General features: G+C 69.4%; 48 protein-coding genes (2 of these 48 running past the window's edge). 25 read left to right on the top strand and 23 right to left on the bottom strand.

From position 1 onward, the window contains the following. The 4 genes in view from GPZ80_RS12000 to GPZ80_RS11985 are tightly spaced (at most 41 nt apart) and all read left to right on the top strand, a layout consistent with a single transcriptional unit that may run on beyond the window. A protein-coding gene (locus GPZ80_RS12000; protein ID WP_187220378.1) for a beta-ketoacyl-ACP synthase III crosses the window boundary here: on the top strand, positions 1-494 show its 3' portion. It extends 508 nt beyond the left edge of the window; 494 of the gene's 1,002 nt are visible here — the last part of the coding sequence; its start codon lies off the left edge, out of view; it ends in the stop codon at positions 492-494. A 41-nt stretch (positions 495-535) separates the two neighbouring features. Further along, on the top strand, positions 536-793 hold the full coding sequence (locus GPZ80_RS11995; RefSeq protein WP_187220377.1) for a phosphopantetheine-binding protein: 258 nt from the start codon (positions 536-538) through the stop codon (positions 791-793). After that, the gene (locus GPZ80_RS11990) at positions 793-2,007 is read left to right on the top strand and encodes a beta-ketoacyl-[acyl-carrier-protein] synthase family protein (protein WP_187220376.1); all 1,215 of its coding nucleotides are present in this window, start codon (positions 793-795) and stop codon (positions 2,005-2,007) included. The genes GPZ80_RS11995 and GPZ80_RS11990 overlap by 1 nt, the downstream gene beginning before the upstream one ends. Positions 2,008-2,020: 13 nt before the next feature. Continuing rightward, complete coding sequence (locus tag GPZ80_RS11985; RefSeq protein ID WP_187220375.1) at positions 2,021-3,523, top strand: GMC family oxidoreductase; 1,503 nt, start codon at positions 2,021-2,023, stop codon at positions 3,521-3,523. Positions 3,524-3,596: 73 nt separating this feature from the next. On the opposite strand, the gene GPZ80_RS11980 is transcribed toward GPZ80_RS11985, so the two are convergent. Both GPZ80_RS11980 and GPZ80_RS11975 read right to left on the bottom strand, forming a co-directional pair. Then, positions 3,597-4,448, bottom strand: coding sequence for a TIGR03619 family F420-dependent LLM class oxidoreductase (locus tag GPZ80_RS11980; RefSeq protein WP_222719157.1), 852 nt, complete (start codon positions 4,446-4,448; stop codon positions 3,597-3,599). Positions 4,449-4,458: 10 nt separating this feature from the next. After that, positions 4,459-5,361: a proline iminopeptidase-family hydrolase gene (locus GPZ80_RS11975; protein WP_187220374.1), complete on the bottom strand. Its 903-nt coding sequence runs from the start codon at positions 5,359-5,361 to the stop codon at positions 4,459-4,461. A 194-nt stretch (positions 5,362-5,555) separates the two neighbouring features. On the opposite strand from GPZ80_RS11975, the gene GPZ80_RS11970 reads away from it, so the two are divergent. The 4 genes from GPZ80_RS11970 to GPZ80_RS11955 are packed head-to-tail and all read left to right on the top strand — an operon-like array spanning position 5,556 to position 9,349. After that, positions 5,556-6,575 carry a methyltransferase gene (locus GPZ80_RS11970; protein ID WP_222719156.1) on the top strand — a complete coding sequence of 340 codons (1,020 nt, stop codon included), beginning with the start codon at positions 5,556-5,558 and terminating at the stop codon, positions 6,573-6,575. A gap of 15 nt (positions 6,576-6,590) precedes the next feature. Beyond that, positions 6,591-7,814, top strand: a complete 1,224-nt coding sequence (locus GPZ80_RS11965) for a cytochrome P450 (RefSeq protein WP_187220373.1) — start codon at positions 6,591-6,593, stop codon at positions 7,812-7,814. A gap of 25 nt (positions 7,815-7,839) precedes the next feature. After that, positions 7,840-8,859 (top strand): methyltransferase, encoded by a 1,020-nt coding sequence (locus tag GPZ80_RS11960; protein WP_222719155.1) that lies wholly within the window; start codon positions 7,840-7,842, stop codon positions 8,857-8,859. Between the two features lie 46 nt (positions 8,860-8,905). After that, complete coding sequence (locus GPZ80_RS11955) at positions 8,906-9,349, top strand: acyl-CoA thioesterase (RefSeq protein WP_222719154.1); 444 nt, start codon at positions 8,906-8,908, stop codon at positions 9,347-9,349. A gap of 254 nt (positions 9,350-9,603) precedes the next feature. Here the strand turns inward: GPZ80_RS11955 and GPZ80_RS11950 are convergent, their stop codons facing one another. The 3 genes from GPZ80_RS11950 to GPZ80_RS11940 form a co-directional block, all read right to left on the bottom strand. Continuing rightward, the gene (locus GPZ80_RS11950; protein WP_187220372.1) at positions 9,604-10,026 is read right to left on the bottom strand and encodes a hypothetical protein; all 423 of its coding nucleotides are present in this window, start codon (positions 10,024-10,026) and stop codon (positions 9,604-9,606) included. A gap of 29 nt (positions 10,027-10,055) precedes the next feature. Then, entirely contained in the window at positions 10,056-10,601 is a 546-nt protein-coding gene (locus GPZ80_RS11945; protein WP_187220371.1) for a superoxide dismutase family protein, read from the bottom strand. Between the two features lie 71 nt (positions 10,602-10,672). After that, positions 10,673-11,158: an FxsA family protein gene (locus tag GPZ80_RS11940; RefSeq protein ID WP_222719153.1), complete on the bottom strand. Its 486-nt coding sequence runs from the start codon at positions 11,156-11,158 to the stop codon at positions 10,673-10,675. A gap of 462 nt (positions 11,159-11,620) precedes the next feature. On the opposite strand from GPZ80_RS11940, the gene gltB reads away from it, so the two are divergent. Next, on the top strand, positions 11,621-16,156 hold the full coding sequence (gltB, locus tag GPZ80_RS11935) for a glutamate synthase large subunit (protein WP_187220370.1): 4,536 nt from the start codon (positions 11,621-11,623) through the stop codon (positions 16,154-16,156). Further along, positions 16,149-17,600: a glutamate synthase subunit beta gene (locus GPZ80_RS11930; RefSeq protein ID WP_187220369.1), complete on the top strand. Its 1,452-nt coding sequence runs from the start codon at positions 16,149-16,151 to the stop codon at positions 17,598-17,600. Before gltB ends, GPZ80_RS11930 begins: the two co-directional genes overlap by 8 nt. Before the next feature lie 79 nt (positions 17,601-17,679). Here GPZ80_RS11930 and GPZ80_RS11925 read toward each other — a convergent pair whose 3' ends face one another. Both GPZ80_RS11925 and GPZ80_RS11920 read right to left on the bottom strand, forming a co-directional pair. Further along, positions 17,680-19,620, bottom strand: a complete 1,941-nt coding sequence (locus GPZ80_RS11925; protein WP_187220368.1) for a YncE family protein — start codon at positions 19,618-19,620, stop codon at positions 17,680-17,682. A 49-nt stretch (positions 19,621-19,669) separates the two neighbouring features. Beyond that, complete coding sequence (locus GPZ80_RS11920; RefSeq protein ID WP_187220367.1) at positions 19,670-20,347, bottom strand: hypothetical protein; 678 nt, start codon at positions 20,345-20,347, stop codon at positions 19,670-19,672. Between the two features lie 134 nt (positions 20,348-20,481). On the opposite strand from GPZ80_RS11920, the gene GPZ80_RS11915 reads away from it, so the two are divergent. After that, on the top strand, positions 20,482-21,741 hold the full coding sequence (locus GPZ80_RS11915; RefSeq protein ID WP_222719152.1) for a hypothetical protein: 1,260 nt from the start codon (positions 20,482-20,484) through the stop codon (positions 21,739-21,741). A gap of 199 nt (positions 21,742-21,940) precedes the next feature. Here GPZ80_RS11915 and GPZ80_RS11910 read toward each other — a convergent pair whose 3' ends face one another. The 4 genes from GPZ80_RS11910 to GPZ80_RS11895 form a co-directional block, all read right to left on the bottom strand. Further along, positions 21,941-23,158: a lipase family protein gene (locus GPZ80_RS11910; RefSeq protein WP_312880268.1), complete on the bottom strand. Its 1,218-nt coding sequence runs from the start codon at positions 23,156-23,158 to the stop codon at positions 21,941-21,943. Positions 23,159-23,320: 162 nt separating this feature from the next. Then, positions 23,321-24,088 carry a VOC family protein gene (locus GPZ80_RS11905; protein WP_187220365.1) on the bottom strand — a complete coding sequence of 256 codons (768 nt, stop codon included), beginning with the start codon at positions 24,086-24,088 and terminating at the stop codon, positions 23,321-23,323. 66 nt (positions 24,089-24,154) lie between these two features. Next, complete coding sequence (locus GPZ80_RS11900; RefSeq protein WP_187220364.1) at positions 24,155-26,620, bottom strand: CapA family protein; 2,466 nt, start codon at positions 26,618-26,620, stop codon at positions 24,155-24,157. A gap of 52 nt (positions 26,621-26,672) precedes the next feature. Further along, complete coding sequence (locus tag GPZ80_RS11895) at positions 26,673-27,620, bottom strand: hypothetical protein (RefSeq protein WP_312880267.1); 948 nt, start codon at positions 27,618-27,620, stop codon at positions 26,673-26,675. Positions 27,621-27,809: 189 nt separating this feature from the next. Between GPZ80_RS11895 and GPZ80_RS11890 the strand changes: the two genes are divergently transcribed. The 6 genes from GPZ80_RS11890 to GPZ80_RS11865 all read left to right on the top strand — a co-directional run bounded on the left by GPZ80_RS11890 (position 27,810) and on the right by GPZ80_RS11865 (position 34,063). After that, complete coding sequence (locus tag GPZ80_RS11890; RefSeq protein ID WP_187220363.1) at positions 27,810-30,017, top strand: HAMP domain-containing protein; 2,208 nt, start codon at positions 27,810-27,812, stop codon at positions 30,015-30,017. Then, on the top strand, positions 30,014-31,435 hold the full coding sequence (gene pgsB, locus GPZ80_RS11885; RefSeq protein ID WP_187220362.1) for a poly-gamma-glutamate synthase PgsB: 1,422 nt from the start codon (positions 30,014-30,016) through the stop codon (positions 31,433-31,435). The genes GPZ80_RS11890 and pgsB overlap by 4 nt, the downstream gene beginning before the upstream one ends. Continuing rightward, positions 31,435-31,917, top strand: a complete 483-nt coding sequence (locus GPZ80_RS11880; protein ID WP_187220361.1) for a poly-gamma-glutamate biosynthesis protein PgsC/CapC — start codon at positions 31,435-31,437, stop codon at positions 31,915-31,917. Before pgsB ends, GPZ80_RS11880 begins: the two co-directional genes overlap by 1 nt. Before the next feature lie 10 nt (positions 31,918-31,927). Beyond that, positions 31,928-32,962, top strand: a complete 1,035-nt coding sequence (locus GPZ80_RS11875) for an NlpC/P60 family protein (protein WP_187220360.1) — start codon at positions 31,928-31,930, stop codon at positions 32,960-32,962. A gap of 478 nt (positions 32,963-33,440) precedes the next feature. Then, on the top strand, positions 33,441-33,608 hold the full coding sequence (locus GPZ80_RS11870) for a hypothetical protein (protein ID WP_187220359.1): 168 nt from the start codon (positions 33,441-33,443) through the stop codon (positions 33,606-33,608). 266 nt (positions 33,609-33,874) lie between these two features. Beyond that, positions 33,875-34,063, top strand: a complete 189-nt coding sequence (locus GPZ80_RS11865) for a hypothetical protein (protein ID WP_187220358.1) — start codon at positions 33,875-33,877, stop codon at positions 34,061-34,063. 39 nt (positions 34,064-34,102) lie between these two features. On the opposite strand, the gene GPZ80_RS11860 is transcribed toward GPZ80_RS11865, so the two are convergent. Together GPZ80_RS11860 and GPZ80_RS11855 are read right to left on the bottom strand one after the other, a co-directional pair. Then, positions 34,103-34,534: a MarR family winged helix-turn-helix transcriptional regulator gene (locus GPZ80_RS11860; protein ID WP_187220357.1), complete on the bottom strand. Its 432-nt coding sequence runs from the start codon at positions 34,532-34,534 to the stop codon at positions 34,103-34,105. An 8-nt stretch (positions 34,535-34,542) separates the two neighbouring features. Continuing rightward, on the bottom strand, positions 34,543-34,956 hold the full coding sequence (locus tag GPZ80_RS11855; protein WP_187220356.1) for an organic hydroperoxide resistance protein: 414 nt from the start codon (positions 34,954-34,956) through the stop codon (positions 34,543-34,545). Between the two features lie 157 nt (positions 34,957-35,113). Here GPZ80_RS11855 and GPZ80_RS11850 point away from each other — a divergent pair, with 157 nt between their 5' ends. The 4 genes from GPZ80_RS11850 to GPZ80_RS11835 are packed head-to-tail and all read left to right on the top strand — an operon-like array spanning position 35,114 to position 39,305. Then, on the top strand, positions 35,114-36,142 hold the full coding sequence (locus tag GPZ80_RS11850) for an extracellular solute-binding protein (RefSeq protein ID WP_187220355.1): 1,029 nt from the start codon (positions 35,114-35,116) through the stop codon (positions 36,140-36,142). Continuing rightward, the gene (locus tag GPZ80_RS11845) at positions 36,143-37,711 is read left to right on the top strand and encodes an ABC transporter permease (protein WP_312880266.1); all 1,569 of its coding nucleotides are present in this window, start codon (positions 36,143-36,145) and stop codon (positions 37,709-37,711) included. It abuts the gene before it with no gap. Then, positions 37,708-38,742, top strand: coding sequence for an ABC transporter ATP-binding protein (locus GPZ80_RS11840; RefSeq protein WP_187220354.1), 1,035 nt, complete (start codon positions 37,708-37,710; stop codon positions 38,740-38,742). The genes GPZ80_RS11845 and GPZ80_RS11840 overlap by 4 nt, the downstream gene beginning before the upstream one ends. 32 nt (positions 38,743-38,774) lie before the next feature. Beyond that, positions 38,775-39,305, top strand: coding sequence for an SRPBCC family protein (locus tag GPZ80_RS11835; protein WP_187220353.1), 531 nt, complete (start codon positions 38,775-38,777; stop codon positions 39,303-39,305). Between the two features lie 6 nt (positions 39,306-39,311). On the opposite strand, the gene GPZ80_RS11830 is transcribed toward GPZ80_RS11835, so the two are convergent. From GPZ80_RS11830 to lpdA, 5 genes are all read right to left on the bottom strand, one after another. Beyond that, on the bottom strand, positions 39,312-39,521 hold the full coding sequence (locus tag GPZ80_RS11830) for a hypothetical protein (protein WP_187220352.1): 210 nt from the start codon (positions 39,519-39,521) through the stop codon (positions 39,312-39,314). Positions 39,522-39,545: 24 nt separating this feature from the next. Further along, a complete protein-coding gene (locus GPZ80_RS11825; RefSeq protein WP_312880265.1) occupies positions 39,546-40,058 on the bottom strand; it encodes a cupin domain-containing protein in 513 nt (170 codons plus the stop codon). A 44-nt stretch (positions 40,059-40,102) separates the two neighbouring features. Beyond that, complete coding sequence (locus tag GPZ80_RS11820; protein ID WP_187220350.1) at positions 40,103-40,540, bottom strand: DUF2750 domain-containing protein; 438 nt, start codon at positions 40,538-40,540, stop codon at positions 40,103-40,105. Next, the gene (locus GPZ80_RS11815; protein ID WP_187220349.1) at positions 40,540-48,381 is read right to left on the bottom strand and encodes an RICIN domain-containing protein; all 7,842 of its coding nucleotides are present in this window, start codon (positions 48,379-48,381) and stop codon (positions 40,540-40,542) included. Before GPZ80_RS11815 ends, GPZ80_RS11820 begins: the two co-directional genes overlap by 1 nt. A 348-nt stretch (positions 48,382-48,729) precedes the next feature. Further along, positions 48,730-50,130 (bottom strand): dihydrolipoyl dehydrogenase, encoded by a 1,401-nt coding sequence (lpdA, locus tag GPZ80_RS11810; protein WP_187220348.1) that lies wholly within the window; start codon positions 50,128-50,130, stop codon positions 48,730-48,732. 37 nt (positions 50,131-50,167) lie between these two features. On the opposite strand from lpdA, the gene GPZ80_RS11805 reads away from it, so the two are divergent. Both GPZ80_RS11805 and GPZ80_RS11800 read left to right on the top strand, forming a co-directional pair. Next, positions 50,168-50,956 carry an alpha/beta hydrolase gene (locus GPZ80_RS11805; protein WP_312880264.1) on the top strand — a complete coding sequence of 263 codons (789 nt, stop codon included), beginning with the start codon at positions 50,168-50,170 and terminating at the stop codon, positions 50,954-50,956. Between the two features lie 91 nt (positions 50,957-51,047). Beyond that, positions 51,048-51,827, top strand: a complete 780-nt coding sequence (locus GPZ80_RS11800; RefSeq protein WP_187220346.1) for a SigB/SigF/SigG family RNA polymerase sigma factor — start codon at positions 51,048-51,050, stop codon at positions 51,825-51,827. On the opposite strand, the gene GPZ80_RS11795 is transcribed toward GPZ80_RS11800, so the two are convergent. Next, on the bottom strand, positions 51,824-52,132 hold the full coding sequence (locus tag GPZ80_RS11795; protein ID WP_091374847.1) for a WhiB family transcriptional regulator: 309 nt from the start codon (positions 52,130-52,132) through the stop codon (positions 51,824-51,826). The genes GPZ80_RS11800 and GPZ80_RS11795 overlap by 4 nt on opposite strands. Positions 52,133-52,290: 158 nt before the next feature. On the opposite strand from GPZ80_RS11795, the gene ku reads away from it, so the two are divergent. Then, on the top strand, positions 52,291-53,247 hold the full coding sequence (gene ku / locus GPZ80_RS11790; RefSeq protein ID WP_187220345.1) for a non-homologous end joining protein Ku: 957 nt from the start codon (positions 52,291-52,293) through the stop codon (positions 53,245-53,247). Beyond that, positions 53,244-53,408 (top strand): hypothetical protein, encoded by a 165-nt coding sequence (locus GPZ80_RS11785; RefSeq protein ID WP_187220433.1) that lies wholly within the window; start codon positions 53,244-53,246, stop codon positions 53,406-53,408. The genes ku and GPZ80_RS11785 overlap by 4 nt, the downstream gene beginning before the upstream one ends. A 91-nt stretch (positions 53,409-53,499) precedes the next feature. Here the strand turns inward: GPZ80_RS11785 and GPZ80_RS11780 are convergent, their stop codons facing one another. The 4 genes from GPZ80_RS11780 to gcvT form a co-directional block, all read right to left on the bottom strand. Next, positions 53,500-54,873 carry an L-serine ammonia-lyase gene (locus tag GPZ80_RS11780; RefSeq protein WP_187220344.1) on the bottom strand — a complete coding sequence of 458 codons (1,374 nt, stop codon included), beginning with the start codon at positions 54,871-54,873 and terminating at the stop codon, positions 53,500-53,502. Between the two features lie 75 nt (positions 54,874-54,948). Beyond that, positions 54,949-56,220, bottom strand: coding sequence for a serine hydroxymethyltransferase (gene glyA / locus GPZ80_RS11775; RefSeq protein ID WP_187220343.1), 1,272 nt, complete (start codon positions 56,218-56,220; stop codon positions 54,949-54,951). A 3-nt stretch (positions 56,221-56,223) separates the two neighbouring features. Continuing rightward, complete coding sequence (gene gcvH, locus GPZ80_RS11770) at positions 56,224-56,601, bottom strand: glycine cleavage system protein GcvH (RefSeq protein WP_187220342.1); 378 nt, start codon at positions 56,599-56,601, stop codon at positions 56,224-56,226. Between the two features lie 19 nt (positions 56,602-56,620). After that, positions 56,621-57,671, bottom strand: the 3' portion of a protein-coding gene (gene gcvT / locus GPZ80_RS11765) for a glycine cleavage system aminomethyltransferase GcvT (protein WP_187220341.1). The gene runs 71 nt beyond the window's last position; only the last 1,051 of its 1,122 coding nucleotides appear in the window; its start codon lies off the right edge, out of view — the gene reads right to left on this strand; it ends in the stop codon at positions 56,621-56,623.

The following is a 57,671-nucleotide window of genomic DNA, read 5'->3' as shown; positions in this document are numbered from 1 at the left end:
AGGCCTCCGAGGACGGCGCGATCGGCCACTGCGACCTCGGCAGCGACGGCGCGGGCCAAGACCTCATCACTGTGCGCGCGGGCGGATCGGCGCAGCGGCTGTCCGGCGTGGCGCCCGAGCCCGGTGACGCCTACTTCGCCATGGCGGGCAAGGAAGTGTTCTGGCGCGCGGTCCAGCGGATGGCCGAGTCGTGCCGCGGCGTGCTCAACGTGACCGGCACCCGGATCGACGAGATCGACTGGCTGGTGGGCCACCAGGCCAACCAGCGCATCCTCGACCGCCTCGCTGATGACCTCGGCGTCCCGAGGGACCGCTGCGTCACCAATCTCGCCGAGGTCGGCAACACCGCCGCGGCCTCGATCCCGCTCGCCCTGGACCACGCGCACGTCGCCGGCACGCTGCGGGCGGGCGACCGGGTGCTGCTCACCGCGTTCGGCGGCGGCCTCACCTGGGGCTCGACCGTGCTGACCTGGCCGGCGCTCAAGCGCGGCTGAGCGCCCCCGACCGATTCCGTTACCCGACAAAGGAGCCCGTGATGAGCGACATGTACGACCGTCTGGTCGACCTGCTGGTGACCCGCTTCGAGGTCGACCGCGCCGAGATCAAACCCGGCATCACCTTCGAGGACCTGGAGATGGACTCGCTGTTCCTGGTCGAGTTGTTACTGGTCGTGCAGTCGGACCTCGGCGTGAAGCTCGACGAGGACTCCGCTTCGCCGCGCGACACCATCGAACGGGCCGCCGAACTCATCGCGGAACAGGTGAACGAGGCCGCCGCCGCGGGCGCGTCGTGATGGCGCGGGCCATCGCCGTGACCGGACTGGGTCTGGTGACCCCGGCCGGGATCGGCGTCGACGCGACCTATGAGCGGGTGTGGTCGGGCTCGCCGACCGCCACCCGCGACCCGGACCTGGCGGGGCTGCCGGTCGACATCTCGTGCAAGGTCCCCGAGTTCGACCCGGGCAAGCATGTCGGCAAGCGCAGCAATCTGACCATGGACCGATTCGTCCAGCTGGCGATCACCGCCGCCGTCGAGGCGGTGGCCGACGCGGGCCTGGACCCGGCGACATGGGACGGTGCCCGGGTCGGCGTCGTCGTCGGCTGCGGCCTCGGCGGTGTGTCCACGTGGGAGATGCAGCACCGGGCGATGCTCCAGGCTGGCCCGGACAAGGTCTCGGCGCTGCTGATCCCGATGCTGGTGCCCAACATGGTCGCGGGCCACCTGGCCATGCGGTTGGGGGCGACCGGGCCGAACTTCGTCACCGCGACCGCCTGCGCCTCGGGCGCGACGGCGATCGGCGCGGCGATGTCGCTGCTGCGGGAGGACCAGTGCGACATAGTCCTGGCGGGCGGCGCGGAGGCCGGGGTCAGTCCGCTGATCGTGACCGGGTTCGCCCAAATGGGAGCCCTTTCGCGGCGACTGGACGATCCGGCCGCCGCCTCACGTCCATTCGACGCGGGCCGCGACGGCTTCGTCATCGGCGAGGGCGCCTCGATCCTGGTGCTGGAGCGCGAGTCCGACGCCCACGCGCGTGGTGCGAGGGTCCGGGCCAAGGTCGCCGGATACGGCGCCTCCGCGGACGCGCACCACATGACCGCGCCCGACCCCCAAGGCCGCGGCGCCCGCAAGGCGCTGCTGGCCGCGCTCGCCGACGCCGGTGTCGGTCCCGACGACGTCGACCATGTCAACGCCCACGGCACGTCCACCCCGCTCAACGACGTCGCCGAGGCCTCGATGCTGCGCGAGGTCTGCGGCGGCGCCACGGTGACCTCCACCAAGGGTGTCGTCGGCCACGCGCTCGGCGCGGCCGGGGCCATCGAGGCCGGGCTGACCACGCTGACCGTGCAGCACGCGCTGGTGCCGCCGACGGCCAACCTGGACAGCCAGGACCCGGCCGTGGAGCTCGACGTGGTCGCCAAGGCGGCCAGGGCCCAGCGGGTCGGGGTCGCGGTCAGCAACTCCTTCGGCTTCGGCGGCCAGAACGCCGTACTCGTGTTCACCGCATGATTGGGGAACCACCATGACCGCCGACGGCGGAGTGTTCGACGTGATCGTCGTGGGGGCGGGCTCGGCTGGGTGTGTGATCACCCGACGCCTGGTCGACGGCGGTGCGAAGGTGTTGCTGCTGGAGGCGGGCGGCTCCGACAGCGACGACGCGATCCACGACCCACGCCGATTCGGCGAGCTGTGGTTCGGCGAACGCGACTGGGCGTATCTGACCACCCCGCAAGCCAACGCCGCAGGCCGCAGGCTGCACTGGCCACGCGGCCGGGTGCTCGGCGGCTCCAGCTCCCTCAACGCGATGATCTACGCCCGCGGCGCCGCCGCCGACTACGACACCTGGGCCTACCGAGGCAACGACGGCTGGTCGTGGGCCGACGTGCTTCCCGCATTCAAGCGGCTTGAGGATTTCGACACCGGCCCCGACGACCTGCACGGCGCGGGCGGCCCGCTCCCGATCACCACCCGCTACCGCGCCGACCCCATCCACGAGTCGCTGGTCAAGGCGGCCGAGGAGACGGGCATCGCGTTCAATCCGGACTACAACTCCGGGCGCCCGGACGGTGTGTCCCGAGTCCAGTTCACGGTCGCGAACGGACAGAGGGCCAGCGCCGCCCGGGCCTTCCTGGCCCCGGTGGCCGACCGCCTGTCGATCGTCACCGGCGCCCGCGCCCGCAAACTCCTCCTCCGCGACGGCCGCTGCGGCGGCGTGGAATGGCTCCGCGACGGCCGCGTCGAGACGGCCACAGCCGCCGAGGTAGTGCTGAGCGCGGGCGCGATCGAGTCCCCACGCGTGCTCATGCTCTCGGGCATCGGCGACCCCGTGCACCTTCGCGCCTTGGGCGTGCCGGTGGCATCCGGCCTGCGCGGGGTGGGCACGAACCTGCACGACCATGTGCTCGCCCCCGTGATCGTCGGTACCGAACGCGACCCGGGCCGTCCCGCCGAGGGCATCGGGCCCGCGCAGACGCACCTGTTCTGGCGAAGCAAGCCAGGGCTCGCGGTGCCTGACGTGCAGCCGTTGAACTTCCCGGTGCCGATGTATCAGCCCGGCATGTCCGGCCCCCCGACCGGCTTCACCATGCAGGCGGGCATCGTCCGCCCCACCAGCCGGGGCACGATCCGCCTGACCGGCACCGACCCGGACGACGAACTGGCGATCGACCCCGGGGTCCTCGCCACCCAGTCCGATGTGGACACCCTCGTCGCGGCCGTGGAGCTGTGCCAGGAGATCGCCCGATCGTCGGTCCTGCGCGAGGAATGGGGTGCCACCGAGCTTTACCCCGGCACGGAGGAGTCACTTCCGGACTATGTCCGCCGCACCGTGACGACCTACCACCACCAGGTCGGCACCTGCCGAATGGGCACGGACGCGGACGCGGTGGTCGACCCACGCCTGCGCGTCTACGGCATCGAAGGCCTGAGGGTGGCGGACGCCTCGGTATTCCCCAGTGTCACGACAGGAAACACGCATGCCCCGGCGATGATGGTGGCCGAACAACTGGCCACCTTCATGGCCTGATGCCAGGTCCCACCCGTGCAGGATCCACCCGCGAACGCAAGGGGCCTACCCCCTCAGCGGCACCACAATCCGACTACGAACAGGCAGCACCGATCCGCTCAGGAGCATTGGCTCGAACGAACTCTTCGATCTCCGCGACAGACCACCCCGGCATGGGCGCCACCACCAGCCGGTTCACTCCCATCCCCCCATACTCCCCGACAGAATCAGGGTCAAGCCGCCGCGAGGGTGTCACCGTGATCTCCAACGGCAGCGAACGACCGACCTCAGCGACCACAGAAGCCAACTCAGCCAAGTGCTCCCGAGCGGCCCGCAACCCCAACAAGTACCCGAACCATCCATCCCCAAACCGCGCCGCCCGCCGAAGGGCGAGCCGACTGTGTCCCCCGACGACCACCGGCACCGGATTCTGCACAGGCCGCGGAAACGCGTCCACCCCGGAGAACTGGACGAACTCGCCGGAGAACGTCGGTGAAGCGTCGTGCCACAGACTGCGCATCGCCGCCAGATGCTCGTCCGTCCGCGCGCCCCGACGTTCGAGCGGAACACCGACAGCGCGCAACTCGGGCTCCAGATAGCCCGCGGCCACCCCGGCGACCAGCCGCCCACCGCTGAGCACGTCGACGCTGGCCAGTTGCTTCGCCAGGATCAGCGGATTGCGCTGCGGCAGCACCAGGACACCGGTCGCGAGCTTGATCCGGGACGTGTGCGCGGCGAAGAACGTCAGCGACACCACCGGATCCAGCAACGCCTCGGTCGGCTCCATCGGCGATGGCGGCACCCGCGGGCTGGGCACCACGACATGGTCGGCGACCCAGAGCGAGTCGTACCCGAGGTCCTCGGCGAGCCGGGCGACCCGCGCCGCCTCGGTGGGCGAGGCCAGCGCTCGCATGTTCGCCGCGTACAGCCCGATGCTGGGAGTCATGGCCGCCACCCTAGGGGGTCACGCGCGACTCGACGTCGTCGAGGAACTTGTTCACCAGGTCGAGGAACCGCTCCGGCTCCTCGACGTGCGGCATGTGGCTGGCCTCCTCGAACAGCTCCCACCGCGACCTCGGTAGCCCCTCATGCAGTTCCCGCACCGCGGCCGGGGCGACTTCGTCGTGCCCGCCGGAGACCAGCAACACCTCGACCGCCACCTCGCCGAGCCGAGACACGATGTCCCAGTCCCGCAGCGTCCCGGTCAGTCGGAACTCGCTGGGACCTGCCATCGCGAGGTACACCGTGGGGTCCGCGCCGAGCGCGCCCAGAGTCCGCATGACCTCCTGCGGCACGGGCGAACGCCTGCACACATGGCGCCGGTAGAACGCCCGCACCGCGTCCTGATATTCGGCGGACTCTGTGGTGTCGGCGGCCTCGTGCCGCTCGATCGTCGTGCGGATGTCCTCGGGCAGCGCGGCGAGCAGCTTGGCGACCTCGGCTGTGTATGTTCGCGACGCGGCGAAGGCGTCGGCCACGATCAGTGAGCGCAGCCCCGCGGGCCGCCGCACCGCCCACTCCAAGCCGAGCATCCCGCCCCAGGAGTGGCCCAGCACGTGGTGGCCACCCGCGATTCCGAGGTGCTCGACGAGGTCCGCCAATTCCCTCAGGAACAAGGGAACAGTCCAGAACTCCGCCGGAGCGTCGGGAAGGTGCCCGGAGCGGCCGCTGCCGAACTGGTCGTAGAACACGACAGCCCGTCCGGTGGAGGCCAGCGACGACAGCGACGACAAGTAGTCGTGGGTGAGCCCTGGCCCGCCGTGGCAGACCACCACGGGGGCGCGATCGCCGCCGAGGTCGCCGACCACCTGGTACCACGTGTCCATGCCGTCCCGGCTGAGCACGCCTTCGACCGTCATCTCGCGTCCCTCCGCAGGTGTGCGCCCAGCGTCGGTGTGGCGGCTGACCGACCGCTGACCGAACCCTGACGGCGGCATCGGTCAGCGGCTCGTCAGCGCCCGGTCAGCGACGGCCAAGAGACTTTCGGCAACCGGACCCGCGTCCGGCCCCCACAGCCGAATTTCGCCGCGTACATGCCACTCGGAGGTATCCGTTGAGCCAGGAGCAGATCGACATCGGTGCGGCTGTGAGGCAGGTCCTCGGGGACTCCCTCGCCTACCTGTACCCCGCCGCGATGCGCACCGCGGTGAACCTCAGCATCGCCGACCACCTCGCCGAGGGCCCGAAGACCCCGCGGGAGATCGCCGAGCTGGTCAAAGCCGACGCGGGCCACCTGACCCGCGTGCTCCGCTTCCTAGCCACCCGTGAGGTCTTCCGCGAGGACGAGGACGGCAAGTTCCACCTCACCACCGCCGCGGGCCTGCTGCGCAAGGACTCCCCACTGCCGATGGCCTCCATCGTGGGCCTGCTGACCGACGAGATGTACTGGCTGCCCGCGGGCAAGTTGGAGGACACCGTCCGCAAAGGCACCACGGCCTTCCCGGACATCTTCGGCTCGCCGCTGTTCGACTACCTTGCCGAGCACGAAGAGCGTGGACGCGTCTTCCACACCGCGCTCGACGACCTGTCCGCCACCGAGAACGGCGGCGTCGTCGCGGCGTACGACTGGCCCGAGCAGGGTGTCGTCACCGACATCGGCGGTGGCCAAGGCGGCTTGCTGCGCGCGGTGCTGACCGCCAACAAGGGAATGGACGGCATCCTGTTCGATCACGAGTCGGTCGTCCGCGAGCACCGACTCGACCTGCCGGAACTGGCGGGCCGCTGGTCGACGCAGGCGGGCAGCTTCTTCGACACCGTCCCGCAGGGCGCCGATCTGTACCTGCTCAAGCGGATCATCCACGACTGGAACGACGCCGACGCCGTGCGGATCCTGCGCGCCTGCCGCAAGAGCATGGCCGAGGGCGGCCGCGTCCTGGTGATCGACACCGTCGTGCCGCTGGGCAACGACCCACACCCGAGCAAGCTCTCCGATATCGCCATGATGATCGTCTTCGACGGCAAGGAGCGCACCGAGGCCGAGCTGCGCGCACTGTTCGCCGAGGCCGACCTCAAGCTCAACCGGATCATCCCGACGACCGGGTCGGTGGCCATCGTCGAAGCCATCGCGGCCTGAGCGCAGGAGGCACCCGTGTCCAACGAGACATTTTCCGGCGCGACGGACTCCGCGTCGGCCGAGCGGCTGCAGATGCCGATCCCGCGCGTCGACCCGGTGCGCATCCCGGAGGTCTTCGCCGAGCTGCGCGAGGAACGTCCGGTGTGCCCGATCTCCCTGGTGACCGGCGATCCAGCGCTGCTGGTGACCCGGCACGAGGACCTCAAGCACGTCCTCACCGACCGCGAGTTCAGCCGCGCGGCGGTCTGCGGGGAGTACGCGCCGCGGTCGCAGGCGGTGCGGCCCAACCCTGACACGATCATGAACATGGACCCGCCCCGGCACACCCGGATTCGCAAGCTGGCCGCGCAGGCGTTCAGCGCGGAACGGCTCGACGCGCTGCTGCCGCGGATCCGCAGGATCGCCGACGACCTGATGGATGAGATGGCCGCGATGCCGCAGCCGGTCGACCTCAACGAGGCGTTCTCCCGGCCGCTGCCGCTGCGGATCATCTGCGACATGCTCGGCGTCCCGTTCGAGGACTGGACCCGGTTCACCGACTGGACCGAGACGATCATGACGATCAGCTCGACGGCCGAGCAGATCGGCGCCGCGTACGTCGCGCTGCGCACGTACTTCACCGACCTGGTGGCGAGCAAGCGGGCGAACCCCGGCGACGACTTCCTCAGCGCGCTGACCCGCCAGTCCGACGCCGAGGGTGCGCTGACCGAGTCCGAAGTCATCTCCCTGGGCACGTTCCTGCTGGTCGCCGGGCACGAGACGAGCGCGACAGTGCTGACCGACGGCGTGCTGAACCTGCTCACCCACCCCGATCAGCTCGCCGACCTGATGGCCGACCCGAGCCTGTGGCCGGGCGCGGTCGAGGAGATCTCCCGACACGGCATCCCCGGCGTGTCACCGTTCCCGCGCATCGCGATGGCCGACATGACGCTGCACGGGGTGGACATCCCCAAGGGCACGGCGATGGTGGTCAACTACGAGACCGCGCTGCGCGACCCCCGGGTCTACGACGACCCGGAGGCCTTCGACATCCGGCGCAAGCAGCCGTCGCAGGTCTGGTTCGGCCACGGCCCGCACTTCTGCCTGGGCGCCCCGGTGGCCAGGATGGAAGTGGAGATCGGCCTGCACGCGCTGTTCACCCGGTTCCCGAACCTGGCCATGGCGGGCACGACCGACGACCTGCGGTGGAAGAACAACGCCGCGCTCGGCGGGTTCGAACACTTCCTCGTGACCTGGTGATCACCTGATACGGAAGGCACTCGTTGTGAGCACGGACCCCAAGGAGATCGGCGCCGCCGTTCGGCAGTTGCTCGGCGACGCCTTGAGCTACCTCTATCCCGCGGCGCTGCGGGTCGCGGCGAACGCGGACATCGCCGAGCACCTCGCCGACGGCCCGCGCACCGCCGCGGACCTCGCCGAGCGCACCGGACTGCACGCCGACCACCTGCACCGCGTGCTGCGCTTCCTCGCCGGGCGCGGGGTGTTCCGCGAAGACGAGGACGGCAGGTTCCACACGACCGTCGCCGCCAGCCTGCTTCGCGGGGGCTCGCCGGTGACGCTGCGAAACCTGGTGCTGCTGTTCACCAGCGACATGTACTGGCTGCCCGCGGGCAGGCTGTCGGACACGGTCGGCAAGGGCAACACCGTGTTCGACGAACTGTTCGGCGGCCAGATCTTCGACCACCTCGCGAAGGACGCCGAGGCGGCCACGCTGTTCGCCGACGCCATGGCCGACCTGTCGGTCCTCGAGCACGGCGGCATGGCCGAGAGCTACGAGTTCCCTGAGAACGGCACCGTGATCGACATCGCGGGCGGTCTCGGCGGCATGCTGCACGCGGTGCTGACGCGCAATCCCAGCGTGCGTGGCGTGCTGGTCGACCGGCCGGAGATCCTGGCCCGGCACCGGGTGCGAGACCCGGCTGTGGCCGACCGGTTCGAGACCGCCGAGGGCGATTTCTTCTCCGCCGTGCCCTCGGGCGGCGACGTGTACCTGCTCAAGCGGATCATCCACGACAAGAGCGACGAGGACGCGATCCGCATCCTGCGCACGGTCCGCCAGGCGATGTCGGGCACGGCGCGCCTGCTGATCATCGACATCGTGGTCCCGCCGGGCGGCTTGCCGCACCCCAACCCGATGTCCGACCTGCTGATGATGACCGTCTTCGAGGGCCGGGAACGCACCGAGGAAGAGATCTCGGGTCTGCTGTCGGCCGCGGGCCTCAAGCTCAGCCGGGTGCTCACGACGCCGTCGGCGATGTCGATCACCGAGGCCATGGCGACCTGACGCTGAGTATGCTCGCCGTCACGCCACCAGTTCGGGAGGAACCACCGTGAGCGCTTTACCGCAACCCGTCACCACCGGCCACGTCGAACCCGTCTTCGTGCATTTCGAGGACCTGGACTCGATGGGATTGGTGCACAACACCCGCTACGGCTTGCTCGTGGAGCGCGCGCTCACCCTGTTCTGGGACCGACACGGGTACAGCTACCGCGACGGCAAGCTCGGCCACGTCGACGCCTCGGTCGGCGTCGTCGAGTTCTCCATCTCCTACAAGGCGCCGATCCGCGGCACCGGTGAGGTGGGAGTCCAGCTGATCGTCGACCACGTCGGCGACAGCAGCGTCGTCTACGCGTTCCGGGTGCTCAGTGCCGACTCGGCGACGGTGCACGCCGAAGGCAAGCGGGTTCATATCCGGCTCGATCCGCGCACCTTCCGGCCGACGTCCTGGCAGGAGGACACCCGCGCGATCTACAAGACGTTGCAGGCGCAGTAGCACCGAAGACCACGCCGCGGGGGTCGAGTTCGCTCGGCCCCCGCGGCGTTTGCACAGGTCATGGATGTTGCGGTGTCTCCAGCGAGATCGTCAGCGACGCCCGAGGTCGACGTGACCGTCACCTGCTAACCGTGAGTCTGAGTCCCCCGTTACTCGGCACGGCTGGGAGGTCCCCCGCTGAGTCTCGGGTTGGCAGGGAATCCCGAGAGTCTGGCCCAGGTCGGTCCACTCATGGGTTCCAGCGGCGTTGACGATCACCAACCGGTCCACGAGGATGGTCCTGTTGGGGCCGCCGCAGAGATTCTCTCGGGCCTCGGGTCGGCGGCGACTTCCATCCGAGTGCGGGCCTGACCAGCCCGTCGATGAATAGCGGCTGATGGTGCGCCTGGGCGAAGCACATGCGCAGCGGCACCTCCCCCAAGGGGCGGCGTTGGGCCTGAGCAGCTGACCAAAGCACGAAACCTGGTACAGAAGTCGAGCTTGATCTCCGAGAACGGGTTCGACTCCACCTCGCGGGCGATGTCGATCGACGTGACCCAGTCCGAGTCCTCCGCGAGGAGTTCGGCCAGCCCGAATTCCTTGATGTCGTCGACCACGAACGACTGGCCCTCGGCGAAGAACAGGCCGTCCTCGGCGGGCAATCTGCCGTCGCGCCACAGCGCCACGATCGCCGTCATCTGAGTTCCCCACCGTCGCCGAGCGTGGCTCAGTCGTCGAGGGTGATGCACGCCAGCCGCGGGCCCGCCGTGCCCGCCTCACCGGGGGCGGTTTGGGTGTGTTCGGCGTGGATCACGACGGAGTCGGCCTGGCGGTCGTCGAAGGTCCAGTCGACCTTCGCCATCGCGTGACCGTTGCCGCGGGCGTCGGTTTCGAAGTCGAGCCAGATCTCGTTGTCCGGGTTGGCGTAGGCCGGGTCGACCGACGGGACCACCGGGTCCTTCACGTTCTGGAAGTGCGGGCCCGCGTCGGTGGGCAGCGCGCCGCAGGGTTTGACGTGCACGTGGGCGCCGTAGTGCCGGTCCGGCAGCAGGCCGTTGACGAGCAGGATGACCACCGTCTTGTCGCCCTCGGAGATCGGGACGACCGCCGCACGGGAACCGACGGGGACCTTGTCGGGCGCGTACGTGATCGCCGTGGCACCCGGGCTGTAGGGCTGGAACGTGCCCTTGGTGGGGCCCGCGGCGGACGCGGGGACCGTCACGGCGAGCAGCAGTGCCGCCGCCGCGGGGATCGCGACAAGTGAACGAAGCATGCGGCCAATCCTTCCGAAACACGGCGACGGGCGCGCGGCACGACGGCCTGTTCACCTGATGGAGGAGGCGCTCAGTCGGTCCCGCGCCTGCTCTCCGGGAGGAAGATAGTGGGATTCGACCCAGAATCGGAAGAGCCGTGGTGATTCGCGTCCGGGTCGACCACCACCGAGTCCACGATGATCGTCCGGCGCTCCCGGTTGGCCACGGCGACCTCGGCCCGGCGGACGAGCCTGCGGCGCACGATCGCGCGGGTCGGCGGGAGCAACAGCAGGATCGCGAGGATGTCGCTGATGAAGCCGGGCAGAATCACCAGCACGCCCGCGGCCGCGACGAGCACACCGTCGAGGATCTCACGCTCCGGCGGACGGCGGGCCGTGATCGCCGCCTGCAGCGCGCCGATGGTTTTGACGCCCTCTCGGCGCAGCAGTGCAACGCCCAGGACGGTCGCGGCGATAAGCAGCAAGATGGTCGGCAGGATGCCGACAAGGTTGCCGACAGTGACCATCACGGTGATTTCCGCTACGACGGCGAGGAACAGCACCAACAGAATCGGCACCGCGAGTCCCTTCCCTGGAGAAATTCAGCCGGATATCTCGACAACGTCCGACGAGCTCGAAACGCTCCCGAAACGCCGAATCGCCTGGTCAGAGCTATCATGGCGACGAAGACCCGGCGTCAAGGGCACGTGGTGTTCGCCACGAGCTCCGTTCGGCGTATCCCGATAACGCCGAGTTCACACTATTGTCATGGAAAGTCCCAGACGATCCTGGGGCGATATCGCGTGACGACGGCGTCCACACCGGACCCGACCGCCGCACGCAGGCCGCACGACGAGGTGCGCTGCCACTCCGCACGATGAGGTGCGCTCAACCGCCCAAGCCCGGGCTATTTCCGCACGTCGCCGCACAGCACCGCGACGCACACCGGGCCGAGTCGACGGTGAAAGTGCCCATTGCGGCTTTCCCTGATTACTCGGCGCGCCCGTGTGCGCTTCAGAGCAGAGGGAGGGCCGCTTCACATGACGACCCGCCAGGACCCCCGGCACGGGGGCCTTTATGACGAGCAGTACGAACACGACAACTGTGGCGTCGCGTTCGTGGCCGACCTCGCCGGTCGCAGAGACCACGGCATCGTCGCCAAAGCTCTCGTCGCCCTGCGCAACCTGGAACACCGCGGCGCCCGCGGTGCCGAGCCGGACACCGGCGACGGCGCGGGCATCCTGATCCAGGTTCCGGACGGGTTCTACCGCGAGGTCGTCGATTTCCCCCTGCCTGACGCTTACGCCGTCGGCACCGCGTTCCTGCCGGTCGACGAGACCGAGCGCGCCGCCGCCGTTGCCGTCATCGAGCGCGTGGCCGCCGAAGAGGGCGCCGTGGTGCTCGGCTGGCGCGAGCTGCCGGTCAACCGTGAGCACGCGGGCGCAACCGCCGCGTCGGTCATGCCGTACTTCTCCCAGCTGTTCATCGCCGCCGCCGACGGCGTGTCCGGGCTTCCGCTGGAGCGCCTGGCCTTCTGCGTGCGCAAGCGCGCCGAGCACGACGCCGGCGACAACGGGGTCTACTTCGCCTCCCTCTCCTCGCGGACGATCGTCTACAAGGGAATGCTCACCGAGCCCCAGGTCGGCCTGTTCTTCCCCGACCTGAACGACGAGCGGGTCACCAGCTCGATCGGCCTGGTGCACTCCCGCTTCTCCACCAACACCTTCCCGTCGTGGCCGCTGGCGCACCCGTACCGGTACGTCGCCCACAACGGTGAGATCAACACGCTGCGCGGCAACCGCGCGTGGATGGACGCACGCGAGTCGATGCTCGCCAGCGACCTGATCCCGGGCGACCTCAAGCGGATCTTCCCGGTCATCACCCGCGGCGCGAGCGACTCGGCGTCCTTCGACGAGGTGCTGGAACTGCTGCACCTCGGCGGCCGTTCACTGCCCCACGCCGTGCTGATGATGATCCCCGAGGCGTGGGAGAACCACACCGAGATGGACCCGGCCCGCCGGGCGTTCTACGAGTTCCACTCGACGCTGATGGAACCGTGGGACGGCCCCGCGCTGGTCTCGTTCACCGACGGCACCCAGATCGGCGCCGTGCTCGACCGCAACGGCCTGCGCCCCGCCCGCTACTGGGTCACCGAGGACGGCCTGGTCGTGCTGGCCTCCGAGGTCGGCGTGCTCGACATCGACCCGACCACCATCGTCCGCAAGGGACGGTTGGAGCCGGGCAAGATGTTCCTGGTCGACACGGCCGCGGGCCGCATCGTCGACGACGAGGAGATCAAGGGCGCGCTGGCCGCCGAGCACCCGTACGGCGAGTGGGTCGCGAAGGGACTCACCACGCTGGAGTCGCTTCCCGAGCGTGAGCGCGAGGTGCCCACGCACGCGTCGCTGGTGCGCAGGCAGCAGGCGTTCGGCTACACCGAAGAAGAGCTCGCGATCCTGTTGCAGCCGATGGCCCGCACCGGCGCGGAGCCGATCGGCTCGATGGGCAACGACGCTCCCCTGGCGTCGCTGTCGACGAGCCAGCGGCCGCTGTTCGACTACTTCAGCCAGCTCTTCGCCCAGGTCACCAACCCGCCGCTGGACGCGATCCGCGAGGAGCTGGTGACCTCGCTGGGCGCCACGCTGGGCGCGGAGCCGAACCTGCTGGAGGTCGACGAGACCTCCTGCCGCCGGATCACGCTGCCGTTCCCGGTGCTGGACAACGACGAGCTCGCCAAGATCGTGCACGCCAACGACGACGGCGACCGCCCGGACTACCAGGCCGTCACCATCCACGGCCTCTACGACGTGCGCGGCGGCGGCGACGCCCTGCGCGAGCAGCTCGACGAGATCCGCGCCGAGGTGTCGTGGGCGATCAAGCACGGCGCCCGGGTGATCGTGCTGTCCGACCGCGGTGTCGACGAGAACCTGGCCCCGATCCCGTCGCTGCTGCTGGTCGGTGCTGTCCACCAGCATCTGGTGCGGGAGAAGACGCGCACCCAGGTCAGCCTGGTCGTGGAGTCCGGTGACGCCCGCGAGGTGCACCACATCGCGCTGCTGATCGGCTACGGCGCCGCGGCGGTCAACCCGTACCTGGCGATGGCGACGGTCGAGGAACTGGCCGAGCAGGGCCTGATCCAGGGCGTGGACGCCAAGAAGGCGACCCGCAACCTGATCAAGGCGCTGGGCAAGGGCGTCCGCAAGACCATGTCCAAGATGGGCGTGTCCACTGTGGCCTCCTACACCGGCGCGCAGATCTTCGAGGCGCTCGGCCTCGGCGCCGAGGTCATCGACTCCTGCTTCACCGGCACGACTTCGCGGCTGGGCGGCGTCGGCTTCGACGTGCTGGCCGAGGAAGTGGCGCAGCGGCACGCGCAGGCCTTCCCGCGTGACGGCGTTCGCGCCAGCCACCGCGACCTGATCACCGGCGGCGACTACCAGTGGCGCCGCGAGGGCGAGCCGCACCTGTTCAACCCGACCACGGTGTTCAAGCTGCAGCACTCCACCCGCTCGGGCAAGTACGAGATCTTCAAGGAGTACACCCGCGCGGTCGACGACCAGTCGGCGTCGCTGAAGACGCTGCGCGGCCTGTTCGCCTTCAAGGAGGGCGTGCGCCCGCCGGTGCCGATCGAGGAGGTCGAGCCGGTCTCGTCCATCGTCAAGCGGTTCGGCACGGGTGCGATCTCCTACGGCTCAATCTCGCAGGAGATGCACGAGACGCTGGCCATCGCGATGAACCAGTTGGGTGCGAAGTCCAACACCGGCGAGGGCGGCGAGGACTCCGACCGGCTCTACGACCCGAAGCGGCGCTCGGCGATCAAGCAGGTCGCCAGTGGTCGGTTCGGCGTCACCAGCGAGTACCTGGTCAACGCCGACGACATCCAGATCAAGATGGCGCAGGGCGCGAAGCCCGGCGAGGGCGGGCAGCTCCCCGGCACGAAGGTGTACCCGTGGATCGCCAAGACCCGGCACTCCACGCCGGGTGTGGGTCTGATTTCCCCGCCGCCGCACCACGACATCTACTCCATTGAGGACCTGGCGCAGCTCATCCACGACCTGAAGAACGCCAACCCGGCGGCCCGCATCCACGTGAAGCTGGTCTCCGAGGTCGGCGTCGGCACGGTCGCGGCGGGTGTGTCGAAGGCGCACGCCGACGTGGTGCTCATCTCGGGCCACGACGGCGGCACCGGCGCCTCTCCCCTGTCGTCGATCAAGCACGCGGGCGGTCCGTGGGAGCTGGGTCTGGCCGAGACGCAGCAGACGCTGCTGGCCAACCGGCTGCGCGACCGGATCGTCGTGCAGACCGACGGCCAGCTCAAGACCGGGCGCGACGTCATCATCGCGGCGCTGCTGGGCGCCGAGGAGTTCGGTTTCGCCACCGCTCCCCTGGTGGTCTCCGGCTGCGTCATGATGCGGGTGTGCCACCTCGACACCTGCCCGGTGGGTGTCGCGACCCAGAACCCGGTGCTGCGGGCCAAGTTCAGCGGCAAGGCCTCCTACGTCGTCAACTTCTTCGAGTTCATCGCCCAGGAGGTGCGTGAATACCTTGCCGCGCTGGGCTTCCGCTCGATCGAGGAAGCGGTCGGCCACGCCGAGCTGCTCGACATGCGTGACGCGGTCGACCACTGGAAGGCCTCGGGTCTGGACCTGTCGCCGATCTTCCACGTGCCCGAGCTGGAGCCGCGCGCGGCCCGGCACTGCGTCACCACTCAGGACCACGGCCTGGAGAAGGCGCTCGACAACACGCTGATCCAGCTCGCCGAGGGCGCGCTGAGCTCGGGCGACCACGTGCGGCTGGAACTGCCCGTGCGCAACGTCAACCGGACCGTGGGCACCATGCTCGGATCGGAGCTGACCAAGCGCTGGGGCGGCGAGGGCCTGCCCGACGACACGATCGACGTGACCTTCACCGGCACGGCGGGCCAGTCGTTCGGCGCGTTCATCCCGCGCGGGATCACGCTGCGACTCGTCGGCGACGGCAACGACTACGTCGGCAAGGGCCTGTCCGGCGGTCGCATCACCGTGCGTCCGCACCCGGGCTCGCAGTACACCGCCGAGCACCACGTCATCGCGGGCAACGTCATCGCCTACGGCGCCACCGGCGGCGAGATCTTCCTGCGCGGCAAGGTGGGCGAGCGGTTCTGCGTCCGCAACTCCGGCGCGCTGGCCGTCGTGGAGGGCGTGGGCGACCACGGCTGCGAGTACATGACGGGCGGCCGCGTGGTTGTGCTCGGGCCCACCGGGCGCAACTTCGCGGCGGGCATGTCCGGCGGCATCGCCTACGTGCTCGACCTCGCCGCGCAGCGGGTCAACCCGGAGATGGTCGACCTCGAGCCCGTTTATCTGGCGGAAGACAGCTGTGATGACACCGTGTTCCTGCGTGAGGTCGTCTCGAAGCACCTGGCGGAGACGGAATCCGCTGTCGCCCGGGCGCTGCTCGCCGACTGGGACAACGAGGTCCGGCGCTTCACCAAGGTGATGCCGAAGGACTACAAGCGCGTGCTGGCCGCGCGTGCCGCCGCCGAGCGCGACGGCCGCGACATCGACAAGGCGATCATGGAGGCCGCACATGGCTGACCCCAAGGGCTTTCTGACCACGCCGCGGGAGAACGCGTCCCACCGGCCGGTGTTCCTGCGCCTGAAGGACTGGCGCGAGGTCTACGACGAGTTCGGCAACGAGCGCGTGCAGAAGCAGGCCGGGCGCTGCATGGACTGCGGCATCCCGTTCTGCCACCAGGGCTGCCCGCTGGGCAACCTGGTGCCGGAGTGGAACACCCTGGTCTGGCGCGACGATTGGAAGACCGCGGCGGAGCGGCTGCACGCGACGAACAACTTCCCGGAGTTCACGGGAACGCTGTGCCCGGCCCCGTGTGAGTCCGCGTGCGTCCTCGGCATCAACGACGACGCGGTGTCCATCAAGCGGGTCGAGATCTCGATCGTCGACCGGGCGTGGGACGAGGGCTGGATCAAGCCCGAGGTCCCGACCGTGCGCACCGGCAAAAAGGTCGCCGTGGTCGGCTCCGGCCCCGCCGGCCTGGCCGCCGCCCAGCAGCTGACCCGCGCGGGCCACGACGTCGTGGTGCTGGAGCGGGCCGACGCGATCGGCGGTCTGCTTCGGTACGGGATTCCCGAGTTCAAGATGGAGAAGTCCCGGCTGGACAAGCGCCTTGAGCAGATGAAGGCCGAGGGCACCGAGTTCCGCACGAACGTCAACGTCGGCGTGGACGTCACCGTCTCGCAGCTGCGCGACGACTACGACGCTGTCGTGTTGGCGGGCGGCGCCACCGCGTGGCGCGACCTGCCCATCCCCGGCCGCTCGCTGACCGGCGTGTACCAGGCGATGGAGTACCTGCCCCCGGCGAACAAGGTCGCGGCCGGGACGCTGGACCGCTCCCCGATCCACGCCGAGGGCAAGCACGTCGTCGTCATCGGCGGCGGCGACACCGGCGCGGACTGCGTCGGCACGGCACACCGGCAGGGCGCGGCTTCAGTCACCCAGCTGGAGATCATGCCCAAGCCGCCGGAGTCGCGCGCGGACGTCAACCCGTGGCCGACGTACCCGATGCTCTACCGGGTCACCTCGGCCCACGAGGAGGGCGGCGAGCGCGTGTACTCGGTGTCCACCACGGAGTTCGTGGGTGACGCCGAGGGCAACGTGCGGGCGCTGCGCCTGACGGAGGTGGCCAACGAGGGCGGCAAATTCGTCCCCGTCCCCGGCTCGGAACGGGAGATCCCGGCCGACCTGGTCACCCTGGCGATGGGCTTCGTCGGCCCGGAGAAGGACGGCCTGCTCACCGACCTGGGCGTCGACCTCGACCCGCGCGGCAACGTGGCCCGGGGCACCGACTTCCAGACGTCCGTCGAGGGCGTCTTCACCGCGGGCGACATGGGCCGCGGCCAGTCCCTGATCGTGTGGGCGATCGCCGAGGGCCGCAGCGCCGCGGCAGGCGTCGACGCCTACCTGACCGGCCGGGCAGTGCTGCCGCGGCCGATCGAGCCCACGGACCGTCCGCTGGTCTGATGGGGTGCTGACGACGGCCCGCGAGCAATGGCGCTCGCGGGCCGTTTTCATTCCCGGTTCCGGGTGCCGAGCCGTCGGGCTAACACTTGTCCGTGGAGAACGCCTCGCCAACGCCTCGCCCGGGTGAGGGGCCGGATGGGCCTCGAAGATGCTTGGGTCCGCCCTCACCCCATGCTCCCGTGTAGCCCCACCAGGGCTGCTCGGTGACAGGTTCGAGCTTCGCCCAGGTGGTCCAGCGGTCGCCGGGGTTGGCGATGTCCTGCTTGTTTCGTCCCGGCCGCGGGTATGACGCATGTGAGAGGACAGCCGAGTAGGCGACGGGATGGCCGTCAGACTTTTCGGCGTCGTTCCACGGCAGGCCGCAGGCGTGCCCGTGCGCCCAGAAGGTCAGCTGGACAGGCGTTTTGTCGTCGAACACGACGGCTACTCGTTCCCAGTCGCCCTCGTGCGGGTTGGCGTTCGGGTTGGTGGGGTAGAACAGCCAGTAGATGACCGCGACCCTGCCGCCCGGCTTGCCGTCTTGATCGGCGTGCTGCCAGTAGACGGGGGCGGTGTTCACTCCGTCGGACCGGTGAGGATCGTCGATGCCGGCGATGGCGAGGTTGTCGGCATCGAGGAAGAAACCCTCGGGTCCAAGGAACTCTCCCGAGCCGACGTCCTCGGTGTGGTTCGACGGGAGCGGGTCGCCTTCGTGGGGACACTCGCGGTTCAACGGATAATGCGGCTTCCCTCCCGACTGGTGGTGGTAACCGCCCTGTCCGAGGACGCGTTCGTCGAGGTCGCGCGCGATGTGGTGGTCGTGGCAGTTGCTGTCGTGACTCCACCTCAGCGTGGAGCGGACGATGAAGTCGCTCGGGTCAGCCGGGCCCGCTAGATCGAACTGCGACAGGCGAACCAGAGGAGCCCACTGCTTGGCCAGCGCCGCCTGCGAGGAGTCGCCGGTCGGGCGACCGCGCTGCGGGGGAATCCACACCTGAAGGGCGTGGGTGCTGAGCGCGGTCCGGTTTTGGCCTTCCACCAAGGTGAGTGGCTTGTCTTCCTCTCCCCTGCCGAGTTCAAGACTGCTCCCCGCGCCGATGTCGAAGACGCTGTCTAGGTCACGTTCGTCGGTCCGCGCCCATTGTGCGCCGTCGTAACGCCATTGAGTGTGCGCGGACTTCTCACCGCACCGCGGTCCGTTCAGCCCGCCGTAGGTGCATGACCACGTCCACGCGGCTGTGCGCAGGGTGCCGTCCGCCGCCCACCAGAGGTGGTCGCGGCTGCTGTTCCAGTCGTCGGCGGCGATGTTCGGTGTCGTCTGCCGCAACTCCCGGTCGCTGGTCCGCGTCTGCTCGGCCGGGCTGGTGGGGTCGAGCCAGAACACCTCGGCCACCGCTGTCGCCGCGCCCGTGGATCCCGTGGTGGCGTAGGCGAACAGCGGCCCACCCGACCAGCCGCGCGGGGTGAACGCGGTGTCCGCCACCTGGCCGGCCTTGCCCGCGTTCGTCGTCTTGCCGGTGGCCGGGTCGACGATGATCAGTTCGCTCGCGTCGCGGGCACCGGTTTGCGAGATCTGGAACGTCACCAGCCGATCACCCGCGCCGGCGATCGACGAGGCGCCGTTGTCCAGTTTCAGCGGCCCCTGGGGCTTGAGGGTGGCGAGGTCGAACACTGTCAGCTCGGTCGCGCCGTATTGCGCCGAGACGTACACCTTCCCGGCCGCGATAGCGACGTCGTGGCAGGTGCAAGCGGCCTTCGCGATGGCGCCGGTCCGCGCGTCGATCGAGACCAGTTGCTCGCCCGCGATCGCCACGAACCGCGACCCGTCCGGTGCCCATTCCGCTTGTTCACCGGTGTCGGCGTCGAGTTCGGCGACCACGGCACCGGCCCGCATCAGCCGGAGCTTGCCCTCCTCGGCGTAGGCGAACAAGGGCGCGCCGGTCTCCGCGGGCTTCGTGTCCACGGAGTCCGGCGGAGGCGGTGGATCCGGCTCGCAGCCTGCCACCAGCACCAATGACAGCGTCAGGACAAGCAAACGCATGATCCACCCCATGACCTGGCAGCCTACGCAAACGTCCGAGCGGGGAACCTCAGCGTGAACCGTCCGGGGCCTTCACCGGAGTGCAGGGGAACTCCGACTTGTCGGACAGTGCTTCCACGGTCGGCACGCACAGCTCGAGTTCACCGAGCTCGACGGTGTCGGCGACCTCGAAGCCGACCTGCCCTATGACGGTCTCGCCGCGCTTGATGTCGGTGCGGACGTACTCACCCGATTGCCACCGGTGGTCACGCCATTTGTCATCTTCCAGGGCATCGAGTTCGCTGCCCGGCCATCCCCAGTAGTAGCAGTAGCCGGAGATGGCGGGCTCCGCGCCGCACGGGCCCGAGGTCGCCTTGTGGCGGACGTAGAACTCCCGGTTGACGCTCACCTTGTCGGCACCTCGGTCAGGCAAAGCCGGGGTGACCGCGACCCACACCACCAGGTAGTGGTGACCCGGCTTGGCCGGGGTGTCCAGCACCTCCGGCATCCAGGTGGCGTCGATCGCCTTGGTCTTCACGCCGACTTTCATACCCGCGTCGGTGAACACGACTCCTTCACCCGGGAAGTCCTCGAACGCGGGCGGCTTGGCCGACGGCGTGTCCACCGACGACGGAGCCGCATCCGTGGCCCCCGGTGCGTTGCCACCCTGGGAACCACCCCCGTCGCTGGAACACGCCGTGAGCAGCGCGGCTGACACCGCACCCACGACCAACTTCGCAGACCTCACCAATCTCCCCTTTCGTCCGAACCGAGGGGAACAGTAGAGCCTCACGAAGCCGCCGCGCCGGAACTTCGACCGACTCGACCGGCTGAACCGGGCTCGGTGGGTAACGTTGCGGAACTATGAGGAACCCGGTGGTCATGACCCTGATGGCCGTGACGCTGCTGTCCGCTCTGCTGTCCTGCGACGACAACGCCCGGCCCCAGCGCCCGGGAGAGGCCGAGCCCGGGACGGCCCTGCGGGTCCTGGCGGAGCGCTACGCCCCTGTCGTCTGGCTGGCCAAAGGTGACAAGAACGGCCCCGGAGACGCCTCCCGCGCCGCCGAGGGGGCCTCGCTGTGGTTGAACGACCTATGCGACGGGGTACCCAGCAACACCCAGATCGCCGACCGGGTCGAGCTGCCCAAGCTGGGTGGCCGCGAAGCGGCGTACTCCGCGGCCAGCTGCGCCGCCGTGGTGGGCGGGGTGCAGTCCGACAAGCACACAGCGGCAGGCGACGGGCGCGGGTTCTACCTCGACTTCGACGACTCCTCACGCGCCGGGGACCCGGGGACCGCCCCGCTGTACTGGCAGGCCGTCGTGGACGGGAACCGCACGGCGATCGTCTACTGGCTGTTCTACCCGTACAACGACTTCGTCAACGACCACGAAGGCGACTGGGAGCGGGTCGCCGTGCAGTTCCGCGACGGGCGGCCCGAGCCGGTCGGCGTGACGTTCTGGAAGCACAACGAACCCGAGTGCTTCGCGTGGTGGCGCGAGCTCGAGGTCGACGGCGACCGGCCGGTCGTCTACTCCGCGTCCGGCTCCCACGGGTCCTACCCCTGGATGGGGACCTACGACGCGTTTGTCGCGGACAAGATCAACGACGTCGCCACGAAGGGCACCCGCTGGGCCGGGCGGCCCCGCTCGGTCGTGGACGAACCCTGGTGGGGCTACCGCGGCCGCTGGGGGTACCAGGCAGGCGCCCCCGGCTCGGACGGCCCGCACGGCCCTTATCCCGGCCGCGACGCGTCAACGCTCGGTGGCGAGGGCTGCGCCCGGCCGGACAAGGCCGGACCTGAGGTGCCCGAGGTGTTCCGGGGCGGCTGGCGGTCGCCCGCCCCGGTCGTGCAGCCCACGTCCGACAAGACCTACCACGTCGAGATGACCATCACCGAGCCCGACGGCGACGTCGTCGGGGAGACCCGATACCCCGGCCTGGGCTGCCGGGGCGTGCTGCGGTTCTCCCGATCCGACCCGGCGACCTTGGTGGTCACCGAGCACATCGTGGAGCAGGGCACGACACGCTGCGTCGTCGACGGCTCGATCACGCTGCGGCCCGACGGCGACGGGCTGCGGTGGGAGTACACCGAGGGCGGGGCGTCCCGCGTCGCGGCCACGGCGGACGTCGTTCGCGCATAGGGATCCCCCGCGCGCGGGTGATCCGCGCAGCGGTCCGAGACGAGCACCCGATTTGCGGGTCCGGATCGTCCCCTGGTGGGCGGTGGCGCTGTCCAAGCAGCTGATCAACCGGGTCACCCGATCCGGCGAGGTGGAGGCGGCAGGAACGGCCCGCGAGCGTCGGGTCTCGCGGGCCGTTCCCCTATCCACCCGGTGGGAGCTAGAACTTCCCGCAGTTCGGCGTGGCGGCCTTGCCCGCGAACCGGTCACCGAGCCACACCGCCGAGTTGCCCGCCGCGGGCTGGGCCGCGAACACGTGGCCCATCAGGGGCAGGGCGAGGATGTCCCGGAACTGGACGTTCGCACCCAGCCCGCACCAGTCCTTGGCGAGTTGCTTGCCCTGGCCGTAAGGCACGATGTCGTCGGCCGGGGTGTGCTCGACCAGGGTCGGCGCGGTCGGCTTGCGGTTGCCGATCCGCAGGTCCTTGATGACCGTGGTGAACGGCTCCTGCGTCAGGTACGCCGAGACCGGTTTGCCGTCCTTGGTCAGGCTGCTCGACTGCTTGAACGCGAACTTGAAGATCGCGTCCATCGTGCACACCTGCGACGCCTGCACGAACAGCTCCGCGCCCGCCTCGTTGGCCAGGCTGACCAGCCGGGTCTCCGGGTAGGCCGTGTTGATGCCGACCAGGGAGAAACCGAGGAAACCGAACGCGTACGCGCCGTCGAGGCTCTTGGCGAGCACCGCCTTGTCCGCGGGCGGCGCGCCGACGTAGGCGCCCTTCACGTCGAGTTCCGGCGCGTACTCGGGTGCCAGTTCGACCGCGGCGGCCGAACCGCCGCCACCCTGCGAGTAGCCCGTGATGCCGACCGGGCCGTTGGACGGCAGGCCGGTGCCCGGCAGCCGCTGCGCCGCCCGGATCACGTCGAGCACCGTGTGCGCCTCGGACGCCCGGACCACGTAGGCGTGTTCGCCGGGCGTGCCGAGACCCTGGTAGTCGGTCTGGGCGATCGCGATTCCGCGCTCCAGCAACGGATTGATGAACAGGCCGTGCGTCTGCGAGATCAGGTCGCCCCCTCCCGCCAGGGCCTTCGACGGGGCGCACTGGTCGCCCATACCGGAGGTGAACGGCGAGTAGGCCACGATCGGGCGCGGCCCCGGTCCCGACCAGGGCTTGGCCGGGACCAGAACCGTCCCGGTCACCGCGATCGACTTGTTCTTGGCATCCCGCGACAAATACATGACGCGGGTCGCTGTGGCGCCGTTATAAGTGGACGGCTCGGATTTGATGACGTCGCCGTTCTGCCCGGCGGGCAATGGCGACGGCGGGGCGTAGAAATCGGCGGCGACAGCGGGCGACGAGGCCACGGTGACCACCGCGAGGACGGCGGCGATCACCGTCGTGGCAGCGAGTCCGCGTCTGACAGGGACGTGCACGTTGACACTCCGTTGCGCTCAGGTTTCCGAAAAGGTCTCGGAACGCAGCCTGGCGACGGCAGTGACTTAAGACAACGCTTGATCGGTCATTGCGGAATCCTGCTACGAAAAGCTCCCTCTTTCGAATAGTGGCCAGAGTCGGTTTTGGCAATCCTCGCCGAATTACGCCGAAGGGGGCGAACCGATGTCGAAGGTGACGCCGAACGGGTCGGTGATGGCGGCGGTGTTGCCGTAGACCATCTCCTGCACGGCGTCGGCCGTTCCCCCGGCGGCGACCACCCGCTCTACCGCGGCGTGGCAATCGTCGACCTGGAACAGCGTGCCCCAACTCGACTTGGTCGCGGTCGGCTCGCCCACGATGCCGCCGATCTCGTGGCCGTCGGGCCTGCGCAGGAAGGTGAAGTCGAGGTCGGGCAGATCAGGGTTGCCGTCGAGGGTGAAGTCGAAGACAGCGGCGTAGAACGGCCGCGCCAACGCCGCGTCCGGGGTCACCAAGTCGTTGCGCAGGAAGGAATTGGGCTCGTTCACCACCTCGGCGCCGATGTGCTTGTTGCCCTGCCACAGGCCGAACTGGGCGCCGACCGGGTCCTTGACGATCGCCATTCGGCCCTGCTCCATGACGTCCATCGGCTCGGAGAGCACCGTGCCGCCCGCCGCACGGACGCGCTCGACGGTGGCGTCGCAGTCGTCGGTGGCGAGGTAGACGTTCCACCAGAAGTCGGTGGCGGCGGGGTCCGGGTTGGGCATGATCGCGGCGGCACGCTTCCCGTCGAGCAGACAGGTGGTGTAGTGCCCGGTCTCGGCGGGCCCGATGTCGAACTCCCACCCGAACAGCGCGTGGTAGAACGCCATCGCGCGATCGAGGTCGGGGATGCCGAGGTCGATCCAGGTCGGGGTGCCCAATGGCTGGTTCGCGCTGAGATGGCTCATGGTTGTCCTCCAGAAAGTCGAGGCCGTCAAGCTAGCCTCGCCCACCGACAGACTCCGCCGCCAACGCTAGCGGGGTTCCCGGATGAACAGTGGCAACTCCGTCGCCGCGTCCGCCCGGTTGCGGACCATGGTGAGCGGCGCGAGCGTGCCACTCATGCCCTCCGCGGCCCGCCATTCGATGAAGCGCACATCATCGATCTCGACCCACGCGGCGCGGCCCCCGTCACCGCTCCCCAGACGGAAATAGGGCATGACCGTGTTCCCCTGCACCGCACCCGCGTCAAGTTCCGCCGTCGTCAGGTCGATGACGACCCGGTGCCACGCGCCGTCGGCGGGGACGTCGATGGGCCTGACGTGACTGGCGACGGCCCGGGTCGAGGGATCCTCGGTGGGATTGCTGTCGTCGAAGTGGTAGACCTCGAACCGCACCTCCGGCGCGGCCGTCGTCGCCCGGCGCACCATCGCGGTCAGCGAGTACGACGGGACCGGGTCCACCCCGACCGGCTTGCCCCTGCGGACTTCGAACAGCCGATGCCTCGGCAGCGAGACGCGAGCGATCGTGCGGGTCTGCACGATGTCACTTCCATGGCTCTGCATCCGCAGGTACCGCAAGCCTTGGGGCGTCGGCCCCGGTTGGGCGCCTTCCTGGTTGCTGTTGATGCTCCAGTGGGCAGCCTCGCTGACACTGTTGTCGGCGGACTCGTCCTCGAAATGCCCCCACCCGAACAGGTCACGGCCGATGTCGACACCGCCGACCGCGCCTGGCTTGGTCAAGGCGGTCACCGGGACCACGTCGCCGAGATCCGCCGTCTCCCGCGGACCCAGCGCGACCTTGACCTCCCGCTCGGCCGCGTCGCCTTGCTGGATCACTCCTGTGTGTCGCTCGATCGCGATCTGCGCGAAGACGCTGTCCGGGTCCGGTCTCACCGCACGCGTGCGGACCTCGACCGACTCCCGATATGACTCGGCCGTCAGCAAGCCGCGCTCCCAGACGCCGGTCAGCACCCGCGCGGCGGCACGGTCGGTCAGTGGCACCGGGACGTAGTCCACGATCTCGACCGGCAACAGTCGCGCTTCGAGCAGCCTGTCGCCCTCCCACACCGTACGGAGGAACGCGCTGGAGAACGTGCTGAGGAAGTTCTGGTCGAACACGAAGTTGCCGAGGCTGTAGGCGATGAGCTTTCCCTTGTACCACTCGACGCCCTGCAACACGTTCGGGTGGTGGGCGACGACGATGTCCGCGCCCGCGTCGATCGCCTTGCGGGCCACCTCGCGGGTGTCAGCCGCCTCCGCGTCCTGAAACTCCAGTCCGCTGTGCACCTGCACGACTGTCACGCCGTTGGACGCGGCCCGGATTTGTTCCTCGGACTTCGTGCCCTCCCAGCGGGCGGCGCCGCCGTGGCCGCGCCGAGCGACCCAGTCCTGGGTTTCCGGGTACACCTGCGTCATCGAGGCCCACAGTCTGCCCACGGCATCCTCTGCCAGCCGCGGTTCCGCCGCGCGGAACTGCTCCCACGCGTCGCCGATCCGGCGCGGCGCCGTCGGGATCCTCGCCTCGGCGAAGCCCCACGGACGGGCCTCGTACTGCCAGTTGTCCTTCTCCGGCAGGTCGGCGGGCTTGCGTGTCTTGGCGGTAGGGAAGTTGGCGTTGACGAACGAGCCGTCGACGGTCGTGTACGCCAACACAGTGATCGGCGACCCGTTGAGCTCACGGGTGTGCGGCGCGGCGGCCTCGTCGGCCGTGGCGCCCGCGCCCACCATCGCGATGCCGGCCGCACCCAGCGTGTGCCGGGTGTCCGCGATGCCCGCGTCCAGCAGATCACGCGCGTGGTCGTTGGCCAGGACGGCGAGATCGACCGACAGCGCCTTGAGTCCGGCGACCGTTCCTGGCGCGGAGTTGAGAGGGAATCGCTTGCCCGGGTACGCGGCCTCGGCGGGCTTGTCGCTGAGCACCGTCTCAAGGTTGACCGTGCTGAAGTCGGTCGCGCCGAACATCGGCGCGACCGCGGCGACCACCCGCTCGGCGCCCGCCGCCGCCGCGTCGGCTGGGATCAGCGCACCGGACCGGGAGCCGGACTTCTCCTGCGACGGATCGGCGTACCGCCTGCCGAACATCACATCACCCGCGGAGTGCATCGTGAACCGGTTGGGGGTGCGGGCGAACAGCCGGACCGACATTTCCTTGCCCGAATCCGACCACCCGATCGAGATGGGCTCGGTGAGGTGGCCGTCTGCCTCGATGACGGCGACAGCGGGCCCCGACAGCACGGGCACGGTCGCGACGCCGCGGTCGTCGGTGCTGAGCACGCCCTCTGCCTCGGCTATGCCGTGCAGGGTGACCTTGGCGCCCTTGATCGGCTCGCCGGACTCGCCCACCACCGCGATCTTCGCTTCAATGGTGCTCCCACCTTGCGCGCGCAGGCAGCCTTCACAGTCGTCGCCCGACCTCACGTGGACGATCAGGGCCGTCACCAAGGCCACCACGACGACGACCGCGACGAGCCACTTGTATCGGGCGAGGGCAGTGCGCACCGCGGCGGTTCTCCTTCAGGTCGGGTGGTTCTGGTCCGGACGGCCAGTGAGGTCAGTCGCGGGCGAGGTCGGCCTCGGCGAGGATACGGACCGCCTCGGCTCGGCCTTCCCGGTCCTCGCGCAGCGATCGGTTCATCTCGACGTGCACGAACGGCGCGTCCTGTTCCGCGGCGTGGATGCCCTGCTGGTTGCGCCTGCCCTCCAGCGCCCCGCAGTGGTCCGACCACGCCTCGCACACGCGGATGCCGGCCTCGTCGAGTCGCTCCGACGCCCGGCGCAGCCCGGCGCCCGCCCGGCCGACACCCGCGGACAACACGATGTCGGCCTTGTCCAGCGTCCCGTCGTGGAAACCGTGCAGTTGCACTTGCGGGAGGCCACGCTCGGCCAGCCGCGCCGTGACCACGTGGAACATCGAGTCCGAGCGGTGCGCGACGTCGCCCGCGCCGTCGTCGACGCGCCGGTGGGTGCCCGCGACGGCGAGGACGGCGCCCGGTGTCCGACGGAACAGTTCCAACCCGATTTCCTCGGTGTGCAGGTCGAACGCCGGGTGGGGCACCTCGACGACGAGGCGGGTGGGTCGCGACAGGTCGATGACGTACATGCCCCAGGCGCGTTCGTCATCCGAGGCGTCGGCGGCCAACAGGAAGGACCGGCCGGTCGAGCTGTCGATGCCCGCGCGCACCCGGTACCCGAGGTCGTCCACCCGTCTGGCGACGGCGGAGACATCCGCGACGGTGCCCTGGCTGAGCTGGTCGATGGTCTCGGCGAGCAACAGGCTCTCCGCCCGGCGCGGGGTCCGATAGGGCGCGTCGTCGCGCAGCGCGGCGACGTAGTCCGCCAGGTCCTGACGCAGATCCTCGGGCCCGTCCACCCCGGAGGTGTCGTCGCCGCCCGGTCGGGGTCCGTCGATCCCGAAGCCGATGTGAACCAGGAACGCGGCCGTCGCGACCAAGGCCACACCCAGGGCCCACCGGCGACCGCGCTGAGAATTGGTTTTCACTGTCGGTAGTGTATGCATGCCACGCACGTGCCCTAATTCACCCGCACGAGTGGCGTTGACTCTTGATCTGTGTAGCAGAATGTGGCCCGCCGCGCGCTGCGTACTCGCGGTGGGCTAACTGGGGGCTAGTGAAATGTCGGAGCAACAGTGAAACGACGGAGCAGGATCGCGCGCGGTGACGGCAGAAGATTGGAATCACAGATCCCGGAAAGTGGTTTCCCTTCCGGTGTCGCCATCCCCTCGCTGTGCCTGCTGATCCTCCTACTCGCGCTGGCGGGTCTGAGCAAGGTGCTGCTCGACGGGCGGGCCGTCGACGAGGTGCCGCGCGCGTTCGTCGACAGCCAGGAGAGGCTGGCCGCCGACACCGCGCGATCGACGGGCGCGTCAGCGACCCAATCGCTCAGCGACCTGCGGCTCGCGACCTCGGCCCAGGCGGAGCAGCCGGTCGAGCACCTGCTCGACAAACTGGTGCAGCAGTCCCGCTGGCGCGGGGCGGCCGTGCTCAACCGTGCCGACCGCGCTCTTGTCGCCACCCGGGGCGAGCAGGTGCCCATCGACGCCGTCGCGACCGACCCGGCCGACGCCCTTGGCACCGTCGTGGCGGGCAACGGCGATCTCCTGCTGATCACCAGCGTGTCGCTGCCCCACGACCGCGTGCTGGTGGCGACCAGCGTGCTCAAACTCCCCAAGGCCGACCCCGACCCCGCACTGCGCCAGTCGCTGCACCTCACTACTTTCGCCGGCCAGGCAATCGGCGTGAGCCGTGCCCCGCTCCCCCCCTCGGATCCCGCGCTCGACGGTCTCGTGGCACAGGCGGGCCGTGACGCGGCGGGGGAAAGCGGCCGCGGCAGCCTGCTCGGTCCGGGTGGGGCGGACACACGGGCGACCGTCGCCTATGCCGCGGTGACCGCCTCCGGCGGCGCCCACCGCCTCGATCTCGCCGTCGTGACCGTCGGCTATGTCCCGGTTGACGGGACGGCCGTCGGGGGCTCGGGCACCATTCCCGCCCTTCTCCTCGCCGCTGTCGTGATCGGCGGCTTCCTTCTCGTACGCCTGTTCGTCGTCCGACCGGTTCGCCGACTGCGGGCCGATGCCCTCGCCGTGGCGGGCGGCGACCTCGACGCCCCGGTGCGCACGTCCGGGACCCGGGAGACCAATCGGATCGCCGCCGCGGTCGAAACCTGCCGGGCCGAGCTGACCGACAGCGAAGATCCGGGCACCCGGCCGCGCGGGATACCCGCGATGGTCGTGGTGAGCGTGGCGGCCGTGGCCGTCGTCAGCTGGTCGGCGGGCGTGGTGACGCTGCTCAACGATCACGCCGCACCAGTCCCGGACGTGCTGGTCACCAGCCTGCGCGCGCAGACCGACCGGGCGGGCGACGCACTGCGCCGCAGCGTCAACGACGGACTCGCCGACCTCGCCGACGTGGTGGCGCTGTCCGGCGCCGATGGCCACGACGCCGTGCGTGCCTCCGCGGAGCGCCTGGCCGAAGGCCAGTCCCGCTACCGCAGCGTCTACCTCGTCGACAAGTCCGGCGCCGCGCTGGCGCACGTCGGCCGGACTCCCCTGCGTGCCACCGAGCGCTCTCCGATCAAGCAGGGCATCCGCCAGCAGAACAGCAGCGGGCGCGTGCCGGTGATCTTCGCCCATGTGCCGCTGCCTGACGGCAAGCACACCCTTGTCGGCGAGTTCGACATCGACCACATCGCCGCCGTGCTCGCTCTCGCGCCCGGCCGCGCCCGCCTGGTCGACGCCGAGTTCCGCACGATCAGCGCGACCTCGGGCTACGTGGCGTTCGAGCAGGTCACCGACCTCGGACTGCGGGACAGCGTGGTCCGGGCCCAGCGCGGCGACGTGATCGCCGAGGTCCGCATGGTCGGGACGAGAGAGGCCATCGTCGCGTCGGCCGCGCTGTCCGGTGGCGACGCCGGGAAACTCGGTTGGACGGTCGTCGCCGAAGCGCCCGTCGCCGAGCTCGCGCTGTCCGCCAACAACCTGCGCAAGCAGGCCGAGTTGGTCGCCCTGATCGGTGTCCTGCTCGCGGCGCTGATGTTCGGCTGGCATCTGTTCGGCTTGGTCAACCCGCTGCGCCGGGTCGCGGCAGCGGCCGACCGCCTGGCCGCCGGGGATGCTGACGCGGTCATCTACCCCCAGCGCCACGACGAGATCGGAACCATCGCCTCCTGTCTGGAGGTGTGCAGGCAGGCCGTCAACGACGGACACGGTCGGCTCGGCGAGGTCCGCAGGCCTCATGGTTCGGCCAACGAGGAGACCACGCTCATGCGGCCGGTCGAGAAGCCCGAGCCAGCGAAGTCCGCGAACGTCCCCAACGTCGATCTGCCCCGCCAACTGCCCGCACGCAGACCCAGTGCCCGTTCGGGGAGCGGGAGCCGATGACGTACCTGTTCATCGTCCTGGTCACCATGACCATGGGCATGCTCGGCGCGGGCCTCATCGAACAGCGAAGACATTTCGCCCAGTTGTCGAGCATCGAGCACCGAGTACTGGTCAACGGTATTCGCGGCAAGAGCTCCATCACCCGGCTGTGCGCGGGCGCGCTACGCGGCGGCGGACTTGTGACCGCGGCCAAGACGACCGGCACGGCGGCCCGGTTCATTCACCCGGACGGCAGCGAGGAGCCGGTCTACCGCAAATTCGGGATCGCCAACATCGTCGAGCAGATCGGCATCGTGCGCCGGGCGGCGGCCTACCAGCCCGACGTCATGGTCATCGAGTGCATGGCCGTGATGCCCGACCTGCAGGAGATCAACCAGGCCAAGCTGATCAAGTCCACGATCGGCGTCCTGTGCAACGTCCGCGAGGACCACCTCGCCGAGATGGGGCCCACGCTCGACGACGTGGCCCGTTCGCTGAGCCGGTCGATGCCCTTCGGGGGGATCTGTGTCACCGCGGAGCGCGACCGACTCGACATTCTGCGAGCCGAGGCCGCCAAGCGCGACTGCGAGCTCATCGCGGTCGACCCCGAGTCGGTCACCGACGAGGAGATGGCGGGCTTCAACTGGGTCACCTTCAAGGAGAACGTGGCGATCGCGCTGACGGTCGCGGACTTGCTCGGGGTCAACCGGAGCCTTGCCCTGGAAGGAATGTGGGCGGCGAGGCCGGACCCAGGTGTGCTGTCGGTCAAGCGGTACGCGGCGGGCGACAAGATCGTCCGGTTGGCCAACGTCTTCGCCGCCAACGATCCGGAATCCACGCTGATGAACATCGACCGGCTGCTCGACCAGGGCGCGATCGAGCGGCCGCTGCACCTGGTGATCAACTGCAGGCCGGACCGGGTCGAACGCAACGGGCAGATGGGCGCCATCGTCGCCGAGATCGACCCGGACCGGATCATCCTGATCGGTGAGCCGACCCGCAGCGCCCGGGTGACGATCGCGGCCGACTGGCAGAACCGAGTGGTCGACCTCGGCGGTTCACGTCCGGCGGCGGAACTCCTCGACACCGTGCTCGACGGGATCGATGACGAGGCGGCCGTGGTGACGGTCGGCAACATCCACGGTCAGGGCGAACTGCTGCTCGAAGAGCTCGGCACCCTCGACGAGCTGCCCGCCGAGCCTCGCTCCCCAGTCCCGACGGCGGCCGCCCGGGCGCCCGCGCGACCCGCGCGAACCGTGGTTGTCCGCGGCGACCTGTACAGCCCGGCGGACGCCACCGAGACTCCTCGCAAACCCGCACCTCTGCCCGAGAACGCCAGAGCACCACGGGCGAAGCCCAGTTACCAAGACCCCCTCACCGAGCTCGTCACGCCCGCGTCCACGCGGGCCGACGACCACGCCCGACCCAGGAAACGATGATGAACAGCGCGACCCTGCCCCCCGAGGTGGCCACCCTCGGGCTGGCCATCGGCCTGGTGTTCTCCCTTGCCTGCTACCTGATCACGAATCTCTCCCCCGGGGGGATGATCACCCCCGGGTGGCTCGCGCTCACCCTGGTCGAGGACTACCGCCGTGCCGCGATCGTCGTGCTGATGAGCGGCCTGACCTACGGCGCGGTGAAGTTGCTGCAGAAGGTCGTCATCCTCTACGGCAAGCGGCTCTTCGCCGCCGTCGTCCTGACCGGCGTGCTCTTCCAGACGACGTTGTTCCTGCTGATCCAAAAGGACTTCCCGCTGCTGTTCGCCCACCAGACACTGGGCTTCGTGGTGCCTGGTCTGATCGCCTACCAGCTGGTCAGGCAACCCCCGCTGGTGACCCTTGCGGCGACAGGTACCGTCAGCGCCGCTGGATTCGGGGTACTGGCCAGCGGTGTCCTAGCGGGCCTGGTCCCCACGATCTGAGGAGACGGTCATGTCGAACGCGACACGCAGGCCCGCCACCGGTGTGGCGGTGGGCTCGTTGGTCGTCGTGGTCGCATTGGCGGCGCTCGCCGTGTGGCTGCTGACCAACCCGTCGAGGCCGCAGCCGCCACCGACGATCGGCGCCGGAACTACGCCGTCCGCGGCGCAGCCGGCAGGCACCCCGCTGGTCTTCGACCGGCTGACCGGCCCCGCTCGGACCGTGGTGCGCGAGGGCGGCAGGGTGCTGGCCGTGTTCACCGACGGCGCCCGAACCGTGACGCTCGACGGGCCGAAGCGGACCTTCGCCGAGCCCGCCGCTACCAAGGCCGCCGTACACACCACGACCTGGGTGCGCTTGGCGCCGCAGCCGTGGCAGGCCGGGCAGGAGACCGCGGCGTGGTTCGCCGACTGGTTCCCGAAGGCGCGCGCCGACACCAGCGCGGACGTACTCGAAGTCGCCACGCAGTACGTGATCGACGCACCGGCGGACAAGGACGGCGACGGCGTCCGGTATCGCGGGGACGCGTCATTCGGCCCGGTGAAGGCGACCGGAGCGGGCCGCAAGGAACAGTCCGACTTCTTCGACTACCTGGGCAAGCCGTGGAGCTTCCCAGACGCCAAGGGAGATCCGGACAGCAGTCGCTACGGCGCGGTCGACTGCTCGGGCTTCGTCCGGCTCGTCTACGGCTACCGCATGGGAATGCCGCTGCTGGGAACCAACGACCCCGGTCCGGGTCTACCGCGGCGCGCGTACGCGATCGCCGATCATGGACCCGGTGTCGAACTCGTGCCGAACAAGCGGGCGAGGGCATCGGCGTACGGGGTGCTCCAGCCGGGCGACCTCGTGTTCTTCGAGGTCGAGGACGGTCCCGAGACGCTCGACCACGTCGGCATCTACATCGGCATCGACGACGGCGGCCACCACCGGTTCATCTCCAGCCGGGAGCGCATCGACGGCCCCACCCTGGGCGATGTCGGCGGCACGTCCCTGCTCGACGACGGCGGCCACTACTCGACCGCCTGGCGGGCCGCCCGCCGACTGTGAATTTCGCGGGTCGAGTGGCAGGACAAGCTAGGCGGAGACCCCCGACGACACCGGTTCTGTGCGCGTGTCCGCCACTGGACTCGCGCGCGTCGAGCAATTCGTCCCAGTGCCCCGCGAACACTCGCACGCCACCGCCATCGGCTTCAACAGACTGCGCCCCAGCGGAGTCAGCGAACAGTCGCCGTGCCCGGCGGGCTCTGGATCCTAGGCCGCGGACACGAGGTCACCGCGATTGTCCGCGATCCGGCGCGGCACAACGACTTGGCGCGCGACGGCGTGATCCTCGCTCACCACCCGCGGCCGCCACTCAGGCGAACGCGCCGCACCGCGTTGGTCTATGCCCGTGACGCCGACCGGTACGTCGCGACCGCGACGATGCCGAGCTACGCGGAGTATCAGCGGTCCACTTCCAGGATCATCGCGGTGGTGGCCCTGGACGTCGAGATACGACACACTCGGCGGTGACAGGGGAGGTCAGGTGGCGGAGAAGTTCAGTGACGAGGAATTTGCTTTCCTCCGGTATGCCCGGTTCGGCTCACTGCCCGAGCGGGTGAAGCGGGAGGAACTCGTCGCACTGAACGAGACGGAGCCCGCCCCCGACTACAGCGACCTCGCCTACGACGCCAGGGAACGCGCCGAGGGCTGAGGTTTCGGAAAGTCGCTCTCGGATCGGCCGATCCCCGGCTAACGTGGCCGCCACATCCGGCCTGAGTCGAGGTGATCCATCGTGGCCAAGTCTCCGCAGGAGAAGAAGGCGCTGAGCTACGCCAAGGACCGACGCGACGCCTACGGGCGAACAACAAGGCTCCGCGCAAGAGCGTCCGCCGGCGCAAACGACAGCCGAACCGGGCTGATCGGCGGCGGGAAAGCCAGCTCCTGGGAACGGCTCTGGGACCTGCGGCCGAGGAGGCGGTGGAGACAGCGGAAACACGTCCGCGGGGGGCGCTGTCGAAAGCCGTCTCGACGCTGTGGAAGAAGTGGCCGGACCAGCCCTTGGCCGACCACATGGAGAATCGCCTGCTTCGCCGAGTGAAGCTCGGCATCAGCGATCCCGAGGTTGAGCAGGACCGCATCGAGCGCATCCGGCGGACGCGGCGCTAGAGTGCGCGGACGCCCTGTGGGTAGCTCGTTGTCGCGGTTCTAGTCCAGCTTGCCGAGGAACGTGGTCAGCCGGGCATGCAGGTCGATCAGGTCCGGCAGCGGCGTGTCCAGTTCCCGGAACACCGTTCGCGGGATCTCCCGCACCCTCGGGCGCAGGGCCTCGCCGGTCTCAGTCAGTTCCACGACCACACTGCGTTCGTCGGCGGCGCTCCTGGTGCGGCGCAGCAGGCCGGCGGCGTCCATTCGCTTGAGCAGCGGTGAGAGGGTGCCGGAGTCGAGGTGCAGCGCCTGCCCCAGGTCCTTCACGGTCAGCGGCCCGCGGTCGAACAGGGCCAGCATGACCAGGTACTGCGGGTACGTGAGCCCCAGGTCGTCGAGCAGGGGACGGTAGCGCGCGGTCAGCGCGCGCGACGCGGTGTAGAGGGCGAAGCAGAGCTGCTGCTCCAACGCCAGTGGATCACGTTGCGCCATCAGGCTCCCTAGACGACGACCAGGTCGACGTCGATGTTGCCACGCGTGGCGTTCGAGTACGGGCACACCTGGTGTGCGGCGGCGACCAGTTCGTCCACGGTGGACCGCTCCACCTCGGGGACCGAGATCTCCAGAGTCACCGACAGGCCATAGCCGCCGCCGACCGCTCCCAGCCCGACCACGGCGCTGACCTGCGAATCCCGCATCCGCACCTTCGCCTTGCGGGCGACGAGCTGCAGCGCGCTGTGGAAGCAGGCGGCGTAGCCCGCGGCGAAGAGCTGCTCCGGGTTCGTGCCGCCTCCCGGCCCGCCGAGGCTCGTCGGGACGGCCAGGTCGGCGGTGAGGGCACCGTCGGATGAGAGCACGCGGCCACCTCGTCCGGACCCGGTCGCGGTCGCCCTGGCTTCGTAGAGAGCCTGCACAGTTGCCTCCTCGGGAAGTTCGATGACACAAACCTAGCGGGCAATTAAGTTGTGCACAATCAAATGTGTTGTGCGGCACCCGTCACCCGATGCGGTAAAAATGCGAGCTGAAGGTTAGCCTCACCTCACCATCACCTCACTCGGTACGGGAGCAGCAATGGGACTCCGATCCACCCGGCTGGCGGCGACGATCCTGGCCACCCTTCTCGGCGCGACCCTCGCGGGCTGCGGCACCGAGCCGGGCAGCGACGGTCCCGTCCTCACGGTCTACTCCGGGCGCAACGAGAACCTGGTCAAGCCCCTGCTGGACAAGGCGGAGAAAGCCATCGGCGCGAAGCTGGAGGTCCGCTACGGCGACACCGCCGCGCTCGCGGGCCAACTCGCCGAGGAAGGCGAGCGCTCCCCCGCCGACGTGTTCTTCTCCCAGGACGCCGGCGCACTCGGCGCGTTGGCGAGCGCGGGCCGACTGAGCAAGCTCCCGCAGTCCGTGCTGGACGCGAGCCCCGAGCAGTGGCGCGGCACCGACGGCACCTGGGTCGCGACGTCGCTGCGGACCCGCGCGGTCATCTACGACCCCAAGCAGGTGGCTGAGGCCGACCTGCCCGCGGGCATCGACGACCTGCTCGACCCGAAGTGGAAGGGCAAGATCGGCTTCGCGCCCTCCAACGCCTCCTGGCAGGCCTTCGTGACCGCGATCCGTGTGATGCGCGGCGAGGACGGCGCCAAGAAGTGGCTCGAGGGCTTCAAGGCCAACGAGCCGCAGAAGTACGACAACAACATCAAGATCCGCGACGCCGCCGACGAGGGCAAGCTCGCCCTGGGCCTGACGAACCACTACTACTGGTACGAGAAGGCACACCAGGTCGGCGTGGACAAGATGAGCGCCAAGCTGCACTTCATCAAGGGCAACGACCCGGGCGCGCTGATCAACGCCGCGGGTGTCGCGGTGCTCAAGTCGAGCAAGAACCAGGAACTGGCCGACAAGTTCGCCGAGTTCCTGATGTCCCCCGAGTCGCAGAAGTACTTCGCCGACAAGACCGCCGAGTACGCGGTGCGCGCGGGCGTCACGTCGACCGAGCACAAGCTGGTGCCGCTGAGTGAGTTGCAGCCGCCGGACCTCAAGCTCGCCGACCTGCAGTCGCTGCCCAAGACCGCTGAGCTGCTGCGCCAGGTCGGACTTCTCTAAGTGGTCCAACGGTCGGCGGCGCGACCGCGGGCGACCGGCTGGTTGCTCGCGGCGCTGCCCGCTGTCGTCGTCGCGGTCCTGCCGCTGGTCTACCTGGTCCTGCGGGCCACCGACCAGGGCTGGGACGTCTTCTGGTCGATCGCCGCCCGCTCGCGGACCGCCGAGCTCACGGTGAACACGGTGACCCTGCTCGCCGCCGTCGCGGTCAGCGCGGTCGTCCTGGGCACCGCGGCGGCGTGGGCGGTGACCCGAACCGCGCTGCCGCTGCGTCGCCTGTGGACAGTCCTGTTGGTACTCCCGCTGGCGGTTCCCTCGTATGTGGCCGGGTTCGCCTGGCTGTCGATGGACGTCGTCGGATTCCCGGGCGCCTGGCTTGCGCTGACGACCACGAACCTGCCGCTGGTGCTGCTTCCGGTCGCGGCGGCGCTGCGGTCGGCCGACCCGGCGCTCGAAGAGGTGTCGCGCTCGCTGGGCCACGGCCCGTGGCAGACCTTCCTCAAGGTGACGCTCCCGCGGATCTGGCCGTCGGCGGTGGCGGGCGGCCTGCTCGTGGCGCTCTACGTGCTGCATGACTTCGGCGCGGTGTCGTTGCTGCGGTACGAGACCTTCACCCTGGGCATCCAGACCGCGTACGCGGGCAGCTTCGACCGCACGCCCGCCGCGGTGATCGGCGTGGTGCTGGTCGTCCTGGCGATCCTGCTGGCCCTGGCCGAGGCGCGGATGCGGGGCACCACGTCCGCCCGGCTCGGCCCCGGCGTGGCCCGGCAGGCCGAACCCATCCGGCTGCGCGCGGCGAGCGTTCCCGTGCTGCTGGGCCTGGGCGCCATCGTGGTGGTGTCGCTGGGCGCGCCGTTCGGGGCGTTGGTGAAGTGGCTCGGGGTCGGGCGGACGAGCATCGACACCGGCGCGCTGGTGTCGACCACCGCGACGACGGTCCAGTTCGCGGCTTTCGGCGCGCTGGCCACGATCGTGCTCGCGGTGCCGGTGGGTTTCCTGGCCGCGCGACACTCGTCGCGGCCGGTGCGGGCGGTCGAGCTGGCCGCCTACGCGGGGCACGCGCTGCCGGGGATCACGGTGGCGCTCGCGCTCGTCTTCTTCGGCGTGCGGTTCGCGCAGCCGTGGTACCAGCAGACCCCGCTGCTCGTCTTGGGCTACGCGGCGCTGTTCCTGCCGATCGCGATCAGCTCGGTGCGCACCGCGGTCGCGTCGGCGCCGGTCGGGGTCGAGGACGTGGCGCGGTCGCTGGGCCGGGGCCGGGCGCGCGTGTTCGGCACGGTGACGCTGCCGCTGGCCGCCCCGGGCATCGCGGCGGGCGCGGCGCTGGTGTTCATCACGTGCGCGAAGGAACTGCCCGCGACGCTGCTGCTCCGCCCGACCGGCGCGGACACGCTCGCCACGGCGCTGTGGACCAAGACCGGGGTGTCGGCGTTCGCTGAGGCCGCGCCATATGCGGCGCTGCTGGTCGCGGTGTCGGCGGTGCCGGCGATCCTGTTGGAGGTGTCGGTGTTCCGCTCGGGTCGGCCGGAGGACGCCGTGCTGGATTCGGCTACGCGAGGAGCACAGTCTTGACCGAGCTGACGATCACCGGGCTGACCGCGGGCTACGGCGCCACGCGGGTGCTGCGCGGTGTCGACCTCACTGTGCCCTCAGGTTCGCTGGCGGCGGTGCTGGGCCCGTCCGGCTGTGGGAAGACGACGCTGCTACGGGTCGTGGCGGGGTTCCTGCGGCCCATGGCGGGTGAGGTGAAGCTGGGCGGCCGGGTCGTGACGTCGCTGGCCCCGGAACGTCGCCGGGCCACGGTGGTGCCCCAGGAGGGCGCGCTGTTCCCGCACCTGACCGTCGGCGCGAACGTCGGCTACGGCCTGCCGCGCGCGGGGCGGGCGCAGCGGGTGGCGGAGATGCTCCAGCTGATCGGCCTGGCGGGTTTCGAGAAGCGCAAACCCGCCGAGCTGTCGGGCGGCCAGCAGCAGCGGGTCGCCCTGGCCCGCGCCTTGGCGCCCGCCCCGGACCTCGTCCTGCTCGACGAGCCTTTCTCCGCCCTGGACGCGGGCCTGCGCGCCGACCTACGCGCCGACGTCCGCCGGGTCCTGCGGGCCGCCGGGACGACGGCACTGCTGGTGACCCACGACCAGGACGAGGCCCTGTCGATGGCCGACGTCGTCGCGGTGATGCGCGACGGCGTGGTGGTGCAGGCGGGACCGCCGGACGACGTGTACTCGCGGCCGGTGGACCTGGGGGTGGCCACCTTCGTCGGTGAGGCGGTGCTGCTGCCCGCGGTCGCCTCCGGCGGCTCGGCGGCGTCGGCCCTGGGCACGATCGACCTGACCGCCGAGGCGACCGGGTCCGGCACCGTCTTGCTGCGGCCGGAACAGGTGAACCCCGACCTCGACGGCGAAGGCGTCATCGCCAAGGTCCTGCGCACCAGCTTCCACGGCCACGACGCGACGGTGACGCTGCTGGCGGGTGAGACCGAACTGGTTTCCCGTGTCCCCGCTCCCCTGCGCATCGCCGAAGGTGACAACGTTCGGATCAGGGTGTCCGGGCGGGGCCGATTCTATCCGGCGCCTATGAAAGACACACGATCTACACATGATTCGTAGTCAGCCGCGACCTCGATAGGCATACTCGGACTGTGAAGATCACCGAGATGAAGATCGCGGTCGAATTTCCCGTCCAGGCCAAGGCAAGCGAGGTGTGGGAAGTCCTCTCGGACATCCCCCGCATGGCTTCCTGGAGCCCGGAATGCGTCCAGGCCGGTTGGCTGGGCGATGCGCCGGTTGGCCCCGGTTCCGAATTCGAGGCCACCAACCAGATGGGCGACTGGACCTGGAACGTCACCGGGAAGATCGTCGCCGTGGCCAAGCCGAACATGGTGACCTGGGTGGTGAAGGGCCTCGACGAGGACACCGACCAGCCCTCGTCCACCTGGAGCTATGAGCTCTGCACCCTGCCCGACGGCGGGACCCTGATCACGCACACCTTCACCCACGGCCACGGCGGCAGCCACCTGGTCACGCTGGCGGCGCAGAACCCGGACCACGCCGACGCGATCGTCGAGGCACGCGCGCAGATGCTGCGCGACAACATGCTGCAGACCCTGACCAGGATGGCGAACCAGATCGGCTGGACGGTCCCGGAGCCCGCGCCCGTGGCGTCTACATAGGACTGTTCAGCCCCGAACGGTGAGTTCGGCGGTGTCCTCGACGATCGCCGCCAGCTGCGAGGTCAGTTCGTGCACAACCTCGCCGAGGAGATCACGGGTCCCCATGGCGTCGACGTCCCGCGCGTCGACGCCCTGCCGCCGAAGGTGTTCGGCCAGTGCTTTGCGCAGCTGCTTCGGCTTGATCTCCCGCAGCTCGATCGTCACGACGTGCTTCATGGTGTGAAGGTTAGGCGGACGTCCTCACACCATGTACTGGTCGTGCCGGGCCCACAGGTCGACCCACTCTTCGTGGCTGAGTTCCAGTCCCTTGTCGGCGACCTCGGCGAGTTCCTGGAAGTACCGCTCCCGGGGCGGGCCGGGCGCGAAAAGGATCAGCATGTCGGCGGGCTCGTCGGAGTCGTTGCGGAAGGCGTGGATGCCACCTTCGGGGACGTAGAGGAAGTCCCCGGCCGTGGCGTCGACCCAGGTCTCCCCGTTGAAGAGCCGCACAGTCCCGCCGATGACGTAGAACGACTCGGAGAACGTCCGATGGAAATGCGCCCCGGGACCGCCCGCACGCGGCGCCATCTGCCAGCGGAAGAGCCCGAACCTGCCCTCCGTCACCGACCCGGGCGCCACGAACCGGGCCGTCGTCGTCGGGCGTTCGAGGGCCTCGACCTCACCCGCCTGCCGGTAGATGCCACCGACCTCGCCAGTGTCGGCGAGGTAGGGCTTAGCCGACTCAGCTGCCGAGCGTGAACCCAGGAAAGACACGTGTCCCCGCTCCATTCTCGGTGCCCGAGCACCACCAACCAACGTCACGAGATGTCGATTACTCCGCCCAGCGCGGACTCCATCATCGAGGCGAAATCGTCAACGGACAGCACATCCGCGAATGTGTTTCCCACCGGGAAAATCCCGATCTTGGTTCCATCGGCACGCAAGATCGGCAACGACACCGTGAGGACGTGGTCGAGCCGATAGAATAACGGCCCATCGGTGTCATTCCGGTCCTCGTCGCCTTCATAGCAGCGCTCCGCGTACACGGGATGCGGCCAGAACGCGATGGTCTCCGACCCTTCGGAGTCCTCCCACATGGTCACACCGTCCTGGTCACCCCAAGCGCACACCCACGCGTTGTCGATGGCCTTGGACAGGAAGTACCTGGTGCGCGCACGGCCGTCGGCGGCCAGAAGGGCAGCGATTTCCCGCTCCGGCAGTGGCGCTACATGGTCTGGACGCCAACGTTCCGACATCAGATCTGCTTCTTCCTTCGCAGTTTCTTGCCATAGTTATCGTGCTTGTGTTGCAGCTTGTGGTTTCTCACGGTCTGCATCAAGGCGCAACCATATCCACAGCCGCGGGCATTCTCATGGGTGCGGCGATGAGCAAGGACCATACCCGGGACGCTCAGCCGCTTCCCTTGCCTGGCCTTGTTCTTCAGCATCCCACGAACGGACTTCGACACCTTGTCATCATTCATGATCTGGCGCCACCGTGCCTGGCGGGTTCGCGGACCCGGGCACTTGCTGGCGTTGTGGACTACCGCCGCCGCGTCGCCGGACACGACGGTGTAGGTGTGGACAACCGCCACGTTGAGGTTGAAGACCAGCTGGTCCTCGATGGTGCCGAGGTCGCGGGTCCACCGAATAGACGCGGTCGAGCCGTCCGGCAGCATCACCCGGTCACCGATTCCGATGCCCGCCGCGTCGACCCAGCCCTTGCCGTCGACCCAGACCGGGTGGTTGGCCGTGGCCGTGATCGGCGCGTCTCCACCGTCGATCGCGAACTGCACCAGGTGCTTGGTGCCGTGGCCGACAATGACCTCGACGATCGGCTCGGCCTGGGTGACACCGGTAGCCGGGTCGGTTGCCGCGACCATGTCGCCCTCTTGGAGGGCGGAGATCGGCAAGGTCGAGCCGTCCGCCATCAACACCCTGGTGTCGGGCGTGAACGAGTTTCCGATCGGACAACTCGCCCCGGCGGTGCGGTTCGCCTTTCCTACCTTGGACGACGCCTTGGACGCGGTCTTCGCCCCGGCCTTGATGACCCTGGCTCCGACCTTCACGATCGCACCCGCGCCGACAAGATTCGCCGCCGCCGTCAGAGCCATCTCGCCGGCTTTGGACCAGTTGCCGGTGGCCGCATAGGCGACAGCGGACACGCCCGCGGCGATGGTTCCGATCGGTCCGGGGATATACGCGGCGACCTCGGCGACTCTCGCCACGACGTTCGCGACCGCCTTGACCGCCTTCTTGAACCAGCCCCACCGGCCGTCGAGGTCGGTGCAGTTGATCGGGTCGCCGCCGCAGTAGTCGTACGGTGTCGCGTTTCCGCCCGGTTCCGGGTCCTGCTGCCAGAACCGGCCCGTGGCCGGGTCGTAGAGCCGGGCGCCCATCAGGACGACGCCGCCGAGGGCTTCCGCCGAGCGCTGTTTGCCGCCGAGCCAGCCGTAGCGGGCCGTTGCCGACGCGGGCGTTTCCGCGGACGGCATGCCGAATTCGTCGGTGTCGAGCACCGTGACCGCGCCGGTCATGGTGCCGGCGGCCGGGTCCACCGGGACCGTCGCCATCACATCACCGTGCAGGGACGCCATCTGCAGGGTCGCGCCGCCGGTCAGGCCGGTGGTGACGGCCAGGTCGCCGTCCGGGCCCTCGACGTTGCGGGTGACGTTGTTCGACTGGGTGACGTCCTCGGCGATCCACCGGGGGTCGTCGCCGTCGGCGCCGTAGTGGTTGACCTTGGTGACCGCGTTGGCCCACGCGCCATTGATCTTCTTCTCGGCGGTGAACTGGCGGAAGCGCAGGGCCGGGTCGAGGGTCCAGGACATCCTGGAGTCGGCCGTCTCCTGGCCCGCCACCAGGTCGTTCGTGAAGTAGGTGTTCGTCACGCCCGACGGGGTCGAGGTGATCCGGCCGAAGGCGTCGTAGACGTAGCCCGCGTCGGTGATGCGGTCGGCCGAGTCGTAGGTGTGCGTCTCGGACACCGCTGGGTCGGACTCACCCGGGCACGTCGTCGACGACCCGCCGCGGGTGGACTTGCCGGTGCGGTTGGACCGGCGGTCGTAGGTGTACGTGCGGACCGTGCAGTTGCCGGTGGCCGAGGACACCTGTTTGGCGTTGGTGAGCCTGCCCCACCGGTCGTAGGTGAACGTCTTCGACGACGCCGGGCCGTTCTGCTGGATGATCTGGCCGCGGATGTTGGCCACGACCGAGCTGGCCGCGATCAGCGTCGAGTCCGACGCCCGGGTGTAGGTCCGCGACACCGGGGTGCCGGTCGGGTCCATCGAGACGGCGAGCTTGACGCCACCGGGCAGGCCCTGCTCGACGATCTGGCCGTCCGGGCCGTACTTCACCGAGATCGTGCCCGCCACGCTGTCGGTCATCGACGTCAGCAGGCCCCGCGGCTCGGCCGCGCGGTCATAGGCGAACGTCTGCGTGGTGCCCAGCGAGTCGGTCACCTTGACCGGCTTGCCGAACCGGTCGAACTCGGACGCGGTCCACGCGCCGTCCGCGTCGGTGTAGCGGGTGACGCGGCCGAGCTTGTCGAACTGGCGGCGGACCGTGGTGCCGTCGGCGAACGAGGTGGTGAGCGCGTCACCGGTGTTCGGGTCGTAGGTGGTGCTGATGGTCTGCACCGGCGTGCCGATGTCACCGGTGATCTGCACGCTCTGGATGCGGTCGGCGCCGTCGTAGGTGGTGACGGTGGTACGGGTCTTGCCCGCGGCCGTCTCCACGATCCGGTCCGGCTCGCCGAAGCGGTTGTAGGACTCGACGCGCTTGACCGAGAGCTCGCCCGCCATCCGGGACGGGTCGTGGCCGGTGATCGCGCCCGCGAGCTTGGTGACACACGGCTGCCCGGCCCATTCCGGCCGGTTGCCGCACGACGCGTCCTCGGTGTTCGCGCCCGCCGTGTAGAAGACGGACAGCGTGGTGCCCGCGTCCGTGCCGTTCGAGTCGAGCTTGCGCGACTCGCGGGCCCGTCCCTGGGCGTCGTAGCGGACCGCGGTGCTCGCCGAGCCCAGCGAGCCCGCGGGCGCCTCGGCGTCGAGGACGACCTTCGTGGTCTGCCGGATGCCCCAGCCGGACACCCCGCCGATCTGCGGGTCGTAGTACGACTTGGTGACCTTGACGTCCTGGTCGCCCGGCATGCCGACGACCTGCGCGCTGGTCCGCTCGGTGGTCACCAGGTGGTACGCGGTGCCGTCCGGCTTGCCCTCGTCGTAGGTGCTGGCGGTCTTGGCGCGCGCGTTGACCAACTGGCCCGGGTCGCCGTCGAGTGCGATCCGCTGGATCGGGCTCAGCGAGGTGAGCTCGTCGAGACCGTCGGCGCTGTAGGTCGTCTGGCCGTCGAGCCAGATGGCACGCGTCTTGGTGTCGAACTGGGCCAGGCCCAGCTCCGCCAGTTTCGCGTCCGCACCCGGGGTGAGACCGAGGGCGAGCGCCCGGTTCGACGCTTCGAGCACGCGCACGGTGTTGCCGAACCGGTCGAACTCGTTGGTGTCGATGTCGCCACCGGGGGTGGCGGTGTTGACCTCCTTGCCGGAGGCGTTGAGGTAGTGCACCGTCGCCGCGCGGTAGCCATCCGGGCCGGGGGCGGTGGCCGACGCGTTGTGCGTCGACACCGGGTCCTCGGGGCCGAAGATCGCGGTGGCGTCGCTGGCGACGTCGGTCTGCGACCAGGCCGCGACCGCCGCACCGTCGAGGTCGTACGGCCCGCCCGCGCCGCGGGTCAGCGGCACGTTGTAGACGACGGTCGTCGCGATCTCGCCGTCGACGACGTCGGCGGTGCCCTGCCGCAGGCTCTGTCTGCGGACCTTGAGGAGCCTGCCCTCGTTGGTGTCGTTGCCGACCTTGCCGTAGTCGAAGAACCAGGGCAGGTCACCGGTCGCGTCGACCCGGATCACCCGGCCCGCGGTGTCGTAGCCGTAGAGCGTCTTCAGGGGCGGGGAGAGCCTGGCGTCCCAGGCCTCGCGCAGCCTGCCCGCGTCGTCGTAGGCGTAGCGGACGACCTCGATCTTCTCCGAGGCCCCGTTGGCCGGGTTCGTCGTCCACGCCGACACCGCGCGCACCTGGCCGGTGAAGTCGCCGACAGCGGTGGACGTCGCGGTCGTGGACGCGGCGTAGTCGTACTCCAGGACCTCGCAGCCCCGCGCCGGGGTCGGCGTCGTGCAGTCGCCCACACCGGGTTCGAGCGGGGCGATCGCCCGCTTGATCCGCACCTGGTCCTCGACCGACTCGTAGGCGTACCGGGTCGTCGCCGCCTGGGCGGGCGGGGTGGTGCTCGACACCAGGAACGGTCCGCCCGCGGTGGCCTGGCTGAAGATGGTGACGGTGCCGTCGGTCTCGGTGAGCCGGTAGTTGGCGCCCTCCATCGTCAGGGTGAGGTCCTCGGCGCCGGGCTCGGGGAAGTAGGCGCCGCTGGCGGCCTTGGTGAACCACACCTTCGAGCCGCTGACCAGTTCGACCTGGACGGTGTTCTCCTGCGGGAAGTCCAACCGCGTGTAGTCGATCGCCGCGGAGTCCGCGGACGTGCCGGTCTCCCACTGCGGGCCGAACGGCGCGGTGATCTCGCGGACCGACAGGTCGTCGAAGTAGACCTGCTTGCCGCTGCCCGCGGTGAACCCGTTGTACAGGCGGATGAACGCTTCGGTCGCGCCCACCGGGACGGCCATGTCGACGCTGACCTGCACCCAACCGTCGGTGAGCTTCGGCTTGGGGCTCGACGTGCCGACGTAGGTCCCGTCGCTCTTCTTGTGGTAGCCGACGATGCGCAGACCTCGGCCGTCGACCGGGGTGAGGCCGGTTGCCGCGGGCACATAGACCCAGCCTGAGATCCGGTACGTGCGCCCGGCGCGCATGCCGAGCTTGAAACCCTCGTTCATGTCCCCGCCGAGCGAGGCGAACGTGTCGGAAATCGTGCCGGAGGACTGCGGTATCACCAACAGGGAATCAGTGCTGTCGTGCCCGCGGGCAGTCGCGCGGGAGATGACCGAGGTCGGCGCGGTCACACCGGTTGTGTCGGTCGAGAACTTCTGCTGGTTCGTCGTCAACCGCTGGTGCTGCAACTGGAAGCCCGCCCGCGGGTCGCGGGAGGACGACGTACGCGAGACCGAGAGACCGAACTCCTGGGCGTCGGTTGTGGACAGTGAGAAGTCACCGGTCTGCAGGTTCAGCGAGCCGTCGGCGATGCCCTCGGACTCCGCGCCCTCCGCGCTCGGGTCAACGGTCACCGTCCGCCACACCGTGGCGTAGGCGCCGGTCCCCGCCGCGTCCGTGGCCATGATCGCCTTGACCTGGACCACGCCCGTGGCCAGACCCAGGGTGTCGGCGGCGTTCCACGTGGCCGAGCCGCCCAGGCTCGACAGCGGCACGAAACCCGCGCCCAGCGGCGTTCCGTCGGCCTTGGTCAGGTTCGCGGCCGGGATGTCGGCCTCGACCGCGGCGCCGGGGCCGCGGCGCCAGGCGAACTTGACGTGGGTGAAGACTGACTCGCCCTGCACCTGCAGCGGGACACGGGACACGACGCGGGACCCGTCCGACGGGCGCACCAGGCCAGCGCGGCCCACGTTGAACTTGTAGGTGACGATCGCGGAGAGGTTGCCCGCCTTGTCCTTGGTGCGGACGTTGAGCAGGTGCTGCCCGTCGGTGGTCGGCGTGATCGACGGCGTGGCCTTGCCGTCCGCGCCCGCGGCGACCTCGGTGGCCGGGGTGACGTCGAGGCCGTAGACGTAGCCCGCCACATCGGTCACGCCGGTCGGCGGCGTGAAGGTGAAGGTGCCCGCCTGGTTGGCGGCCTTGTGCCAGCCGTTGTCGCTCGGGTAGTCCGAAGAGGACACGAACGGCGCGCCCGGGACGCTGGTGTCGACGGTGAAGTCACGCCACTGCACGGTGACGCCCGAGTCGGGGGCGACGTCGAGCCGCCAGATCTGGCAGTCCGCCGCGTAGGCGTCCCAGATCACCAGGCGGGAGCCGTTGTTGCCGTTGCAGCCGATCGGGTCGAGCGCCTTGTTCGAGTGCTTGCCGCGGATCTTGTACTCGCCGTTGCCGACGTTCTCCAGGATAAACTGCTGGCACACGTTTCCGTAGGTGTAGTTCCAGATCTGCACACTCGCGCCGTTGTCCACCGAGCAGTTCGCCACGTCGATGGCGTGACCGGCGTCGCGGCCGCCGAAGGCGAAGGTGTTGCCGCCCAGGTGGGTCATGTTCCAGCGCTGGCAGCCGCCGCCCCAGTAGTCCCAGATGTGCAGCACGGTGCCCGCGGCGGTGGAACAGCCGGGGACGTCGATCGCGCGGCCGCCGAGTTTGTTGCGGATGGAGACGTAGCCGTCACCGGCCCAGATGCGGCTGTCATGCGCCGACGCGCGGTACTTGTACGTCTTTCCGTTCTGCAGCAGGCCTTCCGGCAGCTTCCAGGTCGCCACACCGCCGGAGTTGACCGCACCCACCGAGTGCGTGGCGATGAGCGAGTCGCCCTCGTAGACGTAGAACGTCGGGTGCAGGACGTCGCCGTCCGGGTCGTTGACGGGGTAGCTCAGCGTCGGGGTGAGGGACCGGGTGTAGACGACACCGCCGTGGTCGCCGCGGTCACTGACGTTGAGGCCGGTCGCCGGGCTGGGCTGGGTGTTGTAGGTGACGTCGATGTGCGGCACCGCGCCGCCCTCGGCGGAGGAGAACTTCTTCCAGCCGTAGGAGTTGCCCTCGTCGGCCGCCTTGAGCATCACGCCCGCGTTCGTGAACCCCTGGTCCGACCACGCCTGCTGCAGGTTGGTGATGCCGACGTTCACCCAGGCGTCGTTGCACGACGTGCTGTAGCCCGTCGTGACGTTCGGCGTGGCCCAGTGCGCCCACGGCGCGGGCTGGTTCGACCAGCGGGTGCCGGTGCCGACCAGCGGGGTGCTCCACACCTCCCAGTTGGCCGGGCTGCACGACCACGAATGCGTGGCGTAGAGCCAGAGCTTGCTCTCGATGATCTTCGTGCCGCGGAACTGGCTCATGTCGAAGTGCAGGTACGACCGAGCCTTCGTGGTGCCGCCGTCGTAGGTGCCCAGGCGCAGCTCACCCATGCCGGACTGGTCGGAGCTGGTGATGTTGGACTGGGTGAAGGTGTCGAAGTTCGCCCAGATGGTCGCGCCCGGGTCGATCGTCACCGGGTACTTCACGTTCGGGTCGTCGAGGAAGCCGTCGGCGGGTTCGACGGTGATGTCGACGGTCTCACGGTCCTTGCCCTGGGCGGTCTTGACCTTGGGTTTGGCGTCCTTGCGCTGCTTGACCTTGGCGGGCTTGGCGAGCAGGCCGCTCTGCCCATCGATGCGGGCGTCCCACATCTGCGCGGCGGGCACGGAGCCGACCGTGGTCCCGGCCTTGTCGACGACATCGGTGTTGCCGTCGGCGTCGGTGCGCAGGGAGACCCCGTCGGCGCGCAGCGGCATGGTGAAGGAGACGGGCTTGCCGGGCTTGCGCTTGAGGATCAGGAACTGCTGGAAACCGGTCCGGGTGGCCTTGACCTGCAGGTCGATGCCGGGCTGGATCTCGGGGTAGGTGGCGGTGTCGCCGTTGAGGACCGGTTCGGGGAGCGGGCCGGTCCACTGCAGGGCGACCTGTCCGTCGCCCGCGGTCACCGAGGCGAGGTCGCGTGGCTGGGTGGCGGCGCCCCCGCCCGCGATGGCGAGGTCACGGGGATGGGCCGTCGGGCGGATGGTGCCGTCGGCGTTCTTCACCAGGGTGAGGTCGACCGGCACCCAGGTGTCGCCCTTGCGCACCCGCACGGGGCCCGCGTTGAGTTCGGTGGTCCGGGTGCCGTCCGGGTTGACCCAGGTGGAGGTGGATTCCGTGCGCTCGGACAGGGCCTCTATGCGCTTGCCGCGCAACCGGGCCGTCGCGCGCGCCGAGGGGATGTCGGCGGCTTCGTCGACCTGCGCCGGTGCGGGCGCGGGCTTGGGTTGCTCAGCGGAGGCGGGCGAGACCGCGCCGACCTCGAGGCTGAGCACGAGCACCGCGATGAGGAACGCGGAGAGCCATCGATGGAACCGTCCTGCCGAGCAGTCCGGCGCGGCCGAGCGCAAAAGGGCAGCATGCAGCCAGAAGTGACGTCTCATTCGAAAGCTCCCCAGTTCAGTGCGACAGATCGCACAGCCAGACGCGCGGAATCCTGCATCGCGGGATGGGCTCACGGCAAGCGACCGAACGGGTGAGGACCATCACCGAATCCGAGCGGTAACGCGGCGATTGTCGTTGCTACAAAACAAGGTGGGAGTGTCCACACCGGACAGAGATCAACATGCCGGAATTGGCATGGAAAGCGAAGGCCCTGACGGCCGAATGGCCTACACCGGCTGGGCGAGATGACATCTCAGGCAGACCTGGAGCCGGTGAACCGCACACTGAACACACCGACACGGACGAACCCGCCGCGACCCGGTGCCTCGGATCGCGGCGGGCGACACTCACATATTGATCATGTGTCCCGCGAGGCCGTGGATGGCCTCCTTGACCGCCTCGCCCAGCGTCGGGTGGGCGTGGACGTTGCGGGCCATCTCGTGCACCGTCAGATCCCACTGCTGGGCCAGGGTCAGCTCCGGCAGCAACTCGGTCACCTCGGGTCCGATCAGGTGCCCGCCGAGCAGCTCACCGTGAGTCTTGTCGCTGATGAGCTTGACGAAGCCGACCGGGTCGGCGAGGCCGTGGGCCTTGCCGTTGGCGGTGAAGGGGAACTTCGCCACCTCGACGTCGTAGCCCTTCTCTCGGGCCTGGGCCTCGGTGTAGCCGAAGCTGGCGATCTGCGGCTGGCAGTACGTCGCACGCGGGATCATCACGTAGTCGAGTTCCATGGTCTCGGCGTCCGCGATGGTCTCCGCGGCGATGACGCCCATCGACTCGGCGGCGTGGGCGAGCATGAGCTTCGCGGTGACGTCGCCGATCGCGTAGATGTGCGGGACCGAGGTGCGGCAGCGGCCGTCGATGTCGATGGCGCCCCGCTCGGTCAGCTTCACGCCGGTGCGGTCGAGGCCGTAACCCTCGACCCGGGGCTGGAAGCCGATGGCCTGCAGGACCTTGTCGGCCTCCAGGACCTGCTCCTTGCCGCCCTTGGACACCGTGACCTTCACCCGGGCGCCGGTGTCGTCGATCGACTCGACGCGGGTGCCGGTCAGGACCTCGACCCCGAGCCGCTTGTACCGGCGGGCGAGTTCCTTGGACACCTCCTCGTCCTCCAGCGGCACCATCCGGTCGAGGAACTCGACGATGGTGACCTTCACGCCGTAGTTGTGCAGGACGTAGGCGAACTCGACGCCGATTGCGCCCGCACCCGCGATGATGATGCTCTCCGGCAGTTCCGAGGCGAGGATCTGCTCCTCGTAGGTCACCACGCGCTCGGACAGCGAGGTGCCCGGCAGCAGCCTGGTCGTCGCGCCCGCGGCGATGATGGCGTTGGAGAACGTGACCGTCTCGGTGCCGCCGTCGTTCAGCGCGACCTCGACGGTGTTGGCGTCGGTGAAGGTGCCCTTGCCCTGGAACTGCGTGATGCCGTTCTTCTTCATCAGGTAATGCACGCCCTTGACGCGCCCCTCGGCGACCGTGCGGCTGCGCTGGTAGGCGGCGCCGTAGTCGAAGCTCACGGTGCCGTCGACCTGGATGCCGAACGTCTTCGCCTCATGCTGGACCAGGTGCGCCAGCTCGGCGTTGCGCAGCAGCGCCTTCGAGGGGATGCAGCCGACGTTGAGGCAGACGCCGCCCCAGTAGCGCTCCTCGATGATCGCTGTCTTCAGCCCGAGCTGCGTGGCCCGGATCGCCGCGACATACCCGCCCGGGCCTGCCCCGAGGACCACCACGTCGAAATGTGTGCTCATGTGTCCACGATATGACCCGCGGCGGCACACTGGCGAAGTGCCGCGTCCTGCATTGCTCGGGCTGACCAGCGTCGTCGTCGTGGTTGTGCTGGTCGTGGGCTTGGCGTACCTGTTTCAGCGCCGATTGATCTACCTGCCGTCGACCTCGGCGCCGCCGGATGTCGCCAACGTCATACCCGACGGGCGCCAGGTCACCTACCCGACCGTGGACGGCCTGGCCCTTGCCGGTTGGTACGCGCCCGGGCCGGGGACCACGGTGCTGGTGCTGCCGGGCAACGCGGGCGACCGCTCGGCGCGAATCCCGCTCGCGGTGGCACTGCGGGCGCGGGGACATGGCGTGCTGCTCGTCGATTACCGCGGCTACGGCGGCAACCCGGGCGACCCCAGCGAGGACGGTCTGGCCGCCGACGCGAAAGCGGCTCACGGTTTCCTGGTCGGGCAGGGTGTCCCCCAGGACCGGCTCGTGTACTTCGGCGAGAGCCTCGGCGCGGCGGTGGCGGCCCGGCTCGCCCGGGAACACCCGCCGCGCGGCCTGCTGCTGCGCTCCCCCTTCGTGGACCTGCCCTCGGTCGCGGCCGTGCACTACCCGTTACTCCCGGCACGCCTGCTGCTTCGCGACCGCTTCCCCGTCGCCGAGACCGTGCGCGGGCTCGGTGTGCCGACAACAGTCGTCTACGGCACCGACGACGAGATCGTCCCCCCGGGACAGAGCGCCGAGGTCGCTGCCGCCGCGAACGCGCGCACGGTGATCGTCGAGGGCGCACGGCACAACGACCGCGTCCTGCTGGACGGCCGGGACCTGCTCGACGCCGTGCACGCGCTGTGACTTCTCGAGTTGTCGGGGGTGCGAGGCATACCTACGGTTGGTGACGGGCGGACCGCTCCGCCTGGACGCTGAGCCATCCGAGGTGTGGCCGTTGACCGTCACCACGCGACCCGCCGAGACCAGGCCGGGGCACGAATACGAGCACCTCGCCCCCCTGTTCGCGGAGAAGGCGCTGCTGGATCCGGGGGATCCCCGGCACGCCGAACTGCGTGCCGCGCTGGTGACCGGGCACGTGGGACTGGCCGAGCACATCGCGCTGCGGTTCACCCATCGGGGGGTTCCGTACGAAGACCTCACCCAGGTGGCCCTGGTCGGCCTGATCCACGCGGTGGACCGGTACGACCCCCGCCGGGGTTTCGACTTCCTGACCTTCGCGGTGCCCACCATCATGGGCGAGGTCCGCCGCTACTTCCGCGACACCGCGTGGTCCCTGCGGGTCCCGCGCAAGCTGCAGGAACGGCACCTAGCGCTCAGCGACGCGAGCAATGAGCTGTCGCAGCGGCTCGGGCGCGCGCCGACGCCGAGCGAGCTGGCGAACCACCTGGGCCTCCCGGTCCACGCCGTCTACGAGGGCCTCGCGGCGGGCCAGACCTACCATTCCGTCTCACTCGACGAGGCACCCACCGAGACCGACCAGACGTTCAGCGTGCCCGACACGGCACTCGACGGGATCGATGTCGTGGAGTCCCTGCGTCCGCTCATCGAGCGGCTCACCGAGCGTGAGCGGCGGATCCTCGCGCTGCGCTACTTCCGCGACGACACCCAGACGCAGATCGCCGAGCACCTCGGTCTGTCCCAGATGCATGTGTCCCGGCTGCTCACGCGAACGTTGCGCAAACTCCGGGAAGGCTTGGCGGACCCGTGCGCCTAGTGGCGGGCACCCGCGTGCTGAGCGGTCATGCGACGGCGGGCGTAGGCCTGCCTGCGTTCCCCCTCGTCGAGTCCACCCCAGATGCCATAGGGCTCGATCACGGTGAGCGCGTGGTGCCTGCACTCGACGATGACCGGACAGGACTTGCAGATCTCCTTCGCGTGGCGCACCCGCTCCGCCCGCGCCTGGCCGCGCTCGGCGTCGGGGTGGAAGAACCACGCGCTGTCGAGTCCCCGGCAAGACCCGTGGCGCTGCCAGTCCCAGCTTTCCGAGACCGGACCCGGCAGACGTGACATCTCCGTCATGACCCTGCTCCCCTCTGGCTGTTGTCAGGGTGTTACCCCGGCGGGGGGTCGACGAAACGCCTTCTCCGATCGTGCGCTGCCAGTACCGTTGAACAGGACTAACGGGGCCCGAGTGGTCCACACTGGGTGGGACGGACAACTACTGCCGGGGAGGCAGCGTGGCACGGCCGATTTGGAACGGGGCGATCAACTTCGGGCTCGTGACGGTCCCGGTCGAGCTCTACGGGGCCACCGAGGACCACACGATCAGCTTCCGACAGTTCGAGCGCGGCACCTCCGACCGCATCCGGTACAAGCGCGTCAACGAGCGCACCGGCAAGGAGGTCGCCTACTCCGACATCGTCAAGGGCGCGGAGATCGGCGGCGGGGACTACGTGATCATCGAGCCGGACGAGCTGGAGGCCATCGCGCCTGGCCGGTCCCGCACGATCGACATCTCCGCGTTCGTCGACCTCGACTCGATCGACCCGATCCACTTCCAGAAGACCTACTGGCTGGCCCCCGCCAAGGAGGAGTACGGCCGCGCCTACAGCTTGCTGCTGCAGGCGATGCGCAAGTCGAACAAGGCCGGGGTCGCCACGTTCGTCATGCGCGGCAAGGAATACCTGACGGTCGTGCGCGCGGGCGAGGACCTGCTGATCCTCACCACGATGCTGTTCGCCGAGGACCTGCGCGACCCGGCCAAGGAACTGAAGTCCATGCCGGAGATCTCCCCCGCGCGGGGCAAGGAACTAGACATGGCCATCTCGCTGATCGAGTCGATGAGCGAGGACTGGAAGCCCGAGGAGTTCCACGACACGTACACCCAGCGCGTCGAGCAGCTCATCGAGGACAAGAAGGAAGGCCGCGAGATCGTCTCCGAGGAGGCGCCGAGCGAGCCGACCAAGGTCGTGGACCTGTTCGACGCGTTGAGCAAGAGCGTCGAAAGCCGGAAGAAACGCCGCGAGGAATCCACCGAACCGGCTGAGGATCTGTCTAGCCTGACGAAGGCAGAACTCGACAAGCTGGCCCGTGACCTCGACGTCAAGGGACGTTCGAAGATGACCCGCGACGAGCTGGAAGAGGCGGTGAAATCGGCGAAGGGCACGGGCGCGAAGAAGAGGAGGGCTTCGTGATTCGCTCCGTGACCTGCTCCGAGTGTCTCGACCACGTCTCGCATTGCCATGGCACGCTGATCGTGGACACGGTCGGCGTGGAGTGCACCGATCCCGCCTGTGCCGACCTCGACATGGCCCGCCACGCCCTGGTCGTCGCCCGCACACTCACCCCCGCCTGATCGCGAGTCCAACGTTCAGAACGATGAGTTCAACGTTCGACACACGCTGAACGTTGGACTCGTTGTTCTGAACGTTGGACTCGCGGGAGCGTCAGCACTCGATGACGTTGAGGGCCAAGCCGCCGCGCGAGGTTTCCTTGTACTTGGTGTGCATGTCGGCGCCGGTCTGACGCATCGTCTTGATGACCTTGTCCAGATGGACGATGTGGGTGCCGTCGCCGCGCAGCGCCATTCTCGAGGCGTTGATGGCCTTTGTGGACCCGACGGCGTTGCGTTCGATACACGGGATCTGGACCAGGCCGCCGACCGGGTCGCACGTCAGTCCCAAGTGGTGTTCCAGGCCGATCTCCGCCGCGTTCTCGACCTGCGCGACCGAGCCGCCCAGCACCGCGGTCAGGCCCGCCGCCGCCATCGCGCACGCCGAGCCGACCTCGCCCTGGCAGCCGACCTCGGCGCCCGAGATCGAGCCGGTTTCCTTGAGCACCACGCCGATCGCGGCGGCGGTGAGCAGGAAGTCGATCACACCGTCCTCTGTGGCCACCGACAGGAACCGCGTGTAGTAATGCAGAACCGCGGGGATGATGCCCGCGGCGCCGTTCGTCGGGGCGGTGACGATGCGGCCGCCGGACGCGTTCTCCTCGTTGACGGCCAACGCGAACAGCGTGACCCAGTCCATGACGTAGAGCGGGTCGCCCGCGCCGTCCTCGGACAGCAGCTTCTCGTGCAGCGCCTTCGCCCGGCGGGGCACCTTCAGGCCGCCGGGCAGGACACCGTCCTGCTCGCAGCCGCGGGCGACGCAGTCCCGCATGACCTGCCAGATCGCCAGCAGGCCCGCGCGGACCTCGGCCTCGGTGCGCCACACCAGTTCGTTGCGCAGCATCACCTGGGCGATGGTCAGGTCGTTGGCCGCGCAGTGCTCCATCAGCTCCGCGCCGGTGCGGAACGGGAACGGCACGGGGGTGGTGTCGGCGGAGATGACCGGGCCGTCGGCCGCGGTCTCGTCGAGCACGAAGCCGCCACCGACCGAGTAGTAGGTGCGCTCGGCGAACAGGCCGCCGGATTCGTCCCAGGCGGCGAAGGTCATGCCGTTGGGGTGCAGCGGCAGCGACTTGCGCCGGTGCATGACGAGGTCGTCGTCCTCGGTGAACGCCACCGTGTGCCTGCCGAGCAGTCGCAGCTGCCCTTCCTCACGGATCTTGGCGACCCGCGGGCCGACGGAGGCGGTGTCGATGTCCTCCGGGCGCTCGCCCTCCAGCCCCAGCAGCACGGCCTTGTCGCTGCCGTGGCCATGGCCGGTCGCGCCCAGGGAGCCGAACAGTTCCACCCGGACCCGTGTGACCCGCTCGAGGTCGCCGCGTTCGGAAAGGCCGTCGATGAACATCAGCGCGGCACGCATCGGGCCCACCGTGTGTGAGCTGGACGGACCGATGCCGATGCTGAACAAGTCGAACACACTGATAGCCACGACGAACCTTCCACTTTCAAAATTCAGCGTACTCGGGCCACACCAGGTCGTGGTGTGGCCCGAGCGCTGCGTTGTTCAGCCCAAGTCGGGATAGAGCGGGCGTCGCTTGACCAGCAGGTCCACGCGGTCGCGCAGCTCCTGCTTGGTCGTGTCGTCGAAGTCCGGGCCCAGCGCGACGGCGATGATGTCGGAGACCTCGGCGAAGTCCTCGGCGTCGAAGCCGCGGGTGGCCAGGGCCGGGGTGCCGATGCGCAGCCCGGAGGTGATCATCGGCGGCCGCGGGTCGAACGGGACGGCGTTGCGGTTCACCGTGATGCCGACCGAGTGCAGCCGGTCCTCGGCCTGCTGGCCGTCGAGCTGCGAGTTCACCAGGTCGACCAGGACCAGGTGGACGTCGGTGCCGCCGGTGAGGACCTTCACGCCCGCCTCGGCGCAGTCCGACCGGGACAGCCGGTCGGCCAGGATCTTCGCGCCTTCGAGGACCCGGCGCTGCCGCTCGGCGAACTCCTCCGAGGCGGCGATCTTGAACGCTACGGCCTTGGCCGCGATGACGTGCTCCAGCGGGCCACCCTGCTGGCCCGGGAACACCGCCGAGTTGACCTTCTTCGCGAGCCCCTTGCGGCAGAGGATCACTCCGCCGCGCGGGCCGCCGAGGGTCTTGTGGGTCGTGGTGGTCACCAGGTCGGCGTGCGGCACGGGGCTGGGGTGCAGACCCGCGGCGACGAGGCCTGCGAAGTGCGCCATGTCGACCATCAGCAGCGCGCCGACCTTGTCGGCGATGCGGCGGAACTCGGCGAAGTCGAGCTGGCGCGGGTAGGCCGACCAGCCCGCCACGATCAGCTTCGGCTGCGCCTCCACGGCGAGGCGCTCGACCTCGGCCATGTCGACGATCCCGGTCTCCTTGTCGACGTGGTAGGCCACGACGTTGTAGAGCTTGCCCGAGAAATTGATCTTCATGCCGTGCGTCAGGTGCCCGCCGTGCGCGAGATCGAGCCCGAGGATCGTGTCGCCGGGGTTGAGCACGGAGACCATCGCCGCGGCGTTGGCCTGCGCGCCCGAGTGCGGCTGCACGTTGGCGTGCTCGGCACCGAAGAGAGCCTTGACCCGGTCGATCGCGAGCTGCTCGATGACGTCGACGTGCTCGCAGCCGCCGTAGTAGCGGCGGCCGGGGTAGCCCTCGGCGTACTTGTTCGTCAGCACCGAGCCCTGCGCCTCGAGCACGCCCACCGGGGCGAAGTTCTCCGAGGCGATCATCTCCAGAGTGGACTGCTGGCGGTGCAGTTCGGCGTCGACGGCCGCGGCGACGTCGGGGTCGACCTCGGCGAGGGACTGTCCGAAGGTGCTCATCCCTCAGTCTTCCTTGGTCAGCGCGTTGTACGCGTCGGCGTCGAGCAGGTCGGTGTCACCGTCGACGGCGACCTTGAACAGCCAGCCCTCGCCGAACGGGTCGCTGTTGACCACACCGGGGTCGGCCACGACGGCCTCGTTGACCGCCACGACCTCGCCGTTGACGGGGGCGTAGAGGTCGCTGACCGACTTGGTCGACTCGATCTCGCCGCAGGTCTCGCCCGCGGCGAGCTTCTCGCCGACCTCGGGGAGCTGGACGAAGACGACGTCGCCGAGCGCCTCGGCGGCATAGACGGTGATGCCGACGGTCGCCGTGCCCGCGTCGCCGAGGTCGACCCACTCGTGTTCCTCGGTGTAACCGAGGTTCTCCGGATTGCTCATCTCTGTCTTGTTCTCCTGATCAGGCGGGACGCTGGTAGAAGGGCAGCTCGACGACCTCGACCGGCGTGGTCGTGCCACGGATGTCGACGGCCAGGGCGGTGCCGGGCTCACTGAGAGCGGTCGGCACGTACGCCATGGCGATCGGGTGGCCGAGCGTCGGTGAGAGGGCGCCGCTGGTCACGGTACCCACCGGGTTTCCGTCTCCGTCGAGAACGGGGTACCCGTGTCGGGGGGCGCGGCGGCCGGTGCCGGTGAGCCCGACGCGCACTGTCTTAACAACACTGCCCACGACTGCGTTATCAATGGCGGCCTTGCGGCGCTCAAGAGCCTCGCGGCCGACGAAGTCGCCGGGCTTCTCGAACTTCACGACCCGGCCGAGACCGGCGTCGAACGGGGTGAACTCGGGGCCGAGCTCATTGCCGTACAGCGGCATCCCGGCCTCCAGGCGCAGGGTGTCGCGGCAGGCCAGACCGGCCGGGACCAGGCCGTGGTCCTGGCCGATCTCGGTGATCGCGGCCCAGATGTCCTGGGCGTGCTCGGCCTCGGAGTACAGCTCGAAGCCGTCCTCGCCGGTGTAGCCGGTGCGCGCGAGCAGCACGTCGTGGCCCGCGGCTGTCGCGGGCACGCTCGCGTAGTACGAGAGCTTGTCCAGGTCCGCGCCCGTCACCTTGCGCACGATCTCGGCCGACGTCGGCCCCTGCACCGCGATGAGCGCGCAGGTGGCGGAGCGGTCGTTCACCTCGACGGCGAAGCCGGTGGACCGCTCGCGCAGCGCCTCGGCGACCACGGCGGCGTTCGACGCGTTCGCCACGACCATGTAGTGGTCGGTGGCGAGCCGGTAGACGACCAGGTCGTCGAGCACGCCGCCGTCGGCGTCGCAGATCATCGTGTACCGCGCGCGGCCCGGCTTGACCTTCGACAGGTAGCCGACCAGGGCGTAGTCGAGCGCGCGGGCCGCCTCGGGACCGGTCAGCTCGATCTCACCCATGTGGCTGAGGTCGAACAGGCCGGACGCCTCGCGGACCGCCTTGTGCTCGGCCAGTTCACTGCCGTAGCGCAGCGGCATCGCC

Source organism: Actinokineospora xionganensis, from assembly GCF_014323725.1.
Taxonomy (GTDB): domain Bacteria; phylum Actinomycetota; class Actinomycetes; order Mycobacteriales; family Pseudonocardiaceae; genus Actinokineospora; species Actinokineospora xionganensis.
Note: the sequence above shows the minus strand (reverse complement) of the source record. Positions and strands in the feature narration are given on the sequence as shown.

What these genes read in the sequence shown, in the direction of transcription:
- GPZ80_RS11995 (WP_187220377.1), top strand. Translation starts at nt 536, where the DNA reads ATGAGCGACATGTACGACCGTCTGGTCGACCTGCTGGTGACCCGCTTC.
- GPZ80_RS11990 (WP_187220376.1), top strand. Translation starts at nt 793, where the DNA reads ATGGCGCGGGCCATCGCCGTGACCGGACTGGGTCTGGTGACCCCGGCC.
- GPZ80_RS11985 (WP_187220375.1), top strand. Translation starts at nt 2,021, where the DNA reads ATGACCGCCGACGGCGGAGTGTTCGACGTGATCGTCGTGGGGGCGGGC.
- GPZ80_RS11980 (WP_222719157.1), bottom strand. Translation starts at nt 4,448, where the DNA reads ATGACTCCCAGCATCGGGCTGTACGCGGCGAACATGCGAGCGCTGGCC.
- GPZ80_RS11975 (WP_187220374.1), bottom strand. Translation starts at nt 5,361, where the DNA reads ATGACGGTCGAAGGCGTGCTCAGCCGGGACGGCATGGACACGTGGTAC.
- GPZ80_RS11950 (WP_187220372.1), bottom strand. Translation starts at nt 10,026, where the DNA reads ATGACGGCGATCGTGGCGCTGTGGCGCGACGGCAGATTGCCCGCCGAG.
- GPZ80_RS11945 (WP_187220371.1), bottom strand. Translation starts at nt 10,601, where the DNA reads ATGCTTCGTTCACTTGTCGCGATCCCCGCGGCGGCGGCACTGCTGCTC.
- gltB (WP_187220370.1), top strand. Translation starts at nt 11,621, where the DNA reads ATGACGACCCGCCAGGACCCCCGGCACGGGGGCCTTTATGACGAGCAG.
- GPZ80_RS11930 (WP_187220369.1), top strand. Translation starts at nt 16,149, where the DNA reads ATGGCTGACCCCAAGGGCTTTCTGACCACGCCGCGGGAGAACGCGTCC.
- GPZ80_RS11925 (WP_187220368.1), bottom strand. Translation starts at nt 19,620, where the DNA reads ATGCGTTTGCTTGTCCTGACGCTGTCATTGGTGCTGGTGGCAGGCTGC.
- GPZ80_RS11915 (WP_222719152.1), top strand. Translation starts at nt 20,482, where the DNA reads ATGACCCTGATGGCCGTGACGCTGCTGTCCGCTCTGCTGTCCTGCGAC.
- GPZ80_RS11905 (WP_187220365.1), bottom strand. Translation starts at nt 24,088, where the DNA reads ATGAGCCATCTCAGCGCGAACCAGCCATTGGGCACCCCGACCTGGATC.
- pgsB (WP_187220362.1), top strand. Translation starts at nt 30,014, where the DNA reads ATGACGTACCTGTTCATCGTCCTGGTCACCATGACCATGGGCATGCTC.
- GPZ80_RS11880 (WP_187220361.1), top strand. Translation starts at nt 31,435, where the DNA reads ATGAACAGCGCGACCCTGCCCCCCGAGGTGGCCACCCTCGGGCTGGCC.
- GPZ80_RS11875 (WP_187220360.1), top strand. Translation starts at nt 31,928, where the DNA reads ATGTCGAACGCGACACGCAGGCCCGCCACCGGTGTGGCGGTGGGCTCG.
- GPZ80_RS11860 (WP_187220357.1), bottom strand. Translation starts at nt 34,534, where the DNA reads ATGGCGCAACGTGATCCACTGGCGTTGGAGCAGCAGCTCTGCTTCGCC.
- GPZ80_RS11850 (WP_187220355.1), top strand. Translation starts at nt 35,114, where the DNA reads ATGGGACTCCGATCCACCCGGCTGGCGGCGACGATCCTGGCCACCCTT.
- GPZ80_RS11830 (WP_187220352.1), bottom strand. Translation starts at nt 39,521, where the DNA reads ATGAAGCACGTCGTGACGATCGAGCTGCGGGAGATCAAGCCGAAGCAG.
- GPZ80_RS11820 (WP_187220350.1), bottom strand. Translation starts at nt 40,540, where the DNA reads ATGTCGGAACGTTGGCGTCCAGACCATGTAGCGCCACTGCCGGAGCGG.
- GPZ80_RS11815 (WP_187220349.1), bottom strand. Translation starts at nt 48,381, where the DNA reads ATGAGACGTCACTTCTGGCTGCATGCTGCCCTTTTGCGCTCGGCCGCG.
- lpdA (WP_187220348.1), bottom strand. Translation starts at nt 50,130, where the DNA reads ATGAGCACACATTTCGACGTGGTGGTCCTCGGGGCAGGCCCGGGCGGG.
- GPZ80_RS11795 (WP_091374847.1), bottom strand. Translation starts at nt 52,132, where the DNA reads ATGACGGAGATGTCACGTCTGCCGGGTCCGGTCTCGGAAAGCTGGGAC.
- glyA (WP_187220343.1), bottom strand. Translation starts at nt 56,220, where the DNA reads ATGAGCACCTTCGGACAGTCCCTCGCCGAGGTCGACCCCGACGTCGCC.
- gcvH (WP_187220342.1), bottom strand. Translation starts at nt 56,601, where the DNA reads ATGAGCAATCCGGAGAACCTCGGTTACACCGAGGAACACGAGTGGGTC.